This window comes from Streptomyces sp. NPDC102270, assembly GCF_044766405.1.
Taxonomy (GTDB): domain Bacteria; phylum Actinomycetota; class Actinomycetes; order Streptomycetales; family Streptomycetaceae; genus Streptomyces.
This window is the reverse complement of the sequence record NZ_JBIWLX010000007.1, coordinates 1-56,213: the sequence shown is the minus strand read 5'-3', so window position 1 is coordinate 56,213 and position 56,213 is coordinate 1. Positions and strand designations below refer to the sequence as shown.

Below are 56,213 nucleotides of genomic sequence, written 5' to 3'. Positions count from 1 at the left end.
GACGAACGCGGCCCGCTGTGCGTGGGGATCGACCCGCACGCCTCACTGCTCTCCGAGTGGGGCCTGGACGACGACGTGGCCGGTCTGGAGCGGTTCAGCCGTACGGTCGTCGAGGCGCTGTCCGACCGGGTCGCCGTGTTCAAGCCCCAGAGCGCGTTCTTCGAGCGCTTCGGCTCGCGGGGCGTCGCCGTCCTGGAGAAGACCGTCCAGGAGGCCCGTGCGGCCGGTGCGCTCGTCCTCATGGACGCCAAGCGCGGCGACATCGGCTCGACCATGGCCGCGTACGCCGAGGCCTTCCTGCGCAAGGACTCCCCGCTGTTCTCGGACGCGCTGACCGTGTCGCCGTACCTCGGCTACGGCTCGCTCTCGCCGGCCATCGCGCTGGCCCGCGAGAGCGGCGCGGGTCTGTTCGTGCTCGCCCTCACCTCCAACCCGGAGGGCGGCGAGGTCCAGCACGCCGTCCGCGTGGACGGCCGGAACGTCGGCGCGACCATGCTGGGCCACCTGGCCGCTGAAAACTTGGGAGAGGAGCCCCTGGGGTCCTTCGGCGCCGTCGTCGGGGCCACGCTGGGCGATCTGTCGTCGTACGACCTGGACATCAACGGTCCGCTCCTCGCGCCCGGCGTCGGCGCCCAGGGGGCCACCCCGGCCGATCTTCCCCGGGTGTTCGGGGCGGCGATCCGCAATGTGGTCCCGAACGTGAGCCGGGGACTGCTGCGCCACGGCCCCGACGCCGGAGCCCTGCGGGCGTCCGCCGACCGGTTCGCGCAGCAGATCCGAGCCGCGCAGCCGACCGCATGACGACTTTCGAACCTCTCGTTCGAGTCCTCGACGAGGGGTTCGTGACCCGCTTGAGTCTGAATACATCCTCAAATCCTGGGCAGTATGTCTGAAATGTCCGGCCTGACGGAGGCTGACCAGGACTTTTCCGCTGTTCTCGCTGACTCTGGCGGACTTGGCCGCTAGTCTCCGACGCAGAGTCAACGGGCGAGCGTGTTGCTCGTGGCTCCCCAGGTGTGGGGCGACTAGGTTCCTCACCGGTCCGTATCCGACAGTTCGACATCCGAGGTGACGTAGGCGTGGCTCTTCCGCCCCTTACCCCTGAACAGCGCGCAGCCGCGCTCGAAAAGGCCGCCGCGGCTCGCCGGGAGCGGGCCGAGGTCAAGAATCGACTCAAGCACTCCGGCGCCTCTCTCCACGAGGTCATCAAGCAGGGCCAGGAGAACGACGTCATCGGGAAGATGAAGGTCTCGGCCCTGCTCGAATCCCTGCCGGGCGTGGGCAAGGTCCGCGCCAAGCAGATCATGGAGCGGCTCGGCATCTCCGAGAGCCGCCGGGTGCGCGGCCTCGGCTCCAACCAGATCGCTTCTCTGGAGCGTGAGTTCGGCAGCACCGGTTCCTGAACCGGGTCACTCCGGGAAGGGAGTCCCGGGCACTCCGGGATTGCTGGAATAATCGCTGCATGGCTGCAACATTCCGGGGGACGACCCCCGAGCCCCCGGACGTACGTCCGCGGCTGACCGTGCTCTCCGGCCCCTCGGGGGTCGGCAAGAGCACGGTCGTCGCCCATATGCGCAAGCAACACCCCGAGGTCTGGCTCTCGGTGTCGGCGACGACCCGCAGGCCCCGCCCCGGCGAGAAGCACGGCGTCCAGTACTTCTTCGTCACCGACGAGGAGATGGACAAGCTGATCGCCAACGGCGAACTGCTGGAGTGGGCGGAGTTCGCCGGCAACCGCTACGGCACGCCGCGTGCGGCCGTGCTGGAGCGGCTGGAGGCGGGCGAGCCCGTCCTCCTGGAGATCGACCTCCAGGGGGCCCGGCAGGTCCGTGAGTCCATGACGGACGCCCAGCTGGTGTTCCTGGCTCCTCCCTCCTGGGAGGAGCTCGTGCGCAGGCTCACCGGGCGGGGCACCGAGCCGCCCGAGGTGATCGAGCGCCGCCTGGACGCGGCGAAGATCGAACTGGCGGCTGAACCCGAGTTCGATGTGACCTTGGTCAACACCTCCGTCGAGGACGTGGCGCGCGAGCTGCTAGCCTTGATGGATGTTGTGTGATCGTGCCTGCTCACTGAGGCTTGATCATTCGCACTGATTCTTTCCCATCCATCGGAAGGTAGAGCGTGTCCTCTTCCATCTCCGCGCCCGAGGGCATCATCAACCCGCCGATCGACGAGCTCCTCGAGGCAACCGACTCGAAGTACAGCCTCGTGATCTACGCGGCCAAGCGGGCCCGCCAGATCAACGCGTACTACTCGCAGCTCGGCGAGGGCCTGCTTGAGTACGTCGGTCCGCTGGTGGACACCCACGTCCACGAGAAGCCGCTCTCGATCGCCCTCCGCGAGATCAACGCGGGTCTGCTGACGTCCGAGGCCGTCGAGGGTCCGGCGCAGTAGTAGTACGTTCAGCTTTTCGCTGACTTATCCACAGGCCCGGCAGCGCGACTGTCGGGCCTGTGGTGTGTGATGGACCCGTACGTCGCACTCGTACGTTGCCGAGCCGATCAGAGACGGGGAGAGACGGTGGACAAGCCGAAGGTCGTGCTGGGGGTCAGCGGCGGCATCGCCGCGTACAAGGCCTGCGAGCTGCTGAGAAGACTCACGGAGTCCGGCCACGACGTCCGCGTCGTCCCCACCGCCTCCGCGCTGCACTTCGTGGGCGCCGCCACCTGGTCCGCCCTGTCCGGCCACCCGGTCTCCACCGAGGTCTGGGACGACGTCCACGAGGTCCCGCACGTCCGCATCGGGCAGCACGCCGACCTCGTGGTCGTGGCCCCGGCCACCGCCGACATGCTCGCCAAGGCGGCCCACGGCCTGGCGGACGACCTGCTCACCAACACGCTCCTGACGGCCCGCTGCCCGGTCGTCTTCGCGCCCGCCATGCACACCGAGATGTGGGAGCACCCGGCCACCCAGGAGAACGTGGCGACCCTGCGCCGCCGCGGCGCCCTCGTGATCGAACCGGCCGTCGGCCGGCTGACCGGCGTCGACACCGGCAAGGGCCGGCTGCCGGACCCCGCCGAGATCTTCGAGGTCTGCCGTCGTGTGCTGGCCCGCGGTGTCACCGAGCCCGACCTCAAGGGCCGGCACGTCGTCGTCAGCGCCGGCGGCACCCGTGAGCCCCTCGACCCGGTCCGCTTCCTCGGCAACCGCTCCTCCGGCAAGCAGGGGTACGCCCTCGCCCGCACCGCCGCCGCGCGGGGCGCCCGGGTCACGCTGATCGCGGCGAACACCGGCATCCCGGACCCGGCCGGCGTGGACGTCGTCCCCGTGGGGACGGCCGTGCAGTTGCGCGAGGCGGTTCTGAAGGCGGCGGCCGACGCCGACGCGGTCGTCATGGCGGCGGCGGTCGCGGACTTCCGGCCGCAGACGTACGCGGCCGGAAAGATCAAGAAGAAGGACGGCCGGGACCCCGACCCCATCGTCCTGGTGCGGAATCCGGACATCCTCGCCGAGATCTCGGCCGAGCGCGCCCGCCCCGGACAGGTGATCGTCGGATTCGCCGCGGAGACCGACGACGTGCTGGCCAACGGCCGTACGAAGCTGGAGCGCAAGGGCTGCGACCTCCTCGTCGTCAACGAGGTGGGCGAGCGCAAGACCTTCGGGTCGGAGGAGAACGAGGCGGTGGTTCTGGGCGCCGACGGCAGCGAGACTCCAATACCGCACGGCCCGAAGGAGTTTTTGGCCGAAACCGTCTGGGACCTGGTGGCGCGGCGGCTGAGCTGAGTGTTTCATTCGCTTTTCGATCCCCAGGAACCTCCGCCGTACAGGCGTGGCGCCCCTGGCCAAGTCCGCTCCGAATTGGGCACAATGCCCGTGCCGCAGGTCACAGCCCTCCCGAGAGGCGAGACAGGGGGGCCGGTGGCCGAGCACGACCGATAAACTGTTCTCGGACGATGCCGGGCGCAGCCCCCGAGCCCGTCCGCCAATGATCAGCCAGCAGCCGCTGCAACCCCAGGGAGCGTTGTGTCCCGTCGTCTGTTCACCTCGGAGTCCGTCACCGAGGGCCACCCCGACAAGATCGCTGACCAGATCAGTGACACCATCCTCGACGCGCTCCTCAAGGAGGACCCGACCTCCCGGGTCGCGGTCGAGACCCTGATCACCACCGGTCTGGTGCACGTGGCCGGTGAGGTCACCACCAAGACCTACGCGCCGATCGCCCAGCTGGTCCGCGACAAGATTCTGGAGATCGGTTACGACTCCTCCAAGAAGGGCTTCGACGGCGCCTCCTGCGGTGTCTCGGTGTCGATCGGCGCGCAGTCCCCGGACATCGCCCAGGGCGTCGACACCGCCTACGAGAACCGGGTCGAGGGCGACGAGGACGAGCTGGACCGCCAGGGCGCGGGCGACCAGGGTCTGATGTTCGGCTACGCGACGGACGAGACGCCCACGCTGATGCCGCTGCCGATCTTCCTGGCGCACCGGCTGGCCAAGCGCCTGTCCGAGGTCCGCAAGAACGGCACCATCCCCTACCTGCGCCCGGACGGCAAGACGCAGGTCACCATCGAGTACGACGGCGACAAGGCCGTCCGTCTCGACACGGTCGTGGTCTCCTCGCAGCACGCGTCCGACATCGACCTGGAGTCCCTGCTGGCCCCCGACATCCGCGAGTTCGTCGTGGAGCCGGAGCTCAAGGCGCTCCTGGACGAGGGCATCAAGCTGGACACGGACAGCTACCGCCTCCTGGTCAACCCCACCGGCCGCTTTGAGATCGGCGGCCCGATGGGCGACGCCGGCCTGACCGGCCGCAAGATCATCATCGACACGTACGGCGGCATGGCCCGCCACGGCGGCGGCGCCTTCTCCGGCAAGGACCCGTCCAAGGTGGACCGCTCGGCGGCGTACGCGATGCGCTGGGTCGCCAAGAACGTCGTCGCCGCGGGTCTCGCCTCGCGCTGCGAGGTCCAGGTCGCCTACGCCATCGGCAAGGCCGAGCCCGTGGGTCTGTTCGTCGAGACCTTCGGCACCGCGAAGATCGACGCGGACAAGATCGAGAAGGCGATCGACGAGGTCTTCGACCTCCGTCCGGCCGCCATCATCCGCGACCTCGACCTGCTGCGCCCGATCTACTCCCTGACGGCGGCGTACGGCCACTTCGGCCGTGAGCTTCCGGAGTTCACGTGGGAGAAGACGGACCGCGTGGAGGCGTTGCGGAAGGCCGCGGGTCTGTAGGCCCGTCAGCCCCCTGCGGTGTGCCGCGAGGCCCGGTGTCCCTTCGGGGCGCCGGGCCTCGGCGTGTCACGGGCCCGATCGTGCGGCCGAGCGGGTTCAAGGCGGCGCCGGTTGTCAGTGGGGTTTGGTAAGAATGCAAGCGTGAGCAGCGAGAACGGGTCGGTGGACGGCGGCGCCGAGGGAGCGCAGCCCGAGCAGCTTGCGCTCATTCGGGAGAGTGTGCGCAAGGCCAAGGTGCCCCGGGCCAAGCCGCGGACATGGCGGGGGGCCGCGCTGGCCAGGGAGCTGCCGGTCGCGCGGGTGCTGGTCGACAAGGGGGTGCTGCACCTCGACCGGTACTTCGACTACGCCGTGCCCGAGGAGCTCGACGCGGACGCGCAGCCGGGGGTGCGGGTGCGGGTGCGGTTCGGCGCCGGGCGCGGGCGGGTCCGGGAAGGACGGCGTGAGGGCGGGGGCCTGATCGACGGGTTCCTGGTCGAGCGGCTCGCCGAGTCGGACTACTCCGGGCCGCTGGCGGCGCTCGCCCAGGTCGTCTCGCCCGAGCCGGTGCTCAGCGAGGAGCTGCTGGGGCTCGCCCGGGCCGTCGCCGACCGGTACGCGGGCAGTCTCGCCGATGTGCTCCAGCTCGCCGTGCCGCCTCGGAGCGCCCGGGCCGAGCAGCGCCCTTCGCCCGAGCCGCTGCCGCCGCCCGCCGCGCCGGAGGCGGGATCCTGGGGGCGGTACGAGCGCGGCGGCGCGTTCCTGGAGTCGCTGGCCTCGGGCGGTGCGCCACGCGCGGTGTGGAACGCCCTGCCGGGCCCGGAGTGGAGTGAGGAACTGGCCCGGGCCGTCGCCGCGACCCTGGCCTCGGGGCGGGGAGCGCTCGTCGTCGTGCCGGACGGCCGAGCCGTCGCGCGCGTCGACGCCGCGCTGACCTCGGTGCTGGGGCAGGGGCGGCATGCGGTCCTGACCGCCGATGCCGGGCCCGAGAAGCGGTATCGGGAGTGGCTGGCCGTGCGGCGGGGGGCCGTGCGGGCCGTGGTCGGGACGCGGGCCGCCATGTTCGCGCCGGTGCGGGACCTGGGGCTCGTCGCTCTCTGGGACGACGGCGACGACAGCCACAGTGAGCCGCACGCCCCGCAGCCGCACGCGCGCGAGGTGTTGTTGCTGCGGGCCGCACTGGACAAGTGCGGCTTTCTGCTGGGCAGTTGGAGCTGCACCGTGGAGGCCGCGCAGCTCGTGGAGAGCGGGTGGGCCCGGCCGCTGGTGGCCTCGCGGGAACAGGTGCGGGCGGTCGCCCCGCTGGTGCGGACGGTCGGGGACCAGGATCTCGCGCGGGACGAGGCGGCGCGCGCGGCCCGGCTGCCGACGCTCGCCTGGCAGGCCGTCAGGGAGGGCTTGCGGGACGGACCGGTGCTCGTCCAGGTGCCGCGCCGGGGGTATGTGCCGCGGATGGCCTGCGCCAACTGCCGGGCACCCGCGCGGTGTCGGCACTGCGCCGGACCGTTGGAGGGGCAGGAGTCCGGGGCGGCACTGCGGTGCGGGTGGTGCGGCCGTGAGGAGGGGGCCTGGCACTGTCCGGAGTGCGGGGGGTTCCGGTTGCGGGCGCAGGTGGTGGGGGCCCGGCGTACCGCGGAGGAGCTGGGCCGGGCCTTTCCGGCTGTTCCGGTGCGGACGTCCGGCCGTGAGCACGTGCTGGACACCGTGCCCGGGGCCCCGGCGCTGGTGGTGAGTACGCCGGGGGCCGAGCCGGTCGCCGAGGGCGGGTATGCGGCGGCGCTGTTGCTGGACGGCTGGGCCATGCTCGGGCGGCCTGATCTGCGGGCCGGGGAGGACGCGCTGCGGCGCTGGATCGCGGCGTCGGCGCTGGTGCGGGCGCAGGAGGCCGGGGGCACGGTGGTGGTGGTCGCCGAGCCCACGTTGCGGCCGGTGCAGGCGTTGGTGCGCTGGGACCCGGTGGGGCATGCCGTGCGGGAGCTGGGGGAGCGGGCCGAGTTGGGGTTTCCGCCGGTGTCGCGGATGGCCGCGGTGTCGGGGACCGGGGAAGCCCTCGCCGAGTTTCTCGCGGCTCTGGAACTTCCGGGTGAGGCGGAGGTGCTGGGACCTGTGCCCTTGCCGGTGACGGTGGCGGGGGGGCCTCGGAGGCTGGGGGCGCCACCGGCCGGGGAGCGGTGGGAGCGGGTGCTCGTCCGGGTTCCGCCGGGGAAGGGGGGCGTGTTGGCGGCCTCGCTCAAGGCCGCGCAGGCTTCGCGGATGGCTCGCGGTGGGGGGAGCGGGGGCGAGGGGGCGGTCTGGGTGCGGATCGATCCGCCTGACATCGGGTGACAGATGCGGGTGGGCGCGGGGTGTGGAAGGGCGGGCGGACTGTTTCGTGGTCGGCGGAGGGGCTACGCGGTGTCGGCTCACCGCCGGGACACGGCCGTATCCACCATGGCGGCCGCAGCCGGCGAGAGCGGACATGCGTCTGCCCTCCCGGTCGTGGGGTGGGAGGGCAGAGAGGGGACGGGTCAGCCGTTGCGGGGGCCGGGGAAGGCTGTGGGCCTTGCCTCCTCGCGGAGGGTGGGGCTGCCCGCGGTGGGCTGGGTGGGCATGGAGCGGGCCGCGGGGACCGTGGGGACCGACGGCACCGTGGGGATACCGGTGTTGACGCTGACCGTGCGGGTCCCCGACGTCTCCGTGGCGCGCTCGGCGTCGGCTGTCGCCTGGGCCGCGGCGCGGCGGGCGCCGTAACGACGGTGGACCGCCTGCTTGGTGACGCCGAGGGCGGAGCCCACCGCGTCCCACGAGAAGCCGAGCGAGCGGTCGAAGTCGACCGCGGCCGTCACCAGGGTCTCGACGCTGTCCCGCAGTTCCTGTGCGAGACGGACCGTGGGAGCGGGGGCGCGTCCGTAGACGACGAATCCCGTGGAGGGACCGGAGCGGCGCGGGCGGTAGACGTTGCCCAGTTGAGCGGTCAGGGTGCGCAGTGCGTCCACCTGCCGGCGGACCCGCTCGATGTCCCGCACCAGCAAGTGCAGGCTTGCCCGAGCCTGGGCGTCGTGGGTTGCGTGGTCGGCCATGAACAAGCCTCTCGAACCGGCGTTGAAAAGGATGGGGCCGCAATCGCGGCCCGTTGTGGTCAACTCTTTCTTGACCAACGCGTTTACGCTCCGCTGGTCACGCAGTGGGGGCGTACAGGCATATTCGTGCGCCGGGGGCGGGGGGCTCGCGCCTTGGCCGGGGGGGCGGGTCGCGCGTGCCAGGCCCTCCGCGGCCGTGCGGCGGTCGAGCCCCGCCATAGACTTGTGCGTTGCCCGTCGTCATCCGTCCGAGAGGCCCTGCCCACTCATGAAGCTCGTCTTCGCCGGTACCCCCGAGGTCGCCGTTCCCGCTCTGGACGCTCTCATCGCCTCCGGGCGGCATGAGGTCGCCGCCGTCGTCACGCGGCCGGACGCGCCGGCGGGGCGGGGGCGCAGGCTGGTCGCGAGCCAGGTCGCGCAGCGGGCCGAGGAGGCGGGCATCGAGGTGCTGAAGCCCGTCAAGCCGCGGGATCCGGAGTTCCTCGAGCGGCTTCGCGAGATCGCCCCGGACTGCTGCCCCGTCGTCGCCTACGGCGCCCTCCTGCCGCGCGTCGCCCTCGACATCCCCGCGCACGGCTGGGTCAACCTGCACTTCTCGCTGCTGCCGGCCTGGCGTGGGGCCGCTCCCGTGCAGCACGCCATCATGGCGGGGGACGAGATCACGGGCGCCTCGACCTTCCTCATCGAGGAGGGGCTGGACTCCGGGCCCGTCTACGGCACCGTCACCGAGGAGATCCGGCACACCGACACCAGCGGTGACCTGCTGACCCGGCTCGCCTTCGCCGGAGCGGGGCTGCTCGGCGCGACCATGGACGGCATCGCGGACGGCACGCTGAAGGCCGTACCGCAGCCGTCCGAGGGCATCACCGTCGCGCCGAAGATCACCGTCGAGGACGCGCGGGTCGACTGGGCGGCGCCCGCGCTGCGGGTGGACCGTGTCGTGCGCGGGTGCCACCCGTCGCCCGGTGCCTGGACGACCTTCCGCGGCGAGCGGCTCAAGCTCATCCAGGTCCAGCCGGTTCCCGACCGTACGGATCTCGCCCCCGGCGCGCTCTCGGTCGGCAAGAACAGCGTCCACGTCGGTACCGGGTCGCACGGCCTGGAGCTGCTGTGGGTGCAGGCCCAGGGCAAGAAGCCGATGAAGGCCGCGGACTGGGCGCGGGGCGTGAGGATCTCCGACGGGGAGACCGTCGGCGAGTGAGGCAGGTTCGGTCGGGCGGCGGCGCTGTCGGCCGGTGCGTGGGTTTCCGGGGTGCCTGTGCGGTCGGCAGGGTGCGTGAAGGCGGGGGCGTGGTGGCAAGTCGCCGGGGTGCTGGCGGCTCGGTCTTCCGGCGTGTGGGGTCCGCCGGTGCCCGGGGCTCCTGCGGTGTCTGTGAGGGCGGGAGACGGTCGGTGTGGTGGTGGTTGTCAGGGCACCGCAGAGGCGGGCTCGACGTGCGGGCGGTGGTCGCCGGTCCGGTCGTCCGCGTGAGCACGTGACGAGACGGTGCGGCGCGGTCGGATCGGCCGTGCCGCGTCTGCGGCGAGTGACGCCCCGGTCCCGGGATCACCCGGCCCCCTCGAAGGGTCACCTGGTCCTCGGCGGACGTATTCTTGGGGCGTATCCAGACCTTGAACCCGGAGCACCTTTTTCGTGAGCGACCAGCCCCGTCGGCCCCACAAGCCCGGCAAGCCCTACCGTCGGCCCCAGAAGGACCCCGTCCGCTTCCTCGCCTTCGAGGCGCTGCGGGCCGTGGACGAGCGGGACGCGTACGCCAACCTCGTCCTGCCGCCGCTGCTCAGGAAGGCACGGGAGAAGGGCGGCTTCGAGGCGCGGGACGCGGCCCTCGCCACCGAGCTGGTGTACGGGACGCTGCGCCGGCAGGGGACGTACGACGCGATCATCGCGGAGTGCGTCGACCGGCCGCTGCGCGAGGTCGACCCGCCGGTGCTCGACGTCCTGAGCCTCGGGGCGCATCAACTGCTCGGGACGCGCATCCCGACGCACGCCGCCGTGTCCGCCTCCGTCGAGCTCGCGCGGGTCGTGCTCGGGGACGGACGGGCCAAGTTCGTCAACGCCGTGCTGCGGAAGATCGCGCAGGACGACCTCGACGGGTGGATCGCCAAGGTCGCTCCGCCCTACGACGACGATCCCGAGGACCATCTCGCCGTCGTCCACTCCCACCCCCGCTGGGTCGTCTCCGCGCTGTGGGACTCCCTCGGCGGCGGGCGGGCCGGCATCGAGCGGCTGCTGGCGGCCGACAACGAACGGCCCGAGGTGACCCTCGTCGCCCGGCCGGGGCGGTCCACCGCCGAGGAACTGCTGCGCGAGGAGTCGGCCGTGGCGGGGCGCTGGTCGCCGTATGCCGTACGGCTGTCCGAGGGCGGTGAGCCCGGGGCCGTCGACGCCGTACGGGAGGGCCGGGCCGGCGTGCAGGACGAGGGCAGTCAGCTCGTCGCTGTGGCGCTGGCGAACGCGCCTCTCGACGGGCGGGACGAGAAGTGGCTCGACGGGTGTGCGGGACCCGGCGGCAAGGCCGCGTTGCTCGCCGCGCTCGCCGCCGAGCGCGGGGCCATGCTGCTCGCCTCCGAGAAGCAGCCGCACCGGGCCGGGCTCGTCGCCAGGGCGCTCGCCGGAAATCCCGGGCCGTACCAGGTCATCGCCGCGGACGGGACCCGGCCGCCGTGGCAGCCGGGGAGTTTCGACCGGGTCCTGATGGACGTGCCGTGCACGGGGCTCGGCGCGCTGCGGCGGCGCCCGGAGGCCCGGTGGCGGCGTCGGCCCGAGGACCTGGAGGGCTTCGGGCCCTTGCAGCGGGCGCTGTTGAGCACCGCGATGGACTCCGTCCGGGTGGGCGGCGTCGTGGGGTACGCGACCTGTTCGCCTCATCTCGCGGAGACGCGGGCCGTTGTCGAGGACGTGCTCAAGCAGTGGCCGGCCGCCGAACTTGTCGACGCGCGGCCGTTGTTCCCCGGCGTGCCGGAGCTGGGGGAGGGGCCGGACGTTCAGTTGTGGCCGCATGTGCACGGGACCGATGCGATGTATATGGCGGTCATCCGCAGGACCGGATGATCTAGTCGCGCGTCTGCGGCGCCGTCGTGGCCGGTCGCGCGGTTCCCCGCGCCCCTGGGTGGGTCTCCTCCTCCCTGGACAGGCGGTGTGGCCACCACACCCTCGGCCCCACGTCCAGGAACAAGGACGTGACCAGCACCGACCGCACGATGAACGTGTCCAGCAGGACGCCCAGCGCCACCGTGAAGCCGATCTCCGCGAAGGCGACCATCGGGAGGGTGCCGAGAGCGGCGAAGGTGCCGGCCAGGACCAGACCGGCGGAGGTGATGACCGCGCCGGTCGCGGCCAGACCCGTGACCACGCCCGCGCGGGTGCCCCCGTGGGCCGTCTCCTCGCGGATGCGGGTGGTCAGGAAGATGTTGTAGTCGATGCCGAGCGCCACCAGGAAGACGAACACGAACAGTGGGAAGTCCGTGGCCTCGCCCGCGTAGTCGAACAGGTGGCGGAAGGCCAGGGCGCTGATGCCCAGGGCCGCTGTGAAGGACAGGATCACCGTCCCGATCAGCAGCAACGGGGCGATCAGGGCGCGCAGCAGGGCGCACAGGATCAGCATCACCACGACCAGCACCAGCGGAATGATCAGGATGTTGTCGTGCGTGGTCGCCCGGTCCATGTCCAGCAGCGCGGCCGTACCGCCGCCGACCTGGGCGTCGGCGTCCGGGACCGCGTGGACGGCGTCCCGGACCCGCTCCACCGTCTGTTTCGCGGCCTCGCTGTCGGCCGGCGCGGTCATCGTCGCCTCGAAGAGGACCTTGCCCTCGTGCGACGGTTTCGTGCCCGGTGGCAGGCCCAGGGACTCGGGCACGACTCCCCGGGTTCCCGCGACCGCCTCGCCGACCTGTCGTGCCTGGGCCTGGTTGCTGACGACGACCAGGGGATCGCCGCTGCCCGCGGGGAAGTACTTCGCGGACACCTCCTGGCCGACGATCGAGTCCGGTTTCCCGGTGAACGCGTCGGCATTGCCGATGCCTTGGGCGCGCAGCTGGATCAGGCCGAGCGAGCAGATCACGAGGGCCGCGGCCGTGGCGCTCCAGACCATCCGGGGGCGGAGGGCCATACGGCGGCCGGCGCGGGCCCAGAGGCCGGTCTCGATGCGGTCCGGGTCGCCGAAGCGTGGGATCGCCGGCCAGAACATCCAGCGGCCGAAGATCACCAGCAGGGCCGGGAACAGGGTCATCATGGCCAGCAGGGCGACCGCGACACCGATCGCGGCGACCGGGCCGAGGCCGCGGGTCGAGTTCATCTCGGCGGCCAGCAGGACCAGCATGCTCAGGACGACGGTCGCGCCGGAGGCGAGTACTGCCGGGCCCGCGCGGTGCAGGGCGAGGGCCATCGCCTCGTGGCGGTCCTCGTGGTGGTGCAGTTCCTCCCGGTAGCGGGCGACCAGCAACAGGGCATAGTCGGTCCCCGCGCCGAAGACGAGCACGGTCAGGATGCCCGCGCTCTGGCCGTTGACCGTCAGGCCCGCGTACTCGGCGAGCAGGTAGACGAAGGCCTGGGCGGTGAACAGCGCGGCGACCACCGAGAGCAGCGGGATCAGGAGCAGGGTGGGGCTGCGATAGGTGATGAGCAGCATGACGATCACGACGCCCATCGCCGACAGCAGCAGCGTCGAGTCGATGCCCTCGAAGGCCTTCGAGAAGTCCGCGGAGGTGCCGCCCGGGCCGGTGATGTGCACGGCGAGGCCGTCGCCGCCCTTGCCCACGACGTCCCGGATGGAGTCGACCGCGGGCGCGATCTCCTTCCAGCCCTTCGCGTCCATGGTGATCGGGACGAGGATCTGGGCCGCGCGCGGGTCGCCCTGCCGGTCGTAGACCGGGCCCCGGCTCTCCGAGCCGCGGATGCCGTGGGCCGTGAGCCGCTTGATCTCGGCCGCGTCCTTGGCGATCGCGACCCGCTCCTGCGCCGTGAGGCCGCTGTCGCGCGCGTAGACGACGACCGCGGGGATCTGCTCCGGCCGGAAGTCGTCGGAGAGCTGCAGGACCTGGGTCGACTCCGCGGAGCCGGGCAGCCAGGAGGCCGCGTCGTTGTCCTGGGCGTCGGTGAGCTTGGAGGCGAGGGGCGCCGTCAGGAAGAGCAGCACCAGCCACAGGGCCAGCACCAGCCACTTGGCACGGCGTCCGCAGACGAGATGCGCGATGCCCCGATTTCCGCTCATGGCCACCCCTGGTGCCATCTGTCGAGCCGACCGGCCGCCCAGCATGACACGGGCGGCCCGTTCACAACATCGGATGAACGGCTGAGGTCTGGACCGGCGCGCCCGTTCGCCCGCGGGCATGGGAGGCTTGGGGCATGGCCGCGCAGATCAACCCCAGCATCCTGTCCGCCGACTTCGCCCGCCTTGCGGACGAGGCGAAGGCGGTCGAGGGAGCCGACTGGCTCCACGTCGACGTGATGGACAACCATTTCGTCCCGAACCTCACGCTCGGTGTGCCGGTCGTAGAGTCTCTGGCCCGTGCGACGGACACCCCGCTGGACTGCCATCTGATGATCGAGGCCCCCGATCGCTGGGCGCCCCAGTACGTAGAGGCGGGGGCCTCCTCCGTCACCTTCCATGTGGAAGCGGCCGCCGCTCCGGTCCGGCTCGCCCGGGAGATCCGCGCCAAGGGCGCCCGCGCCTCCATGGCGCTGAAGCCCGCGACGCCCATCGAGCCGTACGAGGACCTGCTCCCCGAGCTCGACATGCTGCTGATCATGACCGTCGAGCCCGGTTTCGGGGGACAGGCGTTCCTCGACATCATGCTCCCCAAGATTCGCCGGACCCGCGAGTTGATCAGCAAGCACGGTCTTGAGCTGTGGCTCCAGGTCGACGGCGGCGTTTCGGCCTCCACCATCGAGCGCTGCGCGGACGCCGGCGCCGACGTCTTCGTCGCCGGGTCGGCGGTGTACGGGGCGTCCGACCCGGCCGAGGCGGTACGTGCATTGCGCAACCAGGCGGAGGGGGCGACCGCGAAGGCCTCGTGGGCGTGCGACCACTGAGCGTCAGGAACGTGAACGGCTCCCATCAGGGCTGATCAAGTGCGCCGGATCTGCAAGGATGAACGGCGAATCCAGAGTGTGAACAGCAGTGAGGAGATCGCCGTGTCGGGTATGTCGGCTGGCCGGTCAGCCATGCGGATGGGACCCGCTGAGCTGGTGCAGGCGGCGGCCATGGCCCGCCGCTTCTACCTCGAGGGCAAATCCAAGATCCAGATCGCGGAGGAGTTCGGCGTCAGCCGCTTCAAGGTGGCCCGGGTCCTGGAGACCGCTCTCGAACGGGATCTCGTGCGGATCGAGATCCGCGTGCCGGCCGAGCTGGACGCCGAGCGCTCCGACGCGCTCCGCGCCCGCTACGGCCTCAGGCACGCCGTCGTGGTCGAGTCCCCGGCCGAGGCCCAGGACTCGCCCGACCCCGAGAACCTGGGAGAAGTGGCCGCCGACCTGCTCGGCGAGCTGGTCGACGAGGGTGCCATCCTGGGCCTGGCCTGGGGCCGTTCCACCATCCACATGGCGGCCGCCCTCGACCGGCTCCCGCCGTGCACCGTGGTGCAGCTGACGGGGGTGTACGACGCCGGGACCGCCGAGCGGGGTTCGGTGGAGGCGGTGCGGCGGGCCGCCCAGGTGTCCGGCGGGGACGCCCACCCCATCTACGCGCCGATGCTGCTGCCGGACGCGGCCACCGCGCAGGCGCTGCGCCACCAGACCGGCATCGCCCGGGCCTTCGAGTACTTCGACAAGGTCACGGTCGCCTGTGTCTCCATCGGCTCCTGGGAGCCGGGCATCTCGACGGTGCACGACATGCTCAGCGACGAGGAGCGGGCGCACTACGCTTCCCTCGGTGTCGCCGCCGAGATGTCCGCGCACCTCTTCGACGCAGAGGGCCGCCGGGTCGGACGGGACCTGGGGGAGCGGTGCATCACCGTCAAGACCGAGCAGCTCCGCCGTATCCCCGAGGTCGTCGCGATCGCGGGCGGGCAGCGGAAGGGGGCCGCGATCGACGCCGTGCTGCGGTCCGGACTCGTCACCAGCCTGGTGACGGACACCTCCGCCGCGGACTACCTGATGACGGCGGGGACGACGCCGAAGCCGGCGCTCAACAGGGCCGACCCGGACGGGCCCTGACGGAAGGTCATGCGGGGCGGCCGTGGCAGCATCACGTTCATGCTGCTGCGGTTCGTCTCCCGAATGCTTCTGTGTCTGCTGGTCCTGACGGGGTGTTCGGCCACCGACAACGCTCCCTCGCGGGGCGGCGGACTCGCCTCCGTCCAGGAGTCGAAGCTCCCGGCCGAGGCCCGGCAGACCCTCGAACTCATCGACAGGGGCGGGCCGTTCCCCTACGCCAAGGACGGCGCGGTCTTCGGGAACTTCGAGCGGCTGCTGCCCGCGCACCAGCGTGGTTACTACCACGAGTACACCGTCCCGACGCCGGGCTCGCCCGATCGCGGGGCCCGGCGCATCGTCACCGGACAGGGTGGGGAGATCTACTACACCGATGATCACTACGACTCGTTCAGGGCGGTCCTGAGATGACGGCACGCGTGGTCACGCTGGACCTGGACGGGGTCGCGGACAAGGCGGGCCTGATGGACCGCTGCGCCCGGGACCTGCGGCTGCCGGACTGGTTCGGCCGCAACTGGGACGCGCTGGCCGACGTCCTCTCCGACCCGGGCCTGTGGTCCGGGGACGGCGTCGACGAGGAGACCGTCGTGCTCGTACGGCACTGGGACCGGTACGCCGCAGTGCGGCCGGACGAGTGGGCGACCGCGCGCGAGGTGTTCTCGCAGGCGTCGGCACTCACCGTGGCGCTCGCCCTTGGAGGTTCGTCCTAGGGCCCCCGTGGCCGGTCTGGACGATTCGCCCGTGGGTGGCGTTCCGCCCGGCGTGGGAGAATGAAGTACGTGCTCTTTCCCCCTGGCTGACCTGTCCGGGGGCCACCTCTGATCGACTGGGATGTGCAGCACGTGCGTTTCCTCAACGACATCCAGCCCCCGTACGACCTGACGTACGACGACGTCTTCATGGTCCCGAGTCGCAGCGCCGTCGGCTCGCGGCAGGGTGTGGACCTCAGCTCGCCGGACGGCACGGGCACCACGATCCCGCTGGTCGTCGCCAACATGACCGCCATCGCCGGGCGCCGCATGGCCGAGACCGTGGCCCGCCGTGGTGGCCTCGTGGTCATCCCGCAGGACATCCCGATCGAGGTCGTCACCGAGGTCGTCTCCTGGGTGAAGAGCCGCCACCACGTCCTGGACACCCCGATCGTGCTGGCCCCGCACCAGACCGTCGCCGACGCGCTCGCCCTGCTGCCCAAGCGCGCGCACAACGCCGGTGTGGTCGTCGACGAGGCGGGCCGGCCCGTCGGTGTCGTCACCGACCGGGACCTGTCCGGGGTCGACCGTTTCACGCAGCTCTCCGAAGTCATGTCGCGCGACCTGCTGCTGCTCGACGCGGACATCGACCCGCGCGAGGCCTTCAACCGCCTCGACGCGGCCAACCGGCGTTACGCCCCCGCCGTGGACCAGGAGGGCCGCCTCGCCGGCATCCTCACCCGCAAGGGCGCCCTGCGCGCCACGCTCTACACGCCCGCCGTCGACGCGCAGGGCAGGCTGCGCATCGCCGCCGCCGTGGGCATCAACGGCGACTTCGCGGAGAAGGCCAAGCAACTGCTCGACGCGGGCGTCGACACGCTCGTCATCGACACCGCGCACGGGCATCAGGAGTCGATGATCACCGCGATCAGGACGGTGCGGGCGCTCGACCCGCAGGTCCCGATCGTGGCCGGCAACATCGTGGCCGCCGAGGGTGTGCGGGACCTGATCGAGGCCGGCGCGGACATCGTCAAGGTCGGCGTGGGCCCCGGCGCCATGTGCACCACCCGCATGATGACCGGTGTCGGCCGGCCGCAGTTCTCGGCGGTCCTGGAGTGCGCGGCCGAGGCGAAGAAGTACGGCAAGCACGTGTGGGCCGACGGCGGTGTCCGGCACCCCCGCGACGTCGCCATGGCGCTGGCCGCCGGTGCGTCCAACGTGATGATCGGCTCGTGGTTCGCGGGCACCTACGAGTCGCCGGGCGACCTCCAGCAGGACGCGAGCGGACGGCTCTACAAGGAGTCCTTCGGCATGGCGTCCGCGCGGGCGGTGCGCAACCGCACGTCGGACGAGTCGGCGTACGACCGGGCCCGCAAGGCGCTGTTCGAGGAGGGCATCTCGACCTCCCGGATGTTCCTCGACCCGGCCCGCCCGGGTGTCGAGGACCTGATCGACTCGATCATCGCGGGCGTCCGCTCCTCCTGCACCTACGCCGGTGCGGGCTCCCTGGAGGAGTTCGCCGAGAAGTCGGTCGTCGGCATCCAGAGCGCGGCCGGCTACGCGGAGGGCAAGCCGCTGCACGCCAGCTGGAGCTGAGTCCGTCCGCGGTGCGGGGCCCCCGCCTGAAAATCAGGGGCCGTCCGCCTTCCCGGTCCGTACGGTCGTCGTATGGAGATCAGTGTCTGCCGGAGCGGCGATGTCGCGCTGCTGGACCGGTACATGGGTTCGCCGGGAGCCACGTCCTTCCACGCCAGGCGGTTCGCGCGGCAGGAGGCGGGGGAGCGCACCTACCTCGTGGCGTGGCTGGACGGGCGGCCCGTGGGGCACACGGAGCTGCGCTGGATCGGGTGTGCGGCGCCGGAGGGCACGTGGGACTGCCCCGAGATCGGCGGCCTCGCGGTCTGGCCCGAGGAGCTGCGCTCGCGGGGGATCGGCACGCAGCTGATCCGGGCCGCCGAGGAGCTGGTCCGGGAACGGGGGCTGACGACCGTGGGCATCGGCGCCGGGCAGGACAACCCGCGCGCGGCCGCCCGGTACGCGCGGCTCGGCTACCGGCCGGTGACGGACTACCTGGACCGCTACGCGTACGAGGAGCACGACGGCACGACCCGTGAGTGCGTCGACGCCTGCGTGTTCCTCGTTCGAGAACTCACCTCAGGCAACCTGACGTCAAGCCTGCTTGACGCAAGCCTGGGGGCATGACGACACCCGAGAGCATCGAGCCGCAGTACACCTTGCTGACCGCCGTCTCCCGGCTCGACGAGCTGCGCATGCGGGAGGCGCTGGGCGGGGCCAGGGACGCCCCCGACCGGGCCGAACTGCTGGAACTCCTCGCCCTGAGCGAGGTCGTGGCCCGCAAGGCGTCCTACGGCCGTCAGCTGACCGTGCGCGCGGCCCGCGAGGCCGGCGCCTCCTGGTCGCAGATCGGGGCCGCGATGGGCACCAGCAAACAGGCCGCGTGGGAGGCCCACACACGGTGGATCGACGCCCAGCGGGAGGCGTACGGCAGGCCCGGTCGGATGGGGTTCGACGAGGCGGATGTGGCTGAGGCGCGGGCCGTGGCGGGGGAGCCGGAAGACCGCTGACGGACACCGGTCGCAGGCGCGCGCAACGAACGCCCGCCCATCGGCCGGGAACGCAACGATCTTGCGAGTGCGTGCAAGGTTGCTGCATTACGACTGTGACGTCCGGGCTCGTAGGGTGCTTCGCTGTACTCACCTGCAGCGACGAAGGAGTCAGCGCGTGCTCGACCAAGGCGCACCCCCACGACAGCGCACACCACGGGCGACGGCGCTCGGCGCGCGCCTCATGCGGCGCAAGCCGGTGGAACGCCTGGTGGCGGAGGGCGGCCAGGGCGAGGGAGGAGCCCTCAGGCGCTCCCTCGGACTGTGGCAGCTGACGATGATCAGCATCGGCGCCACCCTCGGCACCGGCATTTTCGTCGTGCTGGGCGAGGCGGTGCCGAAGGCAGGTCCCGCCGTCACCCTCTCCTTCGTGATCGCCGGCCTCACCGCCCTCTTCTCGGCCCTGTCCTACGCCGAGCTCGCCGGCACCATCCCGGTCGCCGGGTCCTCGTACTCGTACGCGTACGCAACCATGGGTGAACTGATCGCCTGGATATGCGGCTGGTGTCTGGTCCTGGAGTACGGCGTCTCGGTCGCCGCCGTGGCCGTCGGCTGGGGCGAGTACCTCAACGAGCTGCTCGACGGGACCATCGGCGTCACCCTCCCGGACGCGCTGTCCGCCCCGCCCGGCGACGGCGGCGTCTTCAACCTCCCGGCGCTGATCGTCGTCCTGCTCGCCATGGCCTTCCTGCTGGGCGGCGCCCGCGAGTCGGCCCGCGCCAACACCGTCATGGTGGTCGTGAAGATCGCCGCACTGGTGCTGTTCTGCGCGATCGGCGTCCAGGGCTTCCGCTCGGGCAACTACGAGCACTTCATGCCCCTCGGGATGGCCGGGGTCAGCGCGGCCGGTGCCACGCTCTTCTTCTCGTACATCGGCTTCGACGCCGCCTCCACGGCCGGTGAGGAGGCGAAGGACGCCCAGCGCGACCTGCCGCGCGCGATCATGCTGTCGCTGGTCATCGTGACCGCGCTGTACGTCCTGGTCGCGGCCGTCGCGGTCGGCGCGAAGCCCTGGCAGCACTTCAACGACTCCGAGGCCGCGCTCGCCCAGATCATGCGCGAGGTCACCGGACAGAGCTTCTGGGGCACCCTGCTGGCGTTCTGCGCGGTCATCGCCATCGCGAGCGTCGTCCTGACCGTCCTCTACGGCCAGACCCGCATCCTCTTCGCGATGTCCCGGGACGGACTGGTGCCGAAGGTGTTCTCCCGGGTCCACCCGAAGACCGGCGCGCCCCGTGCCAACACAGTGATCGTGTCCCTGTTCTGCGGGGTGCTGGCCGCGGCGATCCCGCTCGGCCAGCTGGCCGACGCCACCAGCATCGGCACGCTCTTCGCCTTCGCGCTGGTCAACATCGCCGTCGTGGTGCTGCGCCGGACCCGCCCGGACATGCCCCGGACCTTCCGCGTCCCGCTCTCGCCCGTCTTCCCGGCGCTCGGCTTCGGCTTCTGCGTGTGGATGATGGGCAGCCTGTCCACCGTCACCTGGGTGGTCTTCGGGGTCTGGATGGCCGTCGGGCTCGTGTTCTACTTCGTATACGGCCATCGCCGTTCCCGACTCGCAACATCCGAAGGCTGATCCACCCACCGTGCTGAACGATCTCGACGAACGCATCGTGCACGCCCTCGCCGAGGACGCCCGCCGCTCCTACGCGGACATCGGGCAGATCGTCGGCCTGTCCGCGCCCGCCGTGAAACGGCGCGTGGACCGGCTGCGTGCCACCGGGGCCATCACCGGATTCACCGTACGGGTGGACCCGGCGGCCCTCGGCTGGGAGACCGAGGGGTTCGTCGAGATCTACTGCCGGCGCAACACCTCCCCGGAGACCATCCAGCGGGGCCTGGAGCGCTACCAGGAGGTCGTGGCCGCCTCCACCGTCACCGGCGAGGCCGACGCGGTCGTGCAGGTCTTCGCCTCCGACATGAGGCACTTCGAACGCGTCCTGGAACGGATCGCGGGCGAGCCGTTCGTGGAGCGCACCAAGTCGGTGCTGGTCCTCTCCCCGCTGCTCAGGCGCTTCTCGTCGGGCTCGCCCACCTGAGCCGCTCGGCGCGGCGCCGGACCGCGGCCACCAGGCGCCCGGTGAGCAGGGCGTGCGCCCCGGACGAGATGACCAGCAGCCGGTAGAGAGCACCGCCGGGTCCGGGGAACCGGGCCCGGCTCTCGGCCCGCAGCCGCGTGCGGCCACCTTCGGCCTCCTCCATGCGGAAGACCAGGGCGTACGTCGAGAAGTGGTGGCGGCCGACGAGGACCAGCTGTCGTCCCGGGACCGCGTCGGCCACCCGGAACCCGGGAAGGGCCGAGCCCCCCGGCGAGGGGCCGCGGCCCGGACGCCGTACGGTCGGCGACGCCCACGAGACGGGCGTAGCGGGGGCGGCCGAAGGACTGCTCCAGGGTCTCGCCGAGCGCCTGCCAGACATCGTCGGCGCGGGCCGCGACCAGCGTCGCGTGCTCGTCGATCCGGGGGAGTGCGGCGTTGTCCACGGGAACCTCCGTCGCGGGTGGCGGTACGACCGTACGCGTGCGAGGAGAACGCCTTCGCCGTCGCCCCTCCGCAGGGTGGCCCCGCACATCCGACAGCGCGGGCCTACTCCGCGGTCTTGCGGGCCAGCGCGTTGTTGCCGATCGAGTTGTGCACGCTGAAGCTCACCGCGTCCGAACGGTAGCGGTCGTCCGACCACTCGACCGGGCGGCCCTCCCGGGTGGTGGTCACCCGGCGGACCCGCAGGAGCGGACTCGTGCGGCGGACTCCCAGCAGCTCCGCGTCCCGCGCCCCCGCCGCCACCGCGTCGATGACGTGCTCCCCGTAGGCGAAGATCAACCCCGTGTCGTCGTACAGGCGTTGAGTGACCGAGGGGCACTCGGGCTCGATGGCCTGCACGGTCGGCGAGATCCAGTCGGCGTACACCGTCCGCTCCAGCAACACCGGTTCGCCGTCCAGGCCGCGCACCCGAAGGACGTGCAACACCGGGGTCCCGACGGTCAGTTGGAGGCGTACCGAATCCTCCTTGGAGGCCGGCCGGGACTCCTGCGCCACCACACGGCCCGTCGCCCGGCGCCCCATCGCCCGCGCCCACTCGGCGAAGCTCCGCAGTTCGGCGAAGCTCTGGCTGCGGCGGCTGGTCAGCACCACCCGCCGGGCGCCCTGGCGGGAGCCGATGAGGCCCTCGGCCGTGAGCGCCGCGACCGCCTGGCGGACCGTGCCGCGCGAGACGCCGTAGTGCGCCGCGAGCTCCGTCTCGGCGGGCAGCAGACTGCCGACGGTGTACTCCTCGCGGTCGATCGCCCGGCGCAGTTCGTCGGCGATCTCCTCGTGTCGCGCCCCCATGCTTCCCCTCTGAGTCGGTCGCTGTGCACAGCGTGACCAGCGTAGTCGACATCCCGGGCGGCTCGGAGAAGTCCTGACTGTGCGGGAATTCAGGGGCCATCGTTTCGCCAGTGTTTACCGACAGGACACCAGCGGCGGCCTTACTGAGGCCAACTTGTTCAGACAAGTTCTCTCCGTTTGGCTCCACCCTCGCGCGTCCCCTGGAGAAGCCGTGACCGTGTCCCTGCCGAGAACAGCCGCCCTCGGTGTTCTCGCCGCCCTCGCCCTGAGCGCCTGCGGCGCCGCCCCCGACAACGCGTCGACCACCGCCGACGGCAAGAACGCCGCCACCGCCACCTCCGCCGCCGACTTCGGCGGCATGGACAAACTGGTCGCCGCCGCGAAGAAGGAGGGCACGCTCAACGCCATCGCGCTGCCCCGCGACTGGGCCAACTACGGCGCACTCATCGACGGCTTCCGGAAGAAGTACGGCATCAAGGTCGCCGTCGAGAACCCCGACGGCTCCAGCCAGGACGAGATCAACGCCGTGACCTCGCGCAAGGGCCAGACCCGGGCGCCCGACGTGCTCGACCTCGGCAGCTCCTTCGCGATCAGCGCCGCCCAGCAGGGCCTGCTCGCGCCGTACAAGGTGTCGTCGTACGGCGACATCCCGACCGGGCAGAAGGACCCGCAGGCCCGCTGGTACAACGACTACGGCGGCTACGTCTCCATCGGCTGCGACGCCAAGCGGGTCAAGACCTGCCCCACCACCTTCGCCGACCTGCTCAAGCCCCAGTACAAGGGCCAGGTCGCCCTCAACGGCAACCCCACCAAGTCCGGTTCGGCCTTCGGCGGCGTCTACGCGGCCGCGCTGGCGAACGGGGGGTCCTTCGACGACATCCAGCCCGGCCTGGACTTCTTCGCCAAGCTGAAGAAGAACGGCAACTACACGCCCGTCGAGTCCACCCCGGCCACCGTCGAGAAGGGCGAGACGCCGATCAGCATCGACTGGGACTACCTGAACGCCGGGTACGCCGACGAGTTCAAGTCCAAGGGTGTCGACTGGAAGGTCACGGTCCCGAGCGACGGCCAGTTCTCGCAGTACTACTCCCAGGCCGTCAACAAGGACGCCCCGCACCCCGCGGCCGCCCGCCTGTGGCAGGAGTACCTGTACAGCGCCGAGGGCCAGAACCTCTGGCTCAAGGGGTACGCCCGCCCGGCCCTGATGACCGCCATGGACAAGGCCGGCACCCTCGACAAGGCCGCCGCGGCCAAGCTGCCCGCGGTCTCCGGAACGCCCAAGTTCCCGACCGAGGCCCAGCAGGACAAGGCCAAGACGGTCCTCGGACAGGGCTGGGCGAAGGCCGTCTCCGGATGACGGCCACCGCCGTACGGGTGGACACGGCGCCCGCCGCTCGCGCGAAGCGGCGGCGCCGGTCCCTCGGCTGGGTCGCGGTCGTCCCGCTGCTCGCGTTCGTCGCGGTTGCCTTCGGGCTGCCCGCCGTCGCCATGCTCGACGGCGCCTTCACCGCCAAGAACCCGGCCACCGGGGCGACTTCGTACACCCTCGACAACCTGACGGCCTCCCTCAAGGGCGCGTACCTCACCGCGCTGCTCGGCAGCGTGAAGCTGTCGGCCGTGTCCGCCGCCCTCGCCACCCTGGTCGGGCTGCCGCTCGCCCAGGCCGTGGTGACCTCCCGCTTCCGCGCCCTGCGCGAGGCCGTGCTCACCGCGTCCGGGGTCCTCGCCAACTTCGGTGGCGTGCCGCTGGCCTTCGCCTTCGTCGCCACGCTCGGCAACGCCGGTGTCCTGACCCGGCAGTTCGGCCTCGCCGACAAGGGCTGGGACCTCTACAGCTTCTGGGGCCTGGTGATCGTCTACCTGTACTTCCTGATTCCCCTCATGGTCCTCACCATCACGCCCGCCCTCGACGGGCTGCGCGTCCAGTGGCGCGAGGCCGCGCAGAACAACGGGGCAACGGGCATGCAGTACTGGCGGTTCGTCGCCCTGCCCGTCCTGCTGCCCACGCTGCTCGGCGGGTTCGTACTGCTCTTCGGCAGCGCCTTCGCCGCCTACGCCACCGCCGCCGCGATGGTGGGCAGCTCCATCCCGCTCGTCACCCTCCAGATCGCCGACGCCATCTCCGGCAACGTGCTGGTCGGCCAGGAGAACGTGGCCCTGGCCCTCAGCCTCGACATGGTCCTGGTCGCGGGCCTGGTCATGGCCGTGTACCTGCCCCTGCAGCGGAGGAGCGCGCGATGGCTCGCCTGAACCTGTGGCGGTGGGGTGTGCTCGGCCTCGCCGGCCTGTACTTCCTGGTGCCGCTGGCCGCCTCCGTCGTCTTCACCGTCGACGTGCCGGGCCAGGGCATCACCTTCGACGCCTACACCCAGATCTTCTCCACCGACGGCTTCGTCTCCAGCCTGCTGCTCTCGCTTGAGCTGGCCCTGACCACCATCGCGGTCGTCCTGCTGCTGATGGTGCCCGCCATGGTCGCGCTGCGGCTCGGCGCACCCCGGCTGCGGCCCCTCGTCGAGGTGGTGTGCTCGCTGCCGCTGGTCGTCCCGCCGATCGCGTTCGTCGCCGGCATCGGCACGGTCCTCAAGTGGGGCCCCGACCACCTCTCCCGCACCCCCCTGTTCGAGACCTTCGTGGCCGTCCAGAACCCCGACTTCCCGTTCATCCTGGTCCTGGCCTACGTCGTGATGGCGCTGCCCTTCGTCTACCGGGCCCTGGACGCGGGGCTGCGCGCGATCGACGTCCGCACCCTCGTCGAGGCCGCCCGCAGCTGCGGTGCCGGCTGGCCGCAGGCCCTGGTCCGGGCCATCCTGCCCAACCTGCGCGGCGCCCTGCTCAACGCCTCCTTCCTCACCCTGGCCCTGGTGCTCGGCGAGTTCACCGTGGCCCAGCTGCTGGGCTTCCAGCCCTTCGCCGTGTGGATCGTCAACGTCAGCGGCTCGCAGGCCCAGTTGTCCGTCGCCGTGTCCGTGCTCAGCCTGCTCGTGACGTGGGTGCTGCTCCTCGTCCTGGCCGGCTTCGGCGGCCGCACCCGAACTACCTCCCGGGGATGACCCATGCCTGAATCAGCTGCCACTGTCGAATTCCGGGGCCTCAGGCGGGAGTTCGGTCCGACCGTCGCTCTCGACGGACTCGACCTGACCGCCCGGCCGGGTGAACTGCTCGCCCTGCTCGGCCCGTCCGGCTGCGGCAAGACCACCGCTCTGCGGATGCTCGCCGGCTTCGAACACCCCGACTCCGGCGAGGTGCTGGTGGACGGCGAGGACGTGACCCGGGTGCCGGCCCACCGCCGGGACGCCGGAATGGTCTTCCAGTCGTACAGCCTCTTCCCGCATCTCGACGCCCTCGACAACGTGGCCTTCGGACTGCGGATGCGCAGGGTCCGCACCGCCGAACGGCGCTCCCGTGCCGCCGAGTTGCTGGACCTCGTCGGGCTCGCCGACAAGGGCGGCCGGTTCCCGCACCAGCTCTCCGGCGGCCAGCAACAGCGGGTCGCGCTGGCCCGCGCGCTCGCCCTGCGCCCGCGCGTACTGCTGCTCGACGAGCCCCTGTCGGCGCTGGACGCCAAGGTGCGGCTCAGCCTCCGCGAGGAGATCCGGCGGCTCCAGCAGGAGCTCGGCATCACCACCCTGTTCGTCACCCACGACCAGGAGGAGGCCCTGTCCATGGCGGACCGGGTCGCCGTGATGCACGCCGGCCGGCTCGAACAGTGCGCGCCACCGAGTGAGTTGTACGGCCGTCCCGCCACCGCCTTCGTCGCCGAGTTCGTGGGCACGATGAGCCGGATTCCGGGCCGGCTCGTCCAGGACACGGTCGACGTGCTCGGGCAGCGGCTGCCGGTCGACGGCCCGGTGCCGTCCGCGACCGAGGTCGATGTGCTGGTGCGGCCGGAGGCCGTGCGAGTGAAGGCCGAGGCCGACGGGAAGTCCCGGGTGATCGCCATGTCCTTCCTGGGCGCGGCCGTCCGCGTCACCGTCCGGCTCGCCGACGGCACCGAGGCCAAGGCCGACCTGCCCGCGCACGAGGCCGCCGCGCTCACCGCCGGCGCCGCGGTGAACGTGTCGCTGCCCGAGCGGCCGGTGCTCGTGGCCGAGCGTACGTCCTGATCTTCCAGAAAGAGGCACCCGTGAACCGACTCCCCCTGCAGGCCGTCCTGTTCGACATGGACGGCACGCTCGTCGACACCGAGCGGCTGTGGTGGGAGGCGGTGGAGCAGGTCGCCGGACGGGCCCTGACCGAGGAGGACCGGCCCGATGTGCTCGGCCGCCCGGTCGAGCACACGGCCGCCTGGCTGGCCACGGCCACGGGCGCCCCGGCCGCGGACCTCGCCGACACCCTCCACCGGGAGTTCGCGGACCGCGTCCGCACCGGCATCGTGCCCCGCCCCGGCGCCCTCGACCTGCTCGACGCCCTGGCCCGGGAGGGCGTCCCCACGGCTCTGGTGACCGCGTCCCCCCGGGCCGTCGCCGACACCGTGCTCGACACTCTCGGCGCCGATCGCTTCGCGGTCTCCGTCACCGCCGACGACACGCCGCACACCAAGCCGGCCCCCGACCCCTACCTCGCCGCGTGCCGGGCCCTGGGCGTCGATCCGGCGGTCTGCCTGGCCGTGGAGGACACGGAGACCGGCGTCGCCTCGGCGGAAGCGGCGGGCTGCGCGGTGCTCGCCGTGCCCTCGCTCGCCCCCATAGAGGCCGCGCCCGGCCGGACCGTACTGGCCAGCCTGGCGGGCGCCACCGTCGACGGGCTCCGCGCCCTGCTGCCGCACCGGCTCCGCGTGATGACCTGGAACCTCTGGTACGGCGGCACCAAGGTCCACGACCACCGGGCCAAGCAGCTCAAGGTCATCGCCGAGACCGACGTGGACGTCGTCGGGCTCCAGGAGACGTACGGCACCGCCGCCGAGGAACTCGCCGAGGCGCTCGGCTGGCACCACCACCGTGCCGGGACGAACCTCGGCATCATCAGCCGCTTCCCGGTCACGGCCGTGCTGGGCGACCCGGACGTCGGTTTCTACGGGGCGGCCGGCGCGCGCATCGCCGTAGGGGAGCGGGAGGTCGACGTGTGGACGGTCCACCTGGACTCCGAGGCGTACGGGCCCTACGCGGCCACCGGGGATCCGGCCGCTCACGAGGAGGTGCGGCTCACGCAGCTGCGGGAGACCCTGCGCCGCGTCGGCGAGGCCGAGCCCGCCGTCCTCGTCGGGGACTTCAACTGCCCCTCCCACCTCGACCGCCCGGACGCCGAGTGGCCGGTGACCAGAGCGGCCGAGGAGGCGGGCTTCGCCGACTCCTACCGGCAGGCGCACCCCGATCCCGTACGGGAGCCCGGTCACACCTGGTCCCCGGTCCACGCCGGGCCGGAGCCGCAGGACCGGATCGACTTCGTCCTCCACCGCGGTCTGCGGGTTCTCGACTCGCGCACCTACGTCAGCGGCACCCCGCGGACCTGGCCGGATGTCGGGGACAACGACTGGCCGTCCGACCACGCCGCGGTGATCACCACATTTTCGCTGGGCAGCGGGCCCGCGACTGTCTAGCATCGGTGCCATGACCCGGCGACATTGATCCACCAGCCGTGCCTCCCGAGGGCCGCCTCGGACGCCGTACCCACGACGTCCGAACCGCCCTTCAGGGAAGGCCCCATGACACTCTCACGCGCACGTGTGCCCGCGACCGGCGTCCGCCGGCTGACGACCACGCTGTACGGCTACGCGTTCCTCGACGACCTCGTGCTGCTCTACCCGGTGTACGCGCTGCTGTTCGCCGACACCGGTCTGCCGCTCTGGCAGATCTCCTCACTGTTCGCCCTGTGGTCCCTCACGGCCGTCGTCCTGGAGGTGCCCTCCGGCGCCTGGGCCGACACCGTCTCGCGGCGCCGACTGCTGTGGATCGGCCCGCTGCTCACGGCCGCCGGCTTCGCACTGTGGGTGACCGTGCCGTCGTACGGCGCCTTCGCGCTGGGCTTCGTCCTGTGGGGAGCCGGAGGCGCGCTCGGCTCCGGCTCGCTGGAAGCCCTGGTCTACGACGAGCTGGAGCGGCTCGGAGCCGCCGAGCGGTACGCGCGCGTGATGGGGCGGACCCGGGCGGCACGGCTGCTGGGCACGGTCGTGGCGATGGGCCTCGCCGGACCGGTCCTCGCGCTGGGCGGCTACCGGGCCGTGGGCTCCGCGAGCGTCCTGGCCTGTCTGCTGGCCGCGGCGACGGCGACCCGGCTCCCGGAACACCGGGTACCGGCCGGGAAGGGGAGCACCCGCTGGTCGGCGACCCTGCGGGCCGGACTCGACGAGGCCCGCGGGGACCGGTCCGTCCAGTGGGCCCTGCTGCTCGTGCCGGCCGTCGCCGCGGTGTGGGGCGCGCTCGACGAGTACGTCTCGCTGTTGATCCGCGACCTCGGCGTGGCCGACGCGACCGTGCCCTACCTGGTCCTGCTGGTCTGGGCGGCCGTGACCGTCGGCAGCCTGTTCGCCGGCCCCGCCGAGCGCCTCGGCACCCGGGGCCTCGCCGCCCTGATCGCGGGCGCCGCGCTCGCCCTGGCCGTGGGCGCCGGAGTCCGCACCCCGGCCGGCATCGCTCTCGTCGGCCTCGCCTTCGCCGGCTTCCAGCTGGCCGAGGTGCTCGCCGACGTCCGCCTCCAGCACCGCATCGACGACGCCCGCCGGGCCACCCTCACCTCGGTGGCGAGCCTGGGCACGGAACTGGTCACGGTCGCCGTGTTCGGCGTGTACACCCTGCTCGGGGCGTCCATGGCGCACAGCACGGTGTTCGTGGTCCTGTCGGTGCCGTATCTGGTGACGGCGCTGGTGCTGAGCCGGGCGAGCAGGCGTCCGCGCAACGAATCGCCGCAGGAGCGTGCTCGTACGCAATGAAACGCTTACCGGCGCGCAACGGCTTCTCCTTGTCCCCCCTGGTGAGCCGCCCGTACCGTCTACATGGCCCCTCCATGTGGCCCCCACATCCACCTTCCGCCCGGTGAGGATCACGCATGCGCACCGCCCTGCTCCAGAGCTCCGGCCGCCCCGGCTCCGTCGAGGGGAACCTCAAGGTCCTCGACGAGGCCGCGGGCCGGGCCGCCGCCGCGGGCGCCGCGCTGCTGGCCGCACCCGAGATGTTCCTCACCGGATACGCGATCGGCGATGACGTCGCCCGCCTCGCCGAGGCGGCCGACGGGGAGTCGGCGGACGCGGTCGCGGAGATCGCCTCCCAGCACGGCGTCGCGATCGCCTACGGCTATCCCGAACTGGCCGGCGGATCCGTCTTCAACTCCGCCCAGCTGATCTCCGCCGACGGCACCCGGCTCGCCAACTACCGCAAGACCCACCTCTTCGGCTGCTTCGAGCGCGACCACTTCGAGCCGGGCGAACAGCCGGTCGTCCAGGCCGAGGTGGCCGGTCTCACCGTCGGCCTCATGATCTGCTACGACGTCGAGTTCCCGGAGAACGTCCGCGCCCACGCCCTCGCCGGCACCGACCTCCTCATCGTGCCGACGGCCCAGATGCACCCCTTCCAGTTCGTCGCCGAGTCCCTCGTGCCGGTGCGCGCCTGGGAGAACCAGCTGTACGTCGCCTACGTCAACCGGGTCGGCCCGGAAGAGGAGTTCGAGTTCGTCGGGCTCTCCGTGCTGGCCGGCCCCGACGGGGTGGCCCGTGCCCGCGCCGGACGCGGTGAGGAACTGGTGTTCGCCGACGCCGACCCCGCGTTCCTCGCCGCCTCCCGTGAGGCGAACCCGTACCTGGCGGACCGCAGGCCCGGCCTCTACGGGTCCCTCGTCTGAACCACCCCCTGCTTCAAGGAGTCCGTACCCCATGACGTCCACCGTGCCCAACGCCGTCGAGCACGCAGACGAGCAGCAGCCGCCGATCACCATGTTCGGACCGGACTTCCCTTACGCCTACGACGACTTCCTCGCCCACCCGGCGGGCCTAGGACAGATACCGGCGACCGAGCACGGCACCGAGATCGCGGTGATCGGCGGCGGTCTCTCCGGGATCGTGGCCGCGTACGAGCTGATGAAGATGGGCCTCAAGCCGGTCGTGTACGAGGCCGACCGGATCGGCGGACGGCTGCGGACCGTGGGCTTCGAGGGCTGTGACCCCACGCTGACCGCGGAGATGGGCGCGATGCGCTTCCCGCCCTCCTCCACCGCCCTCCAGCACTACATCGACCTCGTGGGCCTTGAGACCCGCCCTTTCCCCAACCCCCTTGCGGAGACCACCCCTTCGACGGTCGTCGACCTCAAGGGCGAGTCCCACTACGCCGAGACCATCGCCGATCTCCCGCAGGTCTACCGCGATGTCGCCGAGGCCTGGAACAGGTGCCTCGAGGAGGGCGCCGACTTCACCGACATGAACCGCGCCCTGCGCGAGCGGGACGTGCCGCGCATCCGCGAGATCTGGGCACGGCTCGTCGAGAAGCTCGACAACCAGACCTTCTACGGTTTCCTCTGCGACTCCGAGGCCTTCAAGTCCTTCCGGCACCGCGAGATCTTCGGCCAGGTCGGCTTCGGCACCGGCGGCTGGGACACCGACTTCCCCAACTCCATCCTGGAGATCCTGCGCGTCGTCTACACCGAGGCCGACGACCACCACCGCGGGATCGTCGGCGGTTCCCAGCAGCTGCCGCTCAGGCTGTGGGAGCGCGAGCCGGAGAAGATCGTGCACTGGCCGTACGGGACGTCGTTGAAGTCGTTGCACGTCGATGGTGAGCCCCGCCCGGCCGTGACCCGTCTGCACCGCACGGCCGGCAACCGGATCACCGTGACGGACGCCCGGGGAGACATCCGCACCTATCCGGCGGCGATCTTCACCGCGCAGTCCTGGATGCTGCTCTCCAAGATCGCCTGCGACGACTCGCTCTTCCCGATCGACCACTGGACGGCGATCGAGCGCACCCACTACATGGAGTCGTCGAAGCTCTTCGTCCCGGTCGACCGGCCGTTCTGGCTGGACAAGGACGAGGAGACGGGCCGGGACGTCATGTCGATGACCCTCACCGACCGTATGACGCGCGGGACTTACCTCCTCGACGACGGCCCGGACAAGCCCGCCGTCATCTGCCTCTCCTACACCTGGTGCGACGACAGTCTGAAGTGGCTGCCGCTGTCCGCGAACGAGCGGATGGAGGTGATGCTGAAGTCGCTCGGCGAGATCTATCCCAAGGTCGACATCCGCAAGCACATCATCGGCAGCCCGGTGACGGTCTCCTGGGAGAACGAGCCCTACTTCATGGGCGCGTTCAAGGCCAACCTGCCCGGCCACTACCGCTACCAGCGGCGCCTGTTCACCCACTTCATGCAGGACGCGCTGCCCGAGGACAAGCGGGGCATCTTCCTCGCCGGCGACGACATCTCCTGGACGGCGGGCTGGGCCGAGGGCGCGATCCAGACGGCCCTGAACGCGGTCTGGGGCGTCATGCACCACTTCGGCGGCGAGACCGACGCGAGCAACCCGGGGCCGGGGGACGTGTACGAGGAGATCGCACCGGTGGAGCTGCCGGAGGACTAGACCCCGGAACCCAGCCCGTGCCACTTGCCGGAGAGGGGGATCCGCCGACAGGGCGCGCCACGTCGGGCACGTCCAGTCGGCTCAGTCCGGCAGCGGCGTGAGCAGCATGCGTCCCGCGAAGCCCACCGCCGTGTCCAGGCGCTCGGTGAACTCACCGGCCACGTCGGGCAGTCCGCGCAGCGCCCACAGGGCCCGGGCCGCGGTCCAGGTGGCGTCGCGGGCGCGGTCCAGGCTCCAGGAGCCCAGCAGATGGGTGAGCGGGTCGGCGATCTGGAGGAGGTCGGGGCCCGGCATCAGATCTTCGCGGATGCGCTCCTCCAGCGAGACGAGGAGGTCGCCCACGCGGTCGAACTCGTCCTCCACGTCGGCGGGTTCGCAGCCGAGGCTACGACAGGTGTCCACCACGGCCAGCGCCAGGTCGTGCCCGATGTGCGCGTTGATGCCCGCGAGCGCGAACTGCAGTGGCCGTACGCCGGGATGACGGCGGAACTGGAACAGGGGCCGCCAGCAGGCCGGCGGACGGTGTTCGCCCGCGACCGCCTCCACCGCCGCGAGGTAGCGCTCGGCGAACCGCACGTCCAGCGTGATCGCGGCCCGCGCGTCCGTGAACCGGCCCCTGTCGACGCACCGGTCGACCGCCTCGGTGACGGCGAGGTAGACGCGGTTGAAGACCGCCACACCGTCCCGCTCCGGCAGGCCCTCGTCCAGGGCGCGCATACGGGAGACGACCGCGTCGAGGGGAGTGGTGAACTGTTCCAATTGCGCCATACCGGCAGGGTCCCAGTCCTAGGCTGGCCCGGGTACCGGCGGGCCCGACGCTTCCCCAGAACGGGGGAACGCGCCCGTCGCGCGAGGGGGGAGCGACCGGGTGTCAGGCCTACGCGCCCAGCGACTTGCCGCGCGCCGCGCCGCACGCAGGCGTGCCGTGGGCCGCAACGCGATGGTCGCGGCGGCCTCCCTGGTGGTCGCCGTCGGCACCGCGACCGGGATGCTCTCCGCGCTCGACGGCCGCCCTGGCTCCGACCAGGCGCGGCCAGGGCTCGTCAGCGGCTCCCCGAGCCCGGAGTCGGATACGCCGTCCGCCGTGCCGTCGGCGTCCGAGCCGGCCTCTCCCTCTCCCCCCGCCTCCGCCACCGCCTCGCCTGCCGCGAAGGCGAGCGCGCCCCCGTCCCCCAAGAAGGCGAGCCCCGGTCCACCAAAAGTGCTCCTCTACCGCCACCCCTCCTCCCAAGTGCTCGACTGGGTGCGGGACAACCCCCGCGACTGGCGCGCCGACGTGATAGAGGCCCGCATCGCCGACCGGCCCGCCGCGGTCTGGTTCGCCGACTACACCCCGGCCACCATCACCTCCCGGGTTCGCGCGGTCACCTCGGGCGGTGCCGCGCAGGGCCGGGTCCCGGTGCTCGTGGCGTACGCGATCCCGGACCGCGACTGCGGCGGCGCCTCCCAAGGCGGGGCACCGGACCTCGGCGCGTACGACGCCTGGATCGACCGGTTCGCCGCGGGGCTCGGCTCCGGCGAGGTCGTCGTCGTCCTGGAGCCCGACGCGATCGCCCAGTCGGACTGCCTCTCGGCCGCCGGACGGGCCGACCGCTTCGCCTCGCTGGCCCGCGCGGGCCGCGTCCTGAAGGCCGCCGATCCCAGGGCCCGCGTCTACTACGACGCCGGTCACTCCGGCTGGCATCCGGCGGCCAGGCAGGCGGACCTGCTGAAGCAGGCGGGCGCCGCCTCGGCCGCCTCCTCCGACGGGATCTTCAGCAATGTCTCCAACTTCCACTCCACACCCGCCGAGATCGCCTACGACCGCCAGGTCCTCGCCGCCCTCGCCGGACCGTCGACCCTGGGTGCCGTCATCGACACCAGCCGCAACGGCAACGGCGCCCCGCCCGACGGCGAGTGGTGCGACCCGGCGGGCCGGAAGATCGGCCGGCCCCCGACCCTGGACACCGGCGAGCCGGAGATCGACGCCTACCTGTGGGTGAAGCTGCCGGGGGAGTCGGACGGCTGCAAGGGCGCACCGGGCACGTTCAGCCCGTCGTACGCCTATGACCTGGCCTCGCCGTAGGACGGCCGACGGCCGCTCCGACCTGGGATGAGCGAACGCTTACGATGGGGTCGTTGCCCTATACACCCAGGAGTTCCGCCCGTGACCGCCGACGCCACCCTCGCCCCCGCCCTGTCCTATGGCCGGCTGATCCCGGTCACGGTCCACTTCGACGACCTCGACGCCCTGGGCATGCTCCACAACGCCCGCTACCCGCTGCTCGTCGAGCGGGCCTGGACCGAGTTCTGGCAGCAGCGCGGTATCCGCTTCGAGGGTGACTGGGCGAGTGCCGGGGACGCCTGCAACGTCGTCAAGGAGCTGCTGATCGGCTACGACGTCCCCGTCACCCGGAGCGGTCCCTACGCCGTCCACCTGTGGCTGGAGCGACTCGGCACCACCGGCCTGACCTACGGCTTCCGGTTCTGTTCCGCGGACGGGGTCACGACGTACGCGCGCGGCACCCGGGTGCTGGTCCGGCTGGACCCCGGGACCCTGCGCCCCGCGCCCTGGAGCGAGGGCTTCAGGGCCGCCGGTCGGGAACTGCTGCGGGCGCGGGACTGAGCTTCGGGCGGTCCCGGTCTCCGGCGCGCAGCACGCCCGCGAAGGCGACGAGGCCGCCGGCCAGGACGGTCACCAGGACGAAGGAGACCGTCAGGTTGGTGGCCTGGGCGACCCCGCCGAGCAGGCTCGGCGCGACGAGCCCCGAGGTGTAGGTGATGGTCGCGACGCCCGCGATCGCCTGGCTCGGGTTGGGCCCGCTGCGCCCCGCCGCCGCGAAGCACAGCGGCACGACCACGGCGATGCCGAGACCCATCAGGGCGAAGCCGGTCATCGCCACCGCCGGATGGTTCGCCAGGACGATGAGCAGCCCGCCGCCGGCGCCCAGGACACCGCCCAGGCGGACGGTGCGGACCGACCCGAAGCGGTTGACCACGGCGTCGCCCGCGATCCGGGCCACCGCCATGGTGAGCATGAAGCCGGTCGTGCAGGCGGCGGCGAGTCCCGCCGAGGAGTCCAGCCGGTCCTTGAGGTACACCGCCGACCAGTCCAGGCTCGCCCCCTCCGCGAACACCGCGCAGAAACCGACCGTGCCGATCAGCAGGGCCGACTTCGGGGGCAGCGTGAACCGGGGCGGCGCCTCCTCGTCCGCACCGGCTTGCACGTCGAGGACCCACTGGCACGCCACCACACCGAGGACGGTGAGGCAGGCGGCGGCCAGCGCGAAGTGCGCACGCGCGTCCGCGCCCAGATGGGCTGCGAGCGTGCCGCCCGCCGACCCGACGAGCGCACCCGCGCTCCACATGCCGTGCAGCCCGGACATGATCGACTTGCCCAGCAGGTTCTCGACCTCCACGCCGAGCGCGTTCATGACCACGTCGGCCATGCCGGCGCTCGCTCCGTACACGAACATCGCCGGGCACAAGGTGTAGAGGTTGGGCGCCAGCGCCGGCAGGACCAGGGACAGCGTCCACAGCACGAGCAGTCCGCGCAGCGCCGCCCGGCTGCCGAAGCGATGGCTGATCCGGGCGGCGAGCGGCATCGCGCAGGACGCGCCGAACGCCGTGAAGGCCAGGGCGAAGCCCAGTTGACCCGCGCTCACCGAGGCATGGTCCTGGATCCACGGCACGCGCGTCGCGAACGAGCCGGTCACGGCTCCGTGCACGGCGAACACGGCGGCCACGGCGTACCGGGCCCGCCGCACCTCTGCCGGCGCGTACCCCACAAGGCTCATGATCGGGCCCCTCCAGATCCTCGTCACCACGCTGCTGCCGCCGTAAACTATCAGGGACCCTGCCTGATAGATAGCGCGTATTCGGCAGTGCGGATCTGAGAGGATTCCCGGCATGCCCGCATCCCCGAGCACTGCCCGGGCCATCAACGACCGGCTCGCCCTGCGACTGCTCCAGCAGGAAGGCCCGCTGACGGCAGGGCAGTTGAAGCAGCTCACCGGACTGTCCCGGCCGACCGTCGCCGACCTCGTCGAGCGCCTCGCCGCCGCCGGACTGATCGACGTGGTCGGGGAGTCGGGGGAGCAGCGCCGCGGCCCGAACGCGAAGCTGTACGGCATCGTCGCCGACCAGGCCCATCTCGCGGCCCTCGACGTGCGTACCGAGGGCGTCTCCGTCGTCGTCTCCGACCTGCTGGGACGGGTGCTGACCGAGGCTTCGGTGCCCATCGGCGGGGACACCGGGACCGGGCCCGCGGTCGAGCAGGCCGTCGCGCTGGTCGAGCGGACGGCGAAGGAGGCGGGGGTGCCCGAGTTGCACACCGTCGGCATCGGCGCCCCCGGTCTGATCGACCCGGCCACGGGCGAACTGCGTGACACCGGCGGCCTGCCCGCCTGGCACCGGCGACTGGCGCTGGCACTGCAGGAACGGCTCCCGCGGACCCGCGTCCACGTCGAGAACGAGACCAACCTCGCGGCGCTGGCCGAACAGCGCGACGGCGTGGCCCAGGACCGGGACACCTTCGTCCTGCTGTGGCTCGGCCACGGCACGGGCGCGGCCGTCGTTCTGGAGGGCACCTTGCGCAGGGGCGCGTCGGGCGGCACGGGGGAGATCGGTTTCCTGCCGGTGCCGGGTACGGCGGTGCTGCCGTCGGCGAGGGACTGCGAAGGAGGCTTCCACTCCCTGGCGGGGTCGGCGGCGATCGTGGAACTGGCGAAGCGGCACGGGCTGACGGTCGCGGCGCAAGGGCACGAGCCCCTGGCCGCGCACGTCGTCCGCGAAGCGGTGGCGGGCGGCTCGGCGGACTTCCTCGACGCCCTCGCCGACCGCCTCGCCGTGGGAGTCGCCGCGGTCGTCGCCATCCTCGACCCGGGCTGCCTGGTCCTGGCCGGCGAGGTGGGCCGGGCGGGCGGGGCGAACCTCGCGGCGAGAGTGGAGCAACGGGTCCGCCGTATGTCGCCGCTGCCCACCGAGGTGCGGGCGAGCGCGCTGGGCGGAGGGGCGGTCCTGCGAGGAGCCCTGCTCACGGCGAGGGAAAAGGCCCAGGACGAGTTGTTCGCACCCTTTCCGGGACGCGGAGCTCTGCCGTGAAGAGACCCGGCGGCGGGCAAGGGCCGTCGTCACCGCCGCCGGGCCCGTCTCTACGGGTGTCCACGCATGGCGACCCTAAAAAGGACTAGACCATTTCGTCAATGGATCTGCGCCATCTGCCCGTTGGGAATAAATCCGGCCGCGCAAGTCCATCGATACGGTCTGTGAGCCACCCCACACTCTTCGCCTGTATGGACGCCGATCAGGCGTGGCAGACTGGCTCTGTACCAAAAGCAGCGCACTCCGGGGTCGGTGAAATTCCGAACCGGCGGTTACAGTCCGCGACCCGTCCGCTTCCAGCGGCCGGTTGACCAGGTGAAATTCCTGGACCGACGGTTAAAGTCCGGATGGGAGGCAGTGCGCGGCGGGCGGGCATTCGTGCGCGCCGCCGTATCCGTTCGTCCTGAGGGGCGAGTGTGTCCGGCGTCGCCCCCGGTGTCCCCGCTCGTCCATTCTGTCGTCATCGACAGCCCCGGAGTCCGTGCCCGAATGAGGCAGGGAGGACCCGGGACGTGTTCACCGGAATCGTCGAAGAGCTGGGCGAGATCACCGCCGTCGAGAACCTCGGCGACGCCTGTCGCTTCCGACTGCGCGGCCCCGTCGTCACGCAGGGCGCGAAACACGGGGACTCCATCGCCGTCAACGGCGTCTGCCTCACCGTCGTCGACCACGAGGGCGACGAGTTCACCGCCGACGTCATGGCCGAGACCCTCGACCGCTCCAGCCTCGGCGCCCTGGGCGTCGGCTCCCGCGTCAACCTGGAGCGCCCCACCGCCGTGGGCGACCGCCTCGGCGGGCACATCGTGCAGGGGCACGTGGACGGCACCGGCGAGGTCCTGGAGCGCAAGCCCTCCGAGAACTGGGAGATCATCAAGATCTCGCTGCCCGCGGACCTCTCGCGCTATGTCGTGGAGAAGGGCTCCATCACGGTCGACGGCATCAGCCTCACCGTCGTGGACGCGGGTCCCGACTACTTCACCGTCAGCCTGATTCCCACCACCCTCGCCCTGACCACGCTCGGCCTCAAGCAGCCCGGCGCCCCGGTCAACCTCGAGGTCGACGTCGTCGCCAAGTACGTCGAGCGCCTGCTCGCGAGCGGTCAGGGGGCGGGGAAGTGAACTCTCTCAACACCGAGGCCTTCACCCTGTTCGGCCAGCACATCCTCTGGTCGGACATGATCGGCAACGTCCTCGGCCTGATCGCCCTCGCCCTCGGCTGGCGGCGCAACCTGTGGAGCTGGCCGGTGCAGTTCGCCTCCGGCCTGATCCTCTTCGGCGCCTTCTACGGGCACCTCACCGGCAGCGCCGGGAAGCAGGCCGTCGTCATGGTCGTCGCCGTGTACGGCTGGTGGCAGTGGAACCGCAACAAGGGCGAGTCCAGCGACGGACACATCGCCCCGCGGTTCGCCACCTGGCGTGAACGCGGCGCCCTCGTCGGCGCCGCCGCCGTCGGCACCGTCGCCGTCGCCCTGCTCTTCAAGGCCTACCCGACCCTGTCCTGGGACCCCTGGCCGGACGCCTACATCTTCGTCGGCACCGTCGTCGCCATGTACGCGCAGGCCCGCGGCATGGTCGAGTTCTGGTTCGCCTGGCTCCTCGTCGACCTCGTCGGCGTCCCGCTGAACTTCGCCAACGGCTATGCCTTCTCCGGCTTCGTCTACGTCATCTACGGCGCGCTCGTCCTGTGGGGCATGCGCGACTGGTGGCTGCGCTCCCGTGAGTCCGCCCGGCCCGTCATGGAAGGAGCGCCGGCATGACCGCCGCACCGATTCTCTACAGCACCGACGGGTTCGAGGACTTCGCGCTGGACCCGGTCGAGCAGGCCATCGCGGACATCGCGGCCGGCCGCCCGATCGTGGTCGTCGACGACGAGGACCGCGAGAACGAGGGCGACCTGGTCGTCTCCGCCGAGAAGATCACCCCCGAGATCGTCGCCTTCATGATGAGCGAGTGCCGCGGCCTGATCTGCGCCCCCATGGAGGGCGACGAACTGGACCGGCTCAAGCTGCCGCAGATGGTCGACGACAACACCGAGTCGATGAAGACCGCGTTCACCGTCTCCGTGGACGCGTCCGGCGCGCACGGTGTGACCACCGGGATCTCGGCGTCCGACCGCGCCACCACGCTCCAGCTCCTCGCGAGCGGCGCCGCCGAGCCCACCGACTTCGTCCGGCCCGGCCACATCTTCCCGCTCCGTGCCAAGGACGGAGGCGTCCTCACCCGCAACGGCCACACCGAGGCCGCCGTCGACCTCGCCCGCCTCGCGGGACTGCGCCCGGCCGGCGCGATCGTCGAGATCGCCGGTGAGGACGGCCGGATGCTGCGGCTGCCCGAGCTGATCCCCTTCGCCCGCAAGCACGGCCTGACGATCATCTCCATCGAGGACCTGATCGCCTACCGCCGCAGCAGCGAGCCCACGGTCCGCCGCGAGGCCGAGACCCGGCTGCCCACCGCCCACGGCACCTTCACGGCGTACGGCTACCGCTCCACCGTCGACGGCGTCGAGCACGTCGCCCTCGTCCACGGCGAGATCGGCGACGGCGAGGACGTCCTGGTCCGCGTCCACTCCGAGTGCCTCACCGGCGACATCTTCGGCTCCCTGCGCTGCGACTGCGGCCCCCAGCTCGACGCCTCCCTGGAGCGCATCCAGGACGAGGGCAGGGGAGTGGTGGTCTACCTGCGCGGCCACGAGGGCCGAGGCATCGGCCTGCTGTCCAAGCTGCGCGCCTACGAACTCCAGGAACAGGGCCACGACACCCTCGACGCCAACCTGGAACTCGGCCTGCCCGCCGACGCCAGGGACTACGGCGCCGGCGCGCAGATCCTTCAGGACCTCGGCGTCCGCAGCCTGCGTCTGATGACCAACAACCCCGACAAGTCCGACGCCCTCCTGCGCCACGGCCTCAAGGTCACCGGGCGGGAGCCGATGCCCGTACAGGCGGGCGAGCACAACCTCCGCTACCTGCGCACCAAGCGGGACCGGATGGGCCACGACCTGCCCTGGCTGGACGCCACCCCGGTGTCCACCTGCAGCAACCAGTAAGTACTTCGAGGAGACTTGAGAACGTGAGCGGCAAGGGTGCACCGGAGCTGTCCGTACGCAACGTGGGTGACCTGCGGGTCGCCGTCATCGCGGCGCAGTGGCACGAGAAGGTGATGGACGGACTGGTCGACGGAGCCCTGCGCGCCCTGCACGACCTGGGCATCGACGAGCCGACCCTGCTCCGGGTCCCCGGCAGCTGGGAGCTCCCGGTCGTCGCCAAGGTCCTCGCGGGCCGCGGCTACGACGCGATCGTCGCCCTCGGTGTCGTCATCCGCGGCGGCACCCCGCACTTCGAGTACGTGTGCCAGGGCGTCACCCAGGGCCTCACCCAGGTCTCCGTCGAGACCGGCGTCCCCGTCGGCTTCGGCCTCCTCACCTGCGACACCGAGGAGCAGGCCCTGGACCGCGCGGGCATCGAGGGCTCCCACGAGGACAAGGGGCACGAGGCGGTGACCGCCGCGGTGGCCACGGCGGCCACCCTCCGCTCAGTATCTGAACCGTGGCGTTAGGTGGTGCGGGCTTACGCGTAAAGTGGGCGCCACCATGTCCAATAAGACGTTCGAAGAGCTCTTCACCGAGCTCCAGCACAAGGCCGCCAACGGCGACCCCGCCACGTCCCGCACCGCAGAGCTGGTCGGCAAGGGCGTCCATGCCATCGGCAAGAAGGTCGTCGAAGAGGCCGCCGAGGTCTGGATGGCCGCCGAGTACGAGGGCAAGGAGGCGGCCGCCGAGGAGATCTCGCAGCTGCTCTACCACGTCCAGGTGATGATGGTCGCGCGCGGGATCTCCCTCGACGACGTCTACGCCCACCTGTAAGCCAGTCGCCGAAACCACCCCTCAGAGCAAAGGAAGCCGACCTCATGCTGCGCATCGCCGTCCCCAACAAGGGTTCCCTGTCAGGCCCCGCGGGGGAGATGCTGCATGAGGCCGGTTACCAGCAGCGTCGCGAGGCCAAGGAACTGCGGATCGTCGACCCGGTCAACGACGTGGAGTTCTTCTACCTCCGCCCCCGGGACATCGCGATCTACGTGTCCTCCGGTCAGCTCGACATCGGCATCACCGGCCGCGACCTGCTCGTCGACTCCGGAGCCGACGCCGAGGAGATCCTCCCGCTCGGCTTCGCCCGCTCCACCTTCCGCTTCGCGTCCAAGCCCGGCACCGCGAGCGGCGTCGAGGACCTCAAGGGCAAGACGGTCGCCACCTCGTACGAGGGAATCGTCGCGGGACACCTCGCCGACAACGGCATCGAGGCCTCCGTCGTCCACCTCGACGGCGCCGTCGAGACCGCCATCGAACTCGGGGTCGCCGAGGTCATCGCGGACGTCGTCGAGACCGGCACCAGCCTGCGCAACGCCGGCCTGGAGGTCTTCGGCGAGCCCATCATTAAGTCCGAGGCCGTCGTCATCCGCCGCACCGGCGCCGACGCCGACGAGGCCGCCGAGTCGAAGGTGCAGCAGTTCCTGCGCCGCCTCCAGGGCGTCCTCGTGGCCCGGACGTACGTGATGATGGACTACGACTGCCGGGTCGAGCAGCTCGAGAAGGCCGTCGCCCTCACGCCCGGCCTGGAGTCCCCGACCGTGTCCCCGCTGCACAACGAGGGCTGGGTCGCCGTCCGCGCGATGGTCCCCGCCAAGGAGGCGCAGCGGATCATGGACGACCTGTACGACATCGGCGCGCGGGCCATCCTGACGACGGCCATCCACGCCTGCCGTCTCTGAGGGGCGTATCACAGATGTCCTCCGAACTTCCCGCCCTTCCCGTCACCTTCCGGCCGGGCCGCACCCGTGCCGTGCTGATCACCGCCGGTGTCGCGATCTTCGTGACCATCACGGTGATCGCGCTCCTGCTGGAACAGCTCGGCCCGGGCGAGCGCCTGAGCTTCATCGTCACCGCGGCCCTGCTCGCCGGTGTGCTGTTCCTGCTGGCGAGGGTGAAGGTCGTCGCCGACGAGTCCGGTGTCACCGTCCAGAACATCGCCGGCCGGCGGCATCTGGAATGGGCCGAGATCATCCAGGTGAACCTCCGCCCAGGTGACCCGTGGGTGTTCCTCAATCTCAGCGACGGCACCAGCCTGCCCGCGCTCGGCATCCAGCCGGGCATCGCGAAACAGCAGGCCATCGCCGACGCGAAGGCCCTGCGGGCGCTCGCCGAGGCCCGCTCCACAGCCCGCTCCGACGAAGATCAGGGCTGACTCGGGGGATTCCACCCTGCCGCAGTGGGCCTTGTCTTGATTAATCTGTTGGCGGAGGCGTTTTCCTTGCGTCTCCGCCTCACGTTGTTCCTGCTACCCGAGGAGTGACTCCCTCCAGCGATGGACGGATCGTCCTGTAGTACCTGCGCCGCCCCCTCCCCAGATGTCGAGCGCGATATCGAGGCGGCGGCATGACCATCCCCCTACTGCTCCTCGGAGCGGCATTCCTGCTGATTCTCGCCAACGGCTTCTTCGTGGCGGCCGAGTTCGGCCTCGTCACCGTCGAGGCCACGGACGCCGAGAAGGCCGCCGCGGAAGGCGACCGTCGTGCCCGCAGGGTCGCCGAGTCGCTCAAGGAGCTGTCGTTCCAGCTCTCCGGCACCCAGCTCGGCATCACCATCACCTCCCTCGTCGTCGGCATGCTCGCCGAACCGGCGCTCGCGGAACTGCTGCACGGCCCGTTCAGGGCCATCGGCATCCCCGGGGGCGCGATCTCCGGTGTGGCCGTCGTCGTCGGCATGCTGCTGGCCTCCGCCGTGCAGATGGTGATCGGCGAACTCGTGCCCAAGAACTGGGCGGTGTCCAAGCCGATGCAGGTCGCCCGCTTCGTCGCCGGCCCGCAGCACGCCTTCGCCCGCCTGTTCCGGCCGGTGATCGCCGCACTCAACGCGGTCGCCAACCGTCTCGTCCGCGCGCTCGGCATCGAGCCCGCCGACGAACTGGCCTCCGCCCGCACCCCCGGTGAGCTGGTCTCCCTGGCCCGCCACTCGGCCCAGGCCGGCACCCTGGAACAGGACACCGCGGACCTCTTCGTCCGCACCCTGTCGCTCGCCGAGCTCACCGCGCAGCACGTCATGACCCCGCGGGTGAAGGTCAGCTCCCTCCAGGCCTCGGCCACCGCCGAGGACGTCGTCAACCTCACCCGCGCCACCGGCCTGTCCCGCTTCCCGGTCTACCGGGAGAAGATCGACGAGATCGTCGGCATGGTCCACCTCAAGGACGCCCTGGCGGTTCCCGTGCAGGACCGTCTGCGCACCCCCGTCGGCCGCATCGCCCGCCCGGCGCTGCTGGTGCCCGAGACCCTCCCCGTCCAGCCACTCCTCGCCCAGCTGCGCAACGAGCAGCCCATCGCCGTCGTCGTCGACGAGTACGGCGGCACGGCCGGCGTGGTCACCCTGGAGGACATCGTCGAGGAGATCGTCGGCGAGGTCCGCGACGAGCACGACGGTCAGGACGTCCCCGAACTCGCCGCCGCCCCGCCCGAGGACGGCCGCCTCGCCTGGGACGCCGACGGCAGCTGCCGCGTCGACATCCTCCTACGCATCGGCCTCGACGTGCCCGAGGGGCCGTACGAGACCGTCGCCGGGCTGGTCGCCGACCTGCTCGGCCGCATCCCCGCCGTCGGTGACCGGGCCGAACTGCCCGGCTGGCGGCTCACCGTCCGCCAGGTCGGGCACTACCGTGCCGAGCGGGTCCGCCTGGTCCGCACGGTCCCCGCGGTCAACGTCATGGAGGCCGCCCGATGAGCGTGCTCCAACTCCTCTTCGCCGCCCTGCTCGTGCTCGCCAACGGCTTCTTCGTCGGCGCCGAATTCGCGCTGGTCTCCGTGCGCCGCAGCCAGGTCGAACCACTCGGCACGGCACGCGCCCGCCAGGTCCTGTACGGCCTGGAGCGGCTCCCCCAGATGATGGCGGCGGCCCAGTTCGGCATCACGGTGTGCTCGCTGACGCTCGGCGCGGTCGCCGAACCGACGGTCGCGCACCTGCTGGAGCCGGTCTTCGAGTGGGTCCACATGCCGCACGGCATGATCCACCCGCTGGGCTATGTGATCGCCCTGGCCGCGGTCGTCTTCTTCCACCTCGTCATCGGCGAGATGGTCCCGAAGAACCTCGCGATGGCGGCCCCGGAGAGGGTCGCGCTGTGGCTCAGCCCCGGGCTGGTCTACTTCGCCCGCTTCTGCCGGCCGATCACCATCGCCCTCGGCGCCTGCGCCCGGGCCATCCTGCGGCTCTTCCACGTCGAGCCCAAGGACGAGGTCGAGGCCGTCTTCACCAGCGAACAGCTGAACCGGCTGGTCGAGGACTCCGGCCAGGCGGGCCTGCTGGACCCCGAGGAACAGGAACGCCTGGAGGACGCGCTGGAACTGGGCTCGCGCCCCGTGACGGACGTCCTGCTGAAGCGGGAGTCCCTCGTGACGGTGCGCCCCTCGGTGACCCCGGGCCAGATCATCGAACTCACCGGCCGCACCGGGTACTCACGCTTCCCGGTCGCCGCGGACAACGGCGCGTTCATGGGGTACCTGCACGTGAAGGACGTACTGGACCTGGAGGACTCGCAGCGGGCGGTGCCCCAGCAGATCTGGCGGCCGATGACGAAGCTCAGGTCCGACCTGCCGCTGGATGACGCGCTCACGGTCATGCGGCGGGCAGCGACGCACTTGGCCCAGGTCGCGGACGGGTCGGGCAAGGTGCTGGGTCTCGTGGCCCTGGAGGACGTACTGGAGCTGCTGGTCGGTGAGGTACGGGATCCTGCGCACCGGGAACTGCCGGAGGTCCGGGTGACCGAGCCTCGGAGCAGCGAGGAGGCACTTGCGTCGTAGTTCGTCGGCTGCGGCCTTTCGGAGGCGCGGGGAACTGCGCGACAAGCCCCCACCGGCCTGCATCCGACGAACTACATCGGCGACGGATCCTGCGGCCCCCGCCCCGACAGGACCTCCCCGTACGCCTGCATCAAGTCCGGCAGCCGCAAGGTCGACAAGTCGTCCCGAGTCAACGTCCCCGGGTACACGGACAACCGCAGATCCCGATACGCGCAGCTCTTCTCGTAGAGCGTCCGCAGGAACCGCCCGTTGCCCAGCTCGTCGATCCACCCCTGGTCCACCACATGCCCGGCGATGGAGCGCAGCTCGTCCAACGCCTCCTCGTCCCAGATGTCGCCGTTGTCCGCCGCCAGCACCTCGCCGATGGAGGTGAGTTCGAGGGGGCGGTACGACGGGAAGTCCACCCGGGTCGTGAAGCGGGACGACAACCCCGGGTTCGCGGCCAGCAGACGGTCCATGCCCTCCGGGTAACCCGCCAGGATCACGACCAGGTGGTCCCGGTTGTCCTCGGCCCGCTTCAGCAGGACCTGGAGCGCCTCGTCGCCGTACGCGTCCCCCTTGCCGTAACCGGAGTTGGAGAGCGAGTACGCCTCGTCGACGAAGAGCACCCCGCCGAGGGCCGAGTCGATCAGTTCGTTCGCCTTGACCGCCGTCTGGCCGAGATACTCACCGACCAGATCGGCCCGCTGCGCCTCCACGAGGTGGTCGCCGCCGAGCAGTCCGAGGGCGTAGAAGACGCGGCCCAGGATGCGGGCCACCGTGGTCTTGCCGGTGCCGGAGGGGCCCGAGAAGACGAAGTGACGTTTGGGCGGCTGGACCGGCAGGCCCTGCCCGGCGCGCAGGCGGGCCATGTTCAACTGCGCGGACAGGGCCTTGACCTGGCGTTTCACGGGCTCCAGTCCCACCATGCGCTCCAGCTCGGTGAGCGCCTCCTCCAGTAAGACCGGATCGGTGGGCCCCGCGGGCAGCGGCCCCGACGGTACGCCGGACCTCTCGCGTCCGGCCGGGTCGGTCATCGAGGGGAGCGGACCCGTGGGCGGCGGCTCCGGATCGGAGAGCTTCAACTCCCGTCCCTCGCCGCCGAACAGCGGGTCGATTCCGTCGGGCCCCTCCAGCACATCCTGGCCGAACCCGGTGAGCGTGATCGCCGCGAGGTCGGCGGAGTCGTCGTACCCGTCGCCCTCGGCGATCGCGGCGAGCCGGGCCGAGGTGTCCATGAAGGCGGGGTCGACGCGGTGCACGGCCCGGTAGAGGGGAACCGCGGCAGCGGACCGGCCCGTCCCCTCGTGCGCCCGGGCCAGCCAGTACCGCAGCTCCTTGCGCTGGGGCTGTTCGCTGCGACAGCGCATCAGGGCCGCCGAGAGCAGGGGTTCGGCCTGGCCGTACATCTCCAGGCGGACCCGGGCCATGCCACCGAACAACCCCGCCTCGATGCCGAGCATGGCGTCGTCGATCAGCGGGTCGGTGTGCCGGACCAGTTGCTCCCAGTCCTTGACGAGATAGGCACGGCAGGCGTGCAGGAAGCGGACCTGGTGGTCGGTGTCCACCGGGGGCAGGCCCGCGAGGGCCCGGTCGAGCTCGGGAACATGGCGGCCGTCCAGCCAGTGCGAGGCGTGCGCGAGGAGCAGGTCACGCGGGCTCTCCAGGACCGGTTGCACCCACCAGCCCAGCCAGTACCAGGAGTTGAGGGTGCGTCGGTGCCGGGCGCGCTGTTCGCCGAAACGCTCGCGGTGCCGGAACATCCTGAGCAGCGCGGTCGTCGTGTCGACGCGCAGCGCGTGCAGTCCGAGCCAGCCGTCGGCCATCCCGGGATCGATCCGCACCGCGGTCCGGAACTCCTCCTCCGCCTGTGGATAGGCGCCCATCGTGTAGGCGTCCACACCTCGCAGCCAGGCCAGCTCGGCCGGGGCCTCGGGGCCCCGCGTGCCGAAATCCATCACGTCCCCCACAAACCGTGCCCCCGTGGTTTCACCACCGGGCCGACGCCCGGTGGCCGCCTTCGTCAACCGCTGTGCCGCGGACCGGAGTTGCAACGGTGCGCAGAGCAGTCGTCCGTAGGTCGCACCGAGGGCATCGTACCTGCGGTGGTGCCGCCCGCCGTAGGGTGCCGCACAGGCCGTTTGGCGAGGTGGGAGCAGATGAGGCGCACCGCGAGTGGTGACCGAGGGTGAGCGAATCGCGCCTCACGGCGTCCGGAAATCCGTGTGAGGGCAGAACGAAGCCCCCGATCACGGGGGAACAACCGGGGGCTTCGCGACTGCGGGCGGCCTCGAACGGCCGCACATTGAGAACGTAAGACCTGTACGGCCCCTCGGTCAAGCGGAGTTGGGCGACTCAGGCAAGTTCCTACCGGCGGGTCTTCACAGGTTCAACACATCGCCGCTGGACCGTCACCCTGGGTGACATTGTGGTCCGGTCCAACGGTCACACCGGGCCCTTCGGTGACCTCGTATCCCTTCTGGCACTGCTGTACCAAGAGGTCGGCGAAGGGGCGGGAGGGGTCTTCGGCGAAATGCCGTTGTTCCGCCAGGACCCACTGGTCCCAGAACTCCCGCAGCTCCGTCCCGTCCCGGGAGCGGCCGCGTGCCCAGGACTCCTCGCGCGGCAGCTCCATCCACAGCAGTCGCGCCAGGTGCGGCCGCAGCGCGCGCCGGCCCGCGCCGACCCCCTCCAGCAGGATCACCGGCGCGGGCGGCAGGGCGCGGGACGGTCCGAAGCGGCGGGCGTGCCAGTCGTAGGGCGCGTAGTGCGCGGTCTCGCCGCGGCCGAGCGGAGCGATCACCTCGCGCAGCAGCCGTCCGGTCCAGTCGAACAGTTCGTCGTGGCTCGCGATGTCGTCGAGGTGCAGCACCGGAGCGCCGTCGAGAGCCTCGGCCAACTGCCCGGCGAACGTGGACTTTCCGGAACCGGCGTGTCCGTCGACGCCGATCAGGCGGACCGGGCCGCAGGACGGGGGCAGCCGGCGGAGCCGGGAGGCGAGGACGTGGATGAGAAGTTCCTGAGGTGCTCATACGGATGGGCGGGCGGGCCCGTCCAGTCTAGTGAGGGGCCTGTGATCGCCGCCGGAACCGCAGCTTCCCAGGTCATGCCAGTGGACGAGACCAATATTCGTGGGCGTGGCATGGGCGGAAGTGCTGGCAGGAGCATGCCGCCTCATCCATAGTTGGCGCACAACCGTGCATTGGAACCGCCCCGACGCGGACACCTGGGGGTCTTCCCACCCATGAGCAGAGCCGAACAGCCGTCCCGCAGAACCGTTCTGGCCGTCGCGGTCGCCGCCGCGGTGGCAGGCGGCGCGGGCCCCGCGACCGCCGCCGACACCGAGGCCGTCGCGGAGCCCGGCGACACCGCCGCCCGCCCGGTCGACAACCACGCCTGGACCACCTACAGCGACTGGCGCAGCGGCACCGCCGAAGGCACCCGTGCCGTCGCCGGCAAACGCCCCGGACTCGTGATCGGCGCCCCGACGGGCACCACCGAGTACACCGACCCGCACACCGGGACCACCGCCACCTGGGAGTACGCGACCTGGACCGCCCCGGTCCACCAGCTCACCGTGCCCTCGACCGAGGTGATCGCCTCCTGGAACGCCCACACCCCGGCCGGCACCTGGATCCAGATCGAGCTCCAGGGGACGTACTCCGACGGCGCGGCCACCCCCTGGTACGTGATGGGCCGATGGGCGGCCGGCGACGGGGACATCAAGCGGACCTCGGTCGACGACCAGACCGACGGCAGGAGCACGATCTGGACGGACACCTTCGCGATCGACGACCCGTCGACCGGGCTGCGGCTGTCCTCGTACCGGCTGCGGCTGACCCTGTACCGCAAGCCCGGCGCGAAGAACACGCCGACCGTCTGGCGGCTCGGCGCGATGGGCTCGGACGTCCCGGACCGCTTCACCGTCCCGGCCTCCGCGCCCGGTCTCGCCAAGGAACTGATCGTCCCGCGCTACTCGCAGGAGATCCACAAGGGCCAGTACCCGGAGTACGACAACGGCGGCGAGGCCTGGTGCAGCCCCACCTCCTCACAGATGATCATCGAGTACTGGGGCGGCCGGCTCACCGAGGAGCAGCTGGCCTGGGTCGACCCGTCGTACGCCGACCCGCAGGTCTGCCACGCGGCCCGGTACACCTACGACTACCAGTACGCGGGCTGCGGCAACTGGCCGTTCAACGCGGCCTACGCGGCCACCTTCAAGGATCTCCAGGGGGTGGTGACCCGGCTGGGCTCGCTCACCGACCTGGAGACCCTGATCGCGGCCGGCATCCCGGCCATAACGTCTCAGTCGTTCCTGAAGGAGGAGCTCACCGGGGCCGGCTACGGCACCTCCGGCCACCTCATGACCGTCATCGGCTTCACCGCCGAGGGTGATGTGATCGCCAACGACCCGGCCTCGCCGAGCGACGCGGCGGTGCGGCGTGTCTACAAGCGGCGCGAGTGGGAGAACATCTGGCTGCGTACCAAGCGGTACAACGCCAGTGGCAAGGTCGTCTCCGGTACCGGAGGCGTCTGCTACCTGTACTTCCCCGCCTGTCCGACCCCGCGCCAGCGCAAGGCCCTCGCGGCGGTGGGCGTCCGCTGAGGACGTTCAGGGCCCCGGGCGACCGGGGCCCTGTGACCAAGGTCTCTGCCGCAAAAGCCGCTGTCGGTGGCAAAGTGGACGGATCGGTGGGGGGATCCACCCATTCGCCCGAGATCAGCGAGACACCATGACCGCACAGTCAGCCGCCGCCCGCACCCGTACCGGCGGCCCCCAGGACGACGGCCCGAAGATCATCGAACACATCGCGGGCTGGGCCCTGGTCGCGGTGATCGCGATGCTTGTCACGCAGCTCGGTCTCCTGTGACCTGACACATAGGTGACCTGACATACTGCGGATGTCCCGCCGCCGCCCGAGACCAGGGTCGAAACGTGAATATCAGTGAGCAGCGTGAAGCCGCCCGGCCGCGGGCTCGCGGCACCGAGCGCTCGGTCGCGCGCCGCGCCGAACTCATCGCCATCGGGCGGAAGTTGTTCGCGGACACCTCCTACGACGCGCTCTCCATGGACGACATCGCCAAGCAGGCGCATGTCGCCAAGGGCCTGATCTACTACTACTTCCAGTCCAAGCGGGGCTATTACCTGGCGATCATCCAGGACTCCGTCGCCGACCTGGTCACCTACGCGGCGAGCGGTCTGGAGATGGAGCAGGTGGACCGCGTCCAGCGCACCCTGGACAGCTATCTGCGCTACGCCGAACACAACCAGGCGGCCTACCGCACCGTCGTCAGCGGCGGTGTCGGCTTCGACGCCGAGGTGCACGCCATCCGGGACGGGGTGCGCGAGGCGATCGTCGCGACCATCGCCGAAGGGGCGTACGGCCGTACCGACATCTCCCCGCTGGCCCGGATGGGCCTGCTCGCCTGGGTGTGCAGTGTCGAGGGTGCCGCCCTCGACTGGATCGACCGCCCGCCCCAGCTCTCCCGCGACACCCTGTGCTCCCTCCTCGTGAAGACGCTCGGCGCCTCGATGCGCGCCATCGAGGAGCTGGATCCCGCCCACCCGGCGCCCGGGCCCGCTCGCCGGGACGGCTGACGGCAAGGGGCGGAGGCTCGTGGTCCCCCGCCCCAAGTCCCCCGTGGGACCGGTCGGTTCATGACCTGGTCCCGGCTAGCTGATCGCCTTGATCAGTTCGCCGCCCGAGGTGTCCCCGCTCAGCTCCCAGAAGAAGGTGCCGCCCAGGCCCTGCTGGTTCTTGTACGTCATCTTCGTGGCGATGGTCGCGGGGGTGTCGTAACTCCACCAGTTGTTCCCGCACTTGGCGTACGCGGTGCCGCCGACCGTCCCCGTCGCCGGGCACTTGGCCTTGAGTACCTTGTAGTCGTCGATGCCCTGCTCGTAGGTGCCCGCCGCCGGGCCGGTCGCGCTGCCGCCCGGCGCCGACTGGGTCACGCCGGTCCAGCCGCGGCCGTAGAAGCCGATGCCGAGCAGCAGCTTCGAGGCCGGGATGCCGAGGCCCCTGAGCTTGGCGATGGTCGCCGAGGTGTGGTAACTCGCCTTCGGGATGCCGGAGTAGGAGTTCAGCGGTGAGTGCGGGGCCGTCGGTCCTGAGGCGTCCCAGGCGCCGAAGTAGTCGTACGTCATCGGGTTGTACCAGTCGACGTACTGGGCGGCGCCGGCGTAGTTCGCCGCGTCGATCTTGCCGCCGGCCGTGGCGTCCGCGGTGATCGCGGCGGTGACCAGCGAGCCGCCGCCGAACTTCGAACGCAGCGCCGCCATCAGGTTCTTGAACGCCTCCCTGCCGCTGGTGTCACAGGTGTTGCCGCAGGCGTTCGGGTACTCCCAGTCGATGTCGATGCCGTCGAAGACGTCGGCCCACTTGGAGTTCTCGACCAGGTCGTAGCAGGACTGCGCGAACGCGGCGGGGTTGCGGGCGGCCTCGCCGAAGCCGCTCGACCAGGTCCAGCCGCCGAACGACCAGATGACCTTCAGGCCCGGGTGCTTCTTCTTCAGCTCGCGCAGCTGGTTGAAGTTGCCCCGCAGCGGCTGGTCCCAGGTGTCCGCGACCCCGTCCACGGACTCGGCCGCCGTGTAGGTCCGGTCGGTCGCGGCGTAGGCGTCGCCCATCGCGCACTTGCCGCCGGTGACGTTGCCGAAGGCGTAGTTGATGTGGGTCAGCTTCGCCGCCGAGCCGGAGGTCTCGATGTTCTTGACGTAGTACTTGCGGTCGTAGGTGCCCCATTCGGTGAAGTAGCCGACGACCTTGGAGCCGGCGGCCTTCGTGTGGGGAGCCTCGGGGGTCGCGGTCGCGCTGCTCGCGCCGGCCAGCAGGCCCGCGCCGAGGACCGCGCAACATGCGGCGGAGATCAGCGCCCGGAAGCGGGCGCGGTGGGGAAGGTGCATCGGTGTCTCCTCGTGGGGGAGAGGGGAACGCCAGCCGATTGGCATGAACGCGGTGAAGCGCTGCCGGAACAGTAGGAGGACTAGACCACCTCGTCAATGGTTCGGACCAATCCCGGGTCGATTCGAGGCCTGTTGCCGACGGGCTGGGCTATCTTGAAGTAAGCGGTCGTTAACCAGTGACCGGGTGTCTCCTTTCGGGCATACTCACAGGGCGCAGCCGCTGGTCAGCAGCTTCCGTGACCCGGGAGACGCGAGCAGCGACCGGCGTCCAGTGAGACCGGCGGAGCCGCCCCACCCCACGGCGTGCGCCCGCCAGCGCCCTACAGGGAGGAGAGCGTCGCCATGCCCGACCGCGCCCCGCAGCCGGTGGACCGGCAACTGCCCACGGACGAGGCCCGGGATCTGATCTCGCTCGTCCGCGACATCGCGCAGCACGAGATCGCCCCCAAGGCGGCCGAGGAGGAGGACGCCGGGCACTTCCCTCGCGAGGTCTTCACCCTGCTCTCCCGCACCGGCCTGCTCGGTCTGCCCTACGCCTCGGAACACGGCGGCGCCGACCAGCCGTACGAGGTCTACCTCCAGGTCCTCGAAGAGCTCGCCGCGGCCCGCCTGACCGTCGGCCTCGGCGTCAGCGTGCACACCCTCGCCTGCTACGCGCTCGCCACCTACGGCACCAAGGAACAGCAGGTCGAGCACCTGCCCGCGATGCTCGGCGGCGGACTGCTCGGCGCCTACTGCCTCTCCGAGCCCTCGTCCGGCTCGGACGCGGCCTCGCTGCGCACCCGAGCGGTCCGGGACGGCGACGAGTGGATGATCACCGGCACCAAGGCATGGATCACCCACGGCGGGGTCGCCGACTTCTACACCGTCATGGCGCGCACCGGCGAGGAGGGCCCGCGCGGGATCACCGCGTTCCTGGTGCCCGCGGACGCGGGGGGCGTGAGCGCCGCGGCGCCGGAGAAGAAGATGGGCATGAAGGGCTCGCCCACCGCCCAGGTCCACTTCGACGGGGTGCGCGTCCCGGACGGACGGCGCATCGGCGACGAGGGGCAGGGCTTCGCGATCGCCCTGTCCGCGCTCGACTCGGGGCGGCTCGGCATCGCGGCCTGCGCGATCGGAGTGGCCCAGGCGGCCCTCGACGAGGCGGTCGGCTATGCGACCGGGCGACAGCAGTTCGGGCGGCCGATCGCCGACTTCCAGGGGCTGCGCTTCATGCTCGCCGACATGGCGACCCAGATCGAGGCGGGCCGCGCCCTCTACCTCGCGGCGGCGCGGCTTCGTGACGCCGGGCGGCCCTTCGCCAAGCAGGCGGCCATGGCCAAACTGCACTGCACCGACACCGCGATGAAGGTCACCACCGACGCCGTCCAGGTCCTCGGCGGCTATGGGTACACCGCGGACTTCCCGGCCGAGCGGTACATGCGCGAGGCCAAGGTCCTGCAGATCGTCGAGGGCACCAACCAGATCCAGCGGATGGTCATCGCCCGTCACCTAGCGGGTCCGGAGACGCGCTGAACTGCCCCGGCCTGACCTGCGGCGCCGCGAGCCGTACCCACTCCGGGTCGTGGCGCCCGGGCAGCGTGCGGCCGCCGCTCGCCCAGGTGCGCAGCAGGTCACGGTAGATGGGCGGGTCCTGGAGCGGCGGCGGGGCCGGGCGAAAGGCGGACGGTGCCGACGGAACCGATTCTGCGACCGGTGCATACGTACGGGTCATACCGGGGCAACGCGGAAGTCGGCGGCCGGGTCACGGTGTCCGCAATCGAGCGTGAGTTCACGGACGTCCGGCCGAACGTGCGTGCACTCGCAGAGATCTGACATACCGTCAGTCAACTGCCTGATCCGGAGAGTCGGGACACGCTGAACCCGCACCACGGCAGCCTGCGAGCCGTGGTGCGGGGCAGCTACTGGGATCGGGCGAGTCGGCTCAGGCGGCTTGACGGCGCAACACCGGCACGCGCATGGGGCGCGAACTCGGGCCGGCGATGTGCGAGAACGGCTGGGTCCGCCAGTCCAGCCCCTGAGGGAGCGTCAACAGCAGGGCGGTGTCCTGTTCCTGGGGCTCCGCCGACTCGTCCGCGGACCGGGCGTCGGTGGCCTTGCGGCCCGTACCGGCGCAGACCGTGAGGCCGAACGGGTTCCACGGCGAGGCGCACAGCGCGTGCTCCGGCAGGACCTCCTCGTCCGCCAGCAGGGCGATGGGCTGCGCGCAGTCCGGGCAGATCACCCGGTACATCTCGAAGGTGTCGTACGCGTCGAACTCCTCGTCCAGGGCGTCCGGTTCGACGCCCTCCGGCTCGGACTCGACGACCGCCTGGAGGCGCTTGGGCGCGGTACGACCAGGACGCTGAAGACTCTGCATTGGGTTCTCCCCCTCGGACTGGGCCGTGAAGGCGCTGCGGCCTCGACCACAGCAAGCACTTCCCGTCCCGTCACGGCGGTAATCACGCGGACATCACGGAGGCCCTCACAGTGGTGTGGCCTTCGTCACATGCCGCTCGCAGATGCCCGTGGCGGTCGCTTTGTCCCTCAGGCGACTCACAGGCACCTCTCGGTCACATCACGAACCGGGCATGACCTGGGGCGCTCAGGTATCCGAGGAGATCAGCCGCACTGTAGGTTCTTGCGCCATGGAGGAGCTGGACCGACAAATCGTGCAGCTGCTCGTCAAGGACGGGCGGATGAGTTACACGGACCTGGGCAAGGCCACGGGCCTGTCCACCTCGGCCGTGCACCAGCGGGTGCGGCGGCTGGAGCAGCGTGGTGTCATCCGCGGGTACGCCGCGGTGGTCGACCCCGAGGCGGTGGGCCTGCCCATGACCGCGTTCATCTCGGTGAAACCGTTCGACCCCAGCGCCCCCGACGACATCGCGGACCGGCTGGCCGGTGTCCCCGAGATCGAGGCGTGCCACAGCGTGGCGGGCGACGAGAACTACATCCTCAAGGTGCGGGTGGCGACGCCGCACGAGCTGGAGGAGTTGCTGGCGAGGGTGAGGACCCTGGCAGGGGTCTCCACGCGTACCACGGTGGTCCTGTCGACCCCGTACGAGGCAAGGCCGCCGAGGATCTGACGGGGCTGGGCCGACCTCTTCCGGGGCGCGGGGAACTGCGCGACCAGCCACAACGCACCGGCACCCAAAAGGCGACCCGCGCCGCCCACGGCCCGAACCCCCCTGCAAAACTGTCCCCATGAGTGAACCGAAGACCGTCCTCCTCCGCCGCGGCGAGGTCCACAGCCCCGCCGACCCTTTCGCCACCGCGATGGTCGTGGAACGTGGACAGGTGGCCTGGGTCGGTTCCGAGGGCGCCGCCGACGCCTTCGCGGACGGTGTCGACGAAGTCGTGGACCTGGACGGCGCTCTGGTCACCCCCGCGTTCACCGACGCACATGTGCACACCACGGCTACCGGCCTGGCCCTGACTGGCCTCGACCTCTCCGACGCCCCGTCCCTGGACGCGGCCCTGCATCGCGTACGAGAGTTCACGGCCGCCCGCCCGGACGACCACGTCCTCCTCGGCCACGGCTGGGACGCCTCCCGCTGGCCCGACGGCCGCCCTCCCACCCGCGCGGAACTCGACGAGGCCACAGGTGGCCGCCCTCTCTACCTGAGTCGTATCGACGTCCATTCGGCGGTGGTGACGACCGCCCTCCTCGACATGACGTCCCTCGGAGCGGTGGACGGCCCCCTCACGGCCGACGCCCACCACACCGTCCGCTCGACGGCGCTCGGCTCCGTCTCTTCGGCCCAGCGCGCACAAGCGCAGCGCGCCGCCCTCGCCCACGCCGCCTCGCTCGGCATCGGCACCCTTCACGAATGCGCAGGCCCCGAGATCTCCTCCGAGGACGACTTCACCGGGTTGCTGCGGCTCGCGAGCGAGGAGCCGGGCCCCAGAGTGGTCGGCTACTGGGCTGAGCAGGATGTCGACAAGGCGCGCGAACTCGGCGCGCTCGGCGCCGCCGGAGACCTCTTCGTCGACGGCGCCCTCGGCTCCCACACCGCCTGCCTGCACGAGCCGTACTCCGACGCCGATCACACCGGTCTCACCTACCTGGACGCCGCCGCCGTGGCCACCCATGTCGCGGCCTGCACCGAGGCGGGCCTGCAGGCCGGCTTCCACGCGATCGGCGACGCGGCGGTGACCGCGGTGATCGACGGAATCCGCGCCGTGGCGGAGAAACTCGGCCTCGCCCGCGTCCGTGCCGCCCGGCACCGCGTCGAGCACGCCGAGATGCTCACCCCCGAGGCCGTCGCCGCCTTCGCCGAACTCGGCCTCACCGCGTCCGTCCAGCCCGCCTTCGACGCCCTGTGGGGCGGCGAGGACGGGATGTACGCCCGGCGCCTGGGCCGGGAGCGGGCGGGCCGCCTGAACCCCTTCGCGGCCCTCCTGCGCGCCGGTGTCCCGCTCGCCTTCGGCTCCGACAGCCCCGTCACCCCGCTCGACCCGTGGGGCACGGTCCGCGCGGCCGCCTTCCACCGCACCCCCGAGCACCGCGTCTCCGTGCGCGCCGCCTTCACCGCGCACACCCGCGGCGGCTGGCGGGCGGTCGGCCGGGACGACGCGGGCGTCCTGGTGCCCGGCGCCCCCGCCGACTACGCCGTGTGGCGCACCGGTGAACTGGTGGTCCAGGCCCCCGACGACCGGGTCGCCCGCTGGTCCACCGACCCCCGCTCCGGCACCCCCGGCCTGCCCGACCTGACGCCGGGCCGTGACCTGCCCCTCTGCCTGCGCACCGTGGTCGGCGGACGGACGGTCTTCGTACGGCCGGGCGAGTGATCTCCGGGGTGGCGCGGTACCGATCGCGCGCCGCCCCGCTGTCGTGGGGGGGGGGGGGGGGGGGGGGGGGGGGGGGGGGGGGGGGGGGGGGGGGGGGGGGGGGGGGGGCGGCGCCGGGGGGGGGGGCCCGGGCCGGGGCGGG

At 71.5% G+C, this 56,213-nt stretch carries 53 protein-coding genes, 1 pseudogene and 1 riboswitch (1 of these 55 running past the window's edge); of the genes and pseudogenes, 44 read left to right on the top strand and 10 right to left on the bottom strand.

Translation table 11 applies throughout. The annotated features are described in order from the left end of the window. The 7 genes from pyrF to ACIRP7_RS15345 all read left to right on the top strand — a co-directional run. On the top strand, positions 1-801 hold the 3' portion of the coding sequence (pyrF, locus tag ACIRP7_RS15375; protein WP_403658579.1) for an orotidine-5'-phosphate decarboxylase. 39 nt of this gene lie to the left of the window's left edge; 801 of the gene's 840 nt are visible here — the last part of the coding sequence; the start codon falls outside the window, past its left edge; its stop codon occupies positions 799-801. 278 nt (positions 802-1,079) lie between these two features. Continuing rightward, a complete protein-coding gene (locus ACIRP7_RS15370) occupies positions 1,080-1,403 on the top strand; it encodes an integration host factor (protein WP_003977346.1) in 324 nt (107 codons plus the stop codon). Positions 1,404-1,462: 59 nt separating this feature from the next. Further along, positions 1,463-2,056: a guanylate kinase gene (gene gmk / locus ACIRP7_RS15365; protein WP_403658576.1), complete on the top strand. Its 594-nt coding sequence runs from the start codon at positions 1,463-1,465 to the stop codon at positions 2,054-2,056. Between the two features lie 65 nt (positions 2,057-2,121). Continuing rightward, complete coding sequence (gene rpoZ / locus ACIRP7_RS15360) at positions 2,122-2,394, top strand: DNA-directed RNA polymerase subunit omega (RefSeq protein WP_003988945.1); 273 nt, start codon at positions 2,122-2,124, stop codon at positions 2,392-2,394. A gap of 126 nt (positions 2,395-2,520) precedes the next feature. Further along, positions 2,521-3,723 carry a bifunctional phosphopantothenoylcysteine decarboxylase/phosphopantothenate--cysteine ligase CoaBC gene (coaBC, locus tag ACIRP7_RS15355; protein ID WP_403658573.1) on the top strand — a complete coding sequence of 401 codons (1,203 nt, stop codon included), beginning with the start codon at positions 2,521-2,523 and terminating at the stop codon, positions 3,721-3,723. A gap of 240 nt (positions 3,724-3,963) precedes the next feature. Further along, positions 3,964-5,172 carry a methionine adenosyltransferase gene (gene metK / locus ACIRP7_RS15350; protein WP_403658570.1) on the top strand — a complete coding sequence of 403 codons (1,209 nt, stop codon included), beginning with the start codon at positions 3,964-3,966 and terminating at the stop codon, positions 5,170-5,172. A 141-nt stretch (positions 5,173-5,313) separates the two neighbouring features. Continuing rightward, complete coding sequence (locus ACIRP7_RS15345) at positions 5,314-7,476, top strand: primosomal protein N' (RefSeq protein ID WP_403658567.1); 2,163 nt, start codon at positions 5,314-5,316, stop codon at positions 7,474-7,476. Positions 7,477-7,658: 182 nt separating this feature from the next. On the opposite strand, the gene ACIRP7_RS15340 is transcribed toward ACIRP7_RS15345, so the two are convergent. Continuing rightward, positions 7,659-8,210, bottom strand: a complete 552-nt coding sequence (locus ACIRP7_RS15340) for a hypothetical protein (protein ID WP_352389957.1) — start codon at positions 8,208-8,210, stop codon at positions 7,659-7,661. Positions 8,211-8,478: 268 nt separating this feature from the next. On the opposite strand from ACIRP7_RS15340, the gene fmt reads away from it, so the two are divergent. Together fmt and ACIRP7_RS15330 are read left to right on the top strand one after the other, a co-directional pair. Then, the gene (gene fmt / locus ACIRP7_RS15335; RefSeq protein WP_403658564.1) at positions 8,479-9,411 is read left to right on the top strand and encodes a methionyl-tRNA formyltransferase; all 933 of its coding nucleotides are present in this window, start codon (positions 8,479-8,481) and stop codon (positions 9,409-9,411) included. A gap of 432 nt (positions 9,412-9,843) precedes the next feature. Continuing rightward, a complete protein-coding gene (locus tag ACIRP7_RS15330) occupies positions 9,844-11,262 on the top strand; it encodes an RsmB/NOP family class I SAM-dependent RNA methyltransferase (protein ID WP_403658561.1) in 1,419 nt (472 codons plus the stop codon). A gap of 1 nt (position 11,263) precedes the next feature. On the opposite strand, the gene ACIRP7_RS15325 is transcribed toward ACIRP7_RS15330, so the two are convergent. Further along, complete coding sequence (locus ACIRP7_RS15325; RefSeq protein WP_403658558.1) at positions 11,264-13,420, bottom strand: MMPL family transporter; 2,157 nt, start codon at positions 13,418-13,420, stop codon at positions 11,264-11,266. Between the two features lie 134 nt (positions 13,421-13,554). Here ACIRP7_RS15325 and rpe point away from each other — a divergent pair, with 134 nt between their 5' ends. The 9 genes from rpe (at position 13,555) to ACIRP7_RS15280 (ending at position 20,712) form a co-directional block, all read left to right on the top strand. After that, positions 13,555-14,241: a ribulose-phosphate 3-epimerase gene (gene rpe / locus ACIRP7_RS15320; protein ID WP_007380668.1), complete on the top strand. Its 687-nt coding sequence runs from the start codon at positions 13,555-13,557 to the stop codon at positions 14,239-14,241. Positions 14,242-14,319: 78 nt separating this feature from the next. Further along, complete coding sequence (locus ACIRP7_RS15315) at positions 14,320-15,363, top strand: sugar-binding domain-containing protein (protein ID WP_352389952.1); 1,044 nt, start codon at positions 14,320-14,322, stop codon at positions 15,361-15,363. A 39-nt stretch (positions 15,364-15,402) separates the two neighbouring features. Further along, a complete protein-coding gene (locus ACIRP7_RS15310; protein WP_403658554.1) occupies positions 15,403-15,771 on the top strand; it encodes a ribonuclease domain-containing protein in 369 nt (122 codons plus the stop codon). Then, complete coding sequence (locus tag ACIRP7_RS15305; protein WP_403658551.1) at positions 15,768-16,070, top strand: barstar family protein; 303 nt, start codon at positions 15,768-15,770, stop codon at positions 16,068-16,070. The genes ACIRP7_RS15310 and ACIRP7_RS15305 overlap by 4 nt, the downstream gene beginning before the upstream one ends. A 132-nt stretch (positions 16,071-16,202) precedes the next feature. Further along, positions 16,203-17,645 carry a GuaB1 family IMP dehydrogenase-related protein gene (locus ACIRP7_RS15300; RefSeq protein ID WP_403659553.1) on the top strand — a complete coding sequence of 481 codons (1,443 nt, stop codon included), beginning with the start codon at positions 16,203-16,205 and terminating at the stop codon, positions 17,643-17,645. 72 nt (positions 17,646-17,717) lie between these two features. Then, a complete protein-coding gene (locus tag ACIRP7_RS15295) occupies positions 17,718-18,251 on the top strand; it encodes a GNAT family N-acetyltransferase (RefSeq protein ID WP_403658548.1) in 534 nt (177 codons plus the stop codon). Continuing rightward, positions 18,248-18,634 carry a hypothetical protein gene (locus ACIRP7_RS15290; protein WP_403658545.1) on the top strand — a complete coding sequence of 129 codons (387 nt, stop codon included), beginning with the start codon at positions 18,248-18,250 and terminating at the stop codon, positions 18,632-18,634. The genes ACIRP7_RS15295 and ACIRP7_RS15290 overlap by 4 nt, the downstream gene beginning before the upstream one ends. Positions 18,635-18,791: 157 nt before the next feature. Continuing rightward, on the top strand, positions 18,792-20,249 hold the full coding sequence (locus ACIRP7_RS15285; RefSeq protein ID WP_403658542.1) for an amino acid permease: 1,458 nt from the start codon (positions 18,792-18,794) through the stop codon (positions 20,247-20,249). A 10-nt stretch (positions 20,250-20,259) separates the two neighbouring features. Then, entirely contained in the window at positions 20,260-20,712 is a 453-nt protein-coding gene (locus ACIRP7_RS15280) for an Lrp/AsnC family transcriptional regulator (RefSeq protein WP_007380661.1), read from the top strand. Here the strand turns inward: ACIRP7_RS15280 and ACIRP7_RS15275 are convergent. Further along, positions 20,681-21,155: pseudogene (locus ACIRP7_RS15275) on the bottom strand (hypothetical protein). The gene ACIRP7_RS15280 and the pseudogene ACIRP7_RS15275 sit on opposite strands and share 32 nt — an antisense overlap. A gap of 103 nt (positions 21,156-21,258) precedes the next feature. After that, positions 21,259-21,999, bottom strand: a complete 741-nt coding sequence (locus tag ACIRP7_RS15270; protein ID WP_403658539.1) for a GntR family transcriptional regulator — start codon at positions 21,997-21,999, stop codon at positions 21,259-21,261. A 211-nt stretch (positions 22,000-22,210) separates the two neighbouring features. Here ACIRP7_RS15270 and ACIRP7_RS15265 point away from each other — a divergent pair, with 211 nt between their 5' ends. The 8 genes from ACIRP7_RS15265 to ACIRP7_RS15230 all read left to right on the top strand — a co-directional run bounded on the left by ACIRP7_RS15265 (position 22,211) and on the right by ACIRP7_RS15230 (position 31,498). Beyond that, positions 22,211-23,356, top strand: coding sequence for an ABC transporter substrate-binding protein (locus tag ACIRP7_RS15265; RefSeq protein ID WP_403658536.1), 1,146 nt, complete (start codon positions 22,211-22,213; stop codon positions 23,354-23,356). Beyond that, positions 23,353-24,249 (top strand): ABC transporter permease, encoded by an 897-nt coding sequence (locus ACIRP7_RS15260; RefSeq protein WP_403658533.1) that lies wholly within the window; start codon positions 23,353-23,355, stop codon positions 24,247-24,249. The genes ACIRP7_RS15265 and ACIRP7_RS15260 overlap by 4 nt, the downstream gene beginning before the upstream one ends. After that, the gene (locus ACIRP7_RS15255) at positions 24,237-25,049 is read left to right on the top strand and encodes an ABC transporter permease (RefSeq protein ID WP_403658530.1); all 813 of its coding nucleotides are present in this window, start codon (positions 24,237-24,239) and stop codon (positions 25,047-25,049) included. Before ACIRP7_RS15260 ends, ACIRP7_RS15255 begins: the two co-directional genes overlap by 13 nt. A 3-nt stretch (positions 25,050-25,052) precedes the next feature. Then, a complete protein-coding gene (locus ACIRP7_RS15250) occupies positions 25,053-26,102 on the top strand; it encodes an ABC transporter ATP-binding protein (RefSeq protein WP_403658527.1) in 1,050 nt (349 codons plus the stop codon). Between the two features lie 20 nt (positions 26,103-26,122). Next, positions 26,123-27,535, top strand: a complete 1,413-nt coding sequence (locus tag ACIRP7_RS15245; protein ID WP_403658524.1) for an HAD-IA family hydrolase — start codon at positions 26,123-26,125, stop codon at positions 27,533-27,535. 105 nt (positions 27,536-27,640) lie between these two features. Next, positions 27,641-28,864: an MFS transporter gene (locus ACIRP7_RS15240; protein WP_403658521.1), complete on the top strand. Its 1,224-nt coding sequence runs from the start codon at positions 27,641-27,643 to the stop codon at positions 28,862-28,864. Positions 28,865-28,980: 116 nt separating this feature from the next. After that, complete coding sequence (locus ACIRP7_RS15235) at positions 28,981-29,769, top strand: carbon-nitrogen hydrolase family protein (protein WP_403658518.1); 789 nt, start codon at positions 28,981-28,983, stop codon at positions 29,767-29,769. Between the two features lie 31 nt (positions 29,770-29,800). Continuing rightward, on the top strand, positions 29,801-31,498 hold the full coding sequence (locus ACIRP7_RS15230) for a flavin monoamine oxidase family protein (RefSeq protein ID WP_403658515.1): 1,698 nt from the start codon (positions 29,801-29,803) through the stop codon (positions 31,496-31,498). 81 nt (positions 31,499-31,579) lie between these two features. On the opposite strand, the gene ACIRP7_RS15225 is transcribed toward ACIRP7_RS15230, so the two are convergent. After that, on the bottom strand, positions 31,580-32,266 hold the full coding sequence (locus ACIRP7_RS15225) for a DUF5995 family protein (RefSeq protein WP_403658512.1): 687 nt from the start codon (positions 32,264-32,266) through the stop codon (positions 31,580-31,582). A gap of 172 nt (positions 32,267-32,438) precedes the next feature. Here ACIRP7_RS15225 and ACIRP7_RS15220 point away from each other — a divergent pair, with 172 nt between their 5' ends. Both ACIRP7_RS15220 and ACIRP7_RS15215 read left to right on the top strand, forming a co-directional pair. Then, positions 32,439-33,563 carry a glycoside hydrolase family 6 protein gene (locus ACIRP7_RS15220; RefSeq protein ID WP_403659550.1) on the top strand — a complete coding sequence of 375 codons (1,125 nt, stop codon included), beginning with the start codon at positions 32,439-32,441 and terminating at the stop codon, positions 33,561-33,563. 81 nt (positions 33,564-33,644) lie between these two features. Then, the gene (locus ACIRP7_RS15215) at positions 33,645-34,103 is read left to right on the top strand and encodes an acyl-CoA thioesterase (RefSeq protein WP_403658509.1); all 459 of its coding nucleotides are present in this window, start codon (positions 33,645-33,647) and stop codon (positions 34,101-34,103) included. Here ACIRP7_RS15215 and ACIRP7_RS15210 read toward each other — a convergent pair. After that, the gene (locus tag ACIRP7_RS15210) at positions 34,063-35,274 is read right to left on the bottom strand and encodes an MFS transporter (RefSeq protein ID WP_403658506.1); all 1,212 of its coding nucleotides are present in this window, start codon (positions 35,272-35,274) and stop codon (positions 34,063-34,065) included. The genes ACIRP7_RS15215 and ACIRP7_RS15210 overlap by 41 nt on opposite strands. A gap of 112 nt (positions 35,275-35,386) precedes the next feature. Here ACIRP7_RS15210 and ACIRP7_RS15205 point away from each other — a divergent pair, with 112 nt between their 5' ends. The 10 genes from ACIRP7_RS15205 to ACIRP7_RS15160 all read left to right on the top strand — a co-directional run bounded on the left by ACIRP7_RS15205 (position 35,387) and on the right by ACIRP7_RS15160 (position 44,412). Continuing rightward, a complete protein-coding gene (locus ACIRP7_RS15205) occupies positions 35,387-36,580 on the top strand; it encodes an ROK family transcriptional regulator (protein ID WP_403658503.1) in 1,194 nt (397 codons plus the stop codon). Positions 36,581-36,814: 234 nt separating this feature from the next. Continuing rightward, a riboswitch (FMN riboswitch) is annotated at positions 36,815-36,945 on the top strand. A 147-nt stretch (positions 36,946-37,092) separates the two neighbouring features. Beyond that, positions 37,093-37,698 carry a riboflavin synthase gene (locus ACIRP7_RS15200; protein WP_403658500.1) on the top strand — a complete coding sequence of 202 codons (606 nt, stop codon included), beginning with the start codon at positions 37,093-37,095 and terminating at the stop codon, positions 37,696-37,698. Then, positions 37,695-38,336 carry a nicotinamide riboside transporter PnuC gene (locus tag ACIRP7_RS15195; protein WP_403658497.1) on the top strand — a complete coding sequence of 214 codons (642 nt, stop codon included), beginning with the start codon at positions 37,695-37,697 and terminating at the stop codon, positions 38,334-38,336. Before ACIRP7_RS15200 ends, ACIRP7_RS15195 begins: the two co-directional genes overlap by 4 nt. After that, positions 38,333-39,622 carry a bifunctional 3,4-dihydroxy-2-butanone-4-phosphate synthase/GTP cyclohydrolase II gene (locus ACIRP7_RS15190; RefSeq protein ID WP_403658494.1) on the top strand — a complete coding sequence of 430 codons (1,290 nt, stop codon included), beginning with the start codon at positions 38,333-38,335 and terminating at the stop codon, positions 39,620-39,622. The genes ACIRP7_RS15195 and ACIRP7_RS15190 overlap by 4 nt, the downstream gene beginning before the upstream one ends. Positions 39,623-39,645: 23 nt before the next feature. Then, positions 39,646-40,131: a 6,7-dimethyl-8-ribityllumazine synthase gene (gene ribH / locus ACIRP7_RS15185; RefSeq protein WP_389819867.1), complete on the top strand. Its 486-nt coding sequence runs from the start codon at positions 39,646-39,648 to the stop codon at positions 40,129-40,131. Between the two features lie 34 nt (positions 40,132-40,165). Next, entirely contained in the window at positions 40,166-40,438 is a 273-nt protein-coding gene (locus ACIRP7_RS15180; RefSeq protein ID WP_020117406.1) for a phosphoribosyl-ATP diphosphatase, read from the top strand. A 44-nt stretch (positions 40,439-40,482) separates the two neighbouring features. Next, positions 40,483-41,340, top strand: coding sequence for an ATP phosphoribosyltransferase (gene hisG, locus ACIRP7_RS15175; protein WP_403658490.1), 858 nt, complete (start codon positions 40,483-40,485; stop codon positions 41,338-41,340). Positions 41,341-41,354: 14 nt separating this feature from the next. Continuing rightward, positions 41,355-41,813 carry a PH domain-containing protein gene (locus ACIRP7_RS15170; protein WP_403658487.1) on the top strand — a complete coding sequence of 153 codons (459 nt, stop codon included), beginning with the start codon at positions 41,355-41,357 and terminating at the stop codon, positions 41,811-41,813. A 191-nt stretch (positions 41,814-42,004) separates the two neighbouring features. After that, on the top strand, positions 42,005-43,339 hold the full coding sequence (locus tag ACIRP7_RS15165) for a hemolysin family protein (protein WP_403658484.1): 1,335 nt from the start codon (positions 42,005-42,007) through the stop codon (positions 43,337-43,339). Next, positions 43,336-44,412 carry a hemolysin family protein gene (locus ACIRP7_RS15160; protein ID WP_403658481.1) on the top strand — a complete coding sequence of 359 codons (1,077 nt, stop codon included), beginning with the start codon at positions 43,336-43,338 and terminating at the stop codon, positions 44,410-44,412. The genes ACIRP7_RS15165 and ACIRP7_RS15160 overlap by 4 nt, the downstream gene beginning before the upstream one ends. Before the next feature lie 71 nt (positions 44,413-44,483). Here the strand turns inward: ACIRP7_RS15160 and ACIRP7_RS15155 are convergent, their stop codons facing one another. Continuing rightward, a complete protein-coding gene (locus tag ACIRP7_RS15155) occupies positions 44,484-46,349 on the bottom strand; it encodes an AAA family ATPase (protein WP_403658478.1) in 1,866 nt (621 codons plus the stop codon). A gap of 431 nt (positions 46,350-46,780) precedes the next feature. Next, positions 46,781-47,401, bottom strand: a complete 621-nt coding sequence (locus tag ACIRP7_RS15150; protein WP_403659547.1) for a uridine kinase — start codon at positions 47,399-47,401, stop codon at positions 46,781-46,783. A 234-nt stretch (positions 47,402-47,635) separates the two neighbouring features. Here ACIRP7_RS15150 and ACIRP7_RS15145 point away from each other — a divergent pair, with 234 nt between their 5' ends. The 3 genes from ACIRP7_RS15145 to ACIRP7_RS15135 all read left to right on the top strand — a co-directional run bounded on the left by ACIRP7_RS15145 (position 47,636) and on the right by ACIRP7_RS15135 (position 49,990). After that, positions 47,636-48,997 (top strand): peptidase C39 family protein, encoded by a 1,362-nt coding sequence (locus ACIRP7_RS15145; protein ID WP_403658475.1) that lies wholly within the window; start codon positions 47,636-47,638, stop codon positions 48,995-48,997. 127 nt (positions 48,998-49,124) lie between these two features. Further along, the gene (locus ACIRP7_RS15140; protein WP_403658472.1) at positions 49,125-49,262 is read left to right on the top strand and encodes an SCO1431 family membrane protein; all 138 of its coding nucleotides are present in this window, start codon (positions 49,125-49,127) and stop codon (positions 49,260-49,262) included. A gap of 65 nt (positions 49,263-49,327) precedes the next feature. Continuing rightward, positions 49,328-49,990 (top strand): TetR/AcrR family transcriptional regulator, encoded by a 663-nt coding sequence (locus tag ACIRP7_RS15135; RefSeq protein WP_403658469.1) that lies wholly within the window; start codon positions 49,328-49,330, stop codon positions 49,988-49,990. Between the two features lie 75 nt (positions 49,991-50,065). Here ACIRP7_RS15135 and ACIRP7_RS15130 read toward each other — a convergent pair whose 3' ends face one another. Continuing rightward, the gene (locus ACIRP7_RS15130) at positions 50,066-51,298 is read right to left on the bottom strand and encodes a glycoside hydrolase family 18 protein (RefSeq protein ID WP_403658466.1); all 1,233 of its coding nucleotides are present in this window, start codon (positions 51,296-51,298) and stop codon (positions 50,066-50,068) included. A gap of 342 nt (positions 51,299-51,640) precedes the next feature. Between ACIRP7_RS15130 and ACIRP7_RS15125 the strand changes: the two genes are divergently transcribed. After that, positions 51,641-52,813: an acyl-CoA dehydrogenase gene (locus ACIRP7_RS15125; RefSeq protein ID WP_403658463.1), complete on the top strand. Its 1,173-nt coding sequence runs from the start codon at positions 51,641-51,643 to the stop codon at positions 52,811-52,813. 409 nt (positions 52,814-53,222) lie between these two features. Here ACIRP7_RS15125 and ACIRP7_RS15120 read toward each other — a convergent pair whose 3' ends face one another. Continuing rightward, positions 53,223-53,657, bottom strand: a complete 435-nt coding sequence (locus ACIRP7_RS15120) for a hypothetical protein (protein WP_403658460.1) — start codon at positions 53,655-53,657, stop codon at positions 53,223-53,225. A gap of 268 nt (positions 53,658-53,925) precedes the next feature. On the opposite strand from ACIRP7_RS15120, the gene ACIRP7_RS15115 reads away from it, so the two are divergent. Continuing rightward, positions 53,926-54,366 (top strand): Lrp/AsnC family transcriptional regulator, encoded by a 441-nt coding sequence (locus ACIRP7_RS15115; protein ID WP_093768230.1) that lies wholly within the window; start codon positions 53,926-53,928, stop codon positions 54,364-54,366. Between the two features lie 118 nt (positions 54,367-54,484). Next, on the top strand, positions 54,485-56,071 hold the full coding sequence (locus tag ACIRP7_RS15110; protein WP_403658457.1) for an amidohydrolase: 1,587 nt from the start codon (positions 54,485-54,487) through the stop codon (positions 56,069-56,071). Positions 56,072-56,213: the final 142 nt, after the last annotated feature.

Coding starts and splice junctions, on each gene's coding strand:
- ACIRP7_RS15120 (WP_403658460.1), bottom strand. CDS start 53,657: ATGCAGAGTCTTCAGCGTCCTGGTCGTACCGCGCCCAAGCGCCTCCAG.
- ACIRP7_RS15220 (WP_403659550.1), top strand. CDS start 32,439: ATGGTCGCGGCGGCCTCCCTGGTGGTCGCCGTCGGCACCGCGACCGGG.
- ACIRP7_RS15115 (WP_093768230.1), top strand. CDS start 53,926: ATGGAGGAGCTGGACCGACAAATCGTGCAGCTGCTCGTCAAGGACGGG.
- ACIRP7_RS15180 (WP_020117406.1), top strand. CDS start 40,166: ATGTCCAATAAGACGTTCGAAGAGCTCTTCACCGAGCTCCAGCACAAG.
- ACIRP7_RS15160 (WP_403658481.1), top strand. CDS start 43,336: ATGAGCGTGCTCCAACTCCTCTTCGCCGCCCTGCTCGTGCTCGCCAAC.
- ACIRP7_RS15250 (WP_403658527.1), top strand. CDS start 25,053: ATGCCTGAATCAGCTGCCACTGTCGAATTCCGGGGCCTCAGGCGGGAG.
- ACIRP7_RS15305 (WP_403658551.1), top strand. CDS start 15,768: ATGACGGCACGCGTGGTCACGCTGGACCTGGACGGGGTCGCGGACAAG.
- ACIRP7_RS15295 (WP_403658548.1), top strand. CDS start 17,718: ATGGAGATCAGTGTCTGCCGGAGCGGCGATGTCGCGCTGCTGGACCGG.
- ACIRP7_RS15155 (WP_403658478.1), bottom strand. CDS start 46,349: ATGGATTTCGGCACGCGGGGCCCCGAGGCCCCGGCCGAGCTGGCCTGG.
- fmt (WP_403658564.1), top strand. CDS start 8,479: ATGAAGCTCGTCTTCGCCGGTACCCCCGAGGTCGCCGTTCCCGCTCTG.
- ACIRP7_RS15340 (WP_352389957.1), bottom strand. CDS start 8,210: ATGGCCGACCACGCAACCCACGACGCCCAGGCTCGGGCAAGCCTGCAC.
- ACIRP7_RS15170 (WP_403658487.1), top strand. CDS start 41,355: ATGTCCTCCGAACTTCCCGCCCTTCCCGTCACCTTCCGGCCGGGCCGC.
- ACIRP7_RS15310 (WP_403658554.1), top strand. CDS start 15,403: ATGCTGCTGCGGTTCGTCTCCCGAATGCTTCTGTGTCTGCTGGTCCTG.
- ACIRP7_RS15260 (WP_403658533.1), top strand. CDS start 23,353: ATGACGGCCACCGCCGTACGGGTGGACACGGCGCCCGCCGCTCGCGCG.
- ACIRP7_RS15125 (WP_403658463.1), top strand. CDS start 51,641: ATGCCCGACCGCGCCCCGCAGCCGGTGGACCGGCAACTGCCCACGGAC.
- ACIRP7_RS15140 (WP_403658472.1), top strand. CDS start 49,125: ATGACCGCACAGTCAGCCGCCGCCCGCACCCGTACCGGCGGCCCCCAG.
- ACIRP7_RS15210 (WP_403658506.1), bottom strand. CDS start 35,274: ATGAGCCTTGTGGGGTACGCGCCGGCAGAGGTGCGGCGGGCCCGGTAC.
- ACIRP7_RS15230 (WP_403658515.1), top strand. CDS start 29,801: ATGACGTCCACCGTGCCCAACGCCGTCGAGCACGCAGACGAGCAGCAG.
- ACIRP7_RS15145 (WP_403658475.1), top strand. CDS start 47,636: ATGAGCAGAGCCGAACAGCCGTCCCGCAGAACCGTTCTGGCCGTCGCG.
- ACIRP7_RS15225 (WP_403658512.1), bottom strand. CDS start 32,266: ATGGCGCAATTGGAACAGTTCACCACTCCCCTCGACGCGGTCGTCTCC.
- ACIRP7_RS15165 (WP_403658484.1), top strand. CDS start 42,005: ATGACCATCCCCCTACTGCTCCTCGGAGCGGCATTCCTGCTGATTCTC.
- ACIRP7_RS15190 (WP_403658494.1), top strand. CDS start 38,333: ATGACCGCCGCACCGATTCTCTACAGCACCGACGGGTTCGAGGACTTC.
- rpe (WP_007380668.1), top strand. CDS start 13,555: ATGGCCGCGCAGATCAACCCCAGCATCCTGTCCGCCGACTTCGCCCGC.
- ACIRP7_RS15325 (WP_403658558.1), bottom strand. CDS start 13,420: ATGAGCGGAAATCGGGGCATCGCGCATCTCGTCTGCGGACGCCGTGCC.
- ACIRP7_RS15235 (WP_403658518.1), top strand. CDS start 28,981: ATGCGCACCGCCCTGCTCCAGAGCTCCGGCCGCCCCGGCTCCGTCGAG.
- ACIRP7_RS15255 (WP_403658530.1), top strand. CDS start 24,237: ATGGCTCGCCTGAACCTGTGGCGGTGGGGTGTGCTCGGCCTCGCCGGC.
- gmk (WP_403658576.1), top strand. CDS start 1,463: ATGGCTGCAACATTCCGGGGGACGACCCCCGAGCCCCCGGACGTACGT.
- ACIRP7_RS15110 (WP_403658457.1), top strand. CDS start 54,485: ATGAGTGAACCGAAGACCGTCCTCCTCCGCCGCGGCGAGGTCCACAGC.
- ACIRP7_RS15130 (WP_403658466.1), bottom strand. CDS start 51,298: ATGCACCTTCCCCACCGCGCCCGCTTCCGGGCGCTGATCTCCGCCGCA.
- ACIRP7_RS15290 (WP_403658545.1), top strand. CDS start 18,248: ATGACGACACCCGAGAGCATCGAGCCGCAGTACACCTTGCTGACCGCC.
- ACIRP7_RS15205 (WP_403658503.1), top strand. CDS start 35,387: ATGCCCGCATCCCCGAGCACTGCCCGGGCCATCAACGACCGGCTCGCC.
- ACIRP7_RS15240 (WP_403658521.1), top strand. CDS start 27,641: ATGACACTCTCACGCGCACGTGTGCCCGCGACCGGCGTCCGCCGGCTG.
- hisG (WP_403658490.1), top strand. CDS start 40,483: ATGCTGCGCATCGCCGTCCCCAACAAGGGTTCCCTGTCAGGCCCCGCG.
- ACIRP7_RS15270 (WP_403658539.1), bottom strand. CDS start 21,999: ATGGGGGCGCGACACGAGGAGATCGCCGACGAACTGCGCCGGGCGATC.